General features: G+C 51.1%; 51 protein-coding genes (1 of these 51 running past the window's edge). 10 read left to right on the forward strand and 41 right to left on the reverse strand.

The window, feature by feature from the left end; genetic code table 11:
- Positions 1-159: 159 nt before the first annotated feature.
- Genes LKD71_RS09515 through LKD71_RS09555 form a run of 9 tightly spaced genes read right to left on the reverse strand, consistent with a single transcriptional unit; the run spans position 160 to position 10,345 of the window.
- Positions 160-2,301 (reverse strand): RNA degradosome polyphosphate kinase, encoded by a 2,142-nt coding sequence (locus tag LKD71_RS09515; RefSeq protein ID WP_227615234.1) that lies wholly within the window; start codon positions 2,299-2,301, stop codon positions 160-162.
- A 15-nt stretch (positions 2,302-2,316) separates the two neighbouring features.
- Positions 2,317-3,837 carry a Ppx/GppA phosphatase family protein gene (locus LKD71_RS09520; protein ID WP_178046010.1) on the reverse strand — a complete coding sequence of 507 codons (1,521 nt, stop codon included), beginning with the start codon at positions 3,835-3,837 and terminating at the stop codon, positions 2,317-2,319.
- A gap of 33 nt (positions 3,838-3,870) precedes the next feature.
- Complete coding sequence (locus LKD71_RS09525; RefSeq protein WP_227615235.1) at positions 3,871-5,166, reverse strand: ATP-binding protein; 1,296 nt, start codon at positions 5,164-5,166, stop codon at positions 3,871-3,873.
- A 28-nt stretch (positions 5,167-5,194) separates the two neighbouring features.
- Complete coding sequence (gene pheA, locus LKD71_RS09530; protein ID WP_178046008.1) at positions 5,195-6,325, reverse strand: prephenate dehydratase; 1,131 nt, start codon at positions 6,323-6,325, stop codon at positions 5,195-5,197.
- On the reverse strand, positions 6,297-7,133 hold the full coding sequence (gene folK, locus LKD71_RS09535) for a 2-amino-4-hydroxy-6-hydroxymethyldihydropteridine diphosphokinase (protein WP_178046007.1): 837 nt from the start codon (positions 7,131-7,133) through the stop codon (positions 6,297-6,299). Before folK ends, pheA begins: the two co-directional genes overlap by 29 nt.
- Before the next feature lie 10 nt (positions 7,134-7,143).
- Positions 7,144-7,968: a dihydropteroate synthase gene (folP, locus tag LKD71_RS09540; RefSeq protein ID WP_178046006.1), complete on the reverse strand. Its 825-nt coding sequence runs from the start codon at positions 7,966-7,968 to the stop codon at positions 7,144-7,146.
- Positions 7,969-7,994: 26 nt separating this feature from the next.
- Positions 7,995-8,480: an HD domain-containing protein gene (locus tag LKD71_RS09545; RefSeq protein ID WP_331466433.1), complete on the reverse strand. Its 486-nt coding sequence runs from the start codon at positions 8,478-8,480 to the stop codon at positions 7,995-7,997.
- Positions 8,477-9,031, reverse strand: coding sequence for a GTP cyclohydrolase I FolE (gene folE, locus LKD71_RS09550; RefSeq protein WP_178046981.1), 555 nt, complete (start codon positions 9,029-9,031; stop codon positions 8,477-8,479). The genes LKD71_RS09545 and folE overlap by 4 nt, the downstream gene beginning before the upstream one ends.
- A gap of 27 nt (positions 9,032-9,058) precedes the next feature.
- Positions 9,059-10,345: a bifunctional folylpolyglutamate synthase/dihydrofolate synthase gene (locus LKD71_RS09555; RefSeq protein ID WP_227615236.1), complete on the reverse strand. Its 1,287-nt coding sequence runs from the start codon at positions 10,343-10,345 to the stop codon at positions 9,059-9,061.
- Between the two features lie 420 nt (positions 10,346-10,765).
- Between LKD71_RS09555 and LKD71_RS09560 the strand changes: the two genes are divergently transcribed.
- On the forward strand, positions 10,766-11,188 hold the full coding sequence (locus LKD71_RS09560) for a putative ABC transporter permease (RefSeq protein WP_178046979.1): 423 nt from the start codon (positions 10,766-10,768) through the stop codon (positions 11,186-11,188).
- Positions 11,189-11,276: 88 nt separating this feature from the next.
- Here the strand turns inward: LKD71_RS09560 and LKD71_RS09565 are convergent, their stop codons facing one another.
- On the reverse strand, positions 11,277-11,708 hold the full coding sequence (locus LKD71_RS09565) for a PH domain-containing protein (protein WP_227615237.1): 432 nt from the start codon (positions 11,706-11,708) through the stop codon (positions 11,277-11,279).
- 208 nt (positions 11,709-11,916) lie between these two features.
- On the opposite strand from LKD71_RS09565, the gene pyrB reads away from it, so the two are divergent.
- On the forward strand, positions 11,917-12,837 hold the full coding sequence (pyrB, locus tag LKD71_RS09570; RefSeq protein WP_178046977.1) for an aspartate carbamoyltransferase: 921 nt from the start codon (positions 11,917-11,919) through the stop codon (positions 12,835-12,837).
- On the forward strand, positions 12,831-13,268 hold the full coding sequence (locus LKD71_RS09575) for an aspartate carbamoyltransferase regulatory subunit (RefSeq protein ID WP_178046976.1): 438 nt from the start codon (positions 12,831-12,833) through the stop codon (positions 13,266-13,268). The genes pyrB and LKD71_RS09575 overlap by 7 nt, the downstream gene beginning before the upstream one ends.
- Before the next feature lie 70 nt (positions 13,269-13,338).
- Here the strand turns inward: LKD71_RS09575 and LKD71_RS09580 are convergent, their stop codons facing one another.
- The 14 genes from LKD71_RS09580 to argC all read right to left on the reverse strand — a co-directional run bounded on the left by LKD71_RS09580 (position 13,339) and on the right by argC (position 29,891).
- The gene (locus tag LKD71_RS09580; protein ID WP_227615238.1) at positions 13,339-15,006 is read right to left on the reverse strand and encodes a nucleoside kinase; all 1,668 of its coding nucleotides are present in this window, start codon (positions 15,004-15,006) and stop codon (positions 13,339-13,341) included.
- Positions 15,007-15,009: 3 nt separating this feature from the next.
- Positions 15,010-15,702 (reverse strand): tRNA (adenine(22)-N(1))-methyltransferase, encoded by a 693-nt coding sequence (locus tag LKD71_RS09585; RefSeq protein WP_227615239.1) that lies wholly within the window; start codon positions 15,700-15,702, stop codon positions 15,010-15,012.
- Between the two features lie 85 nt (positions 15,703-15,787).
- Positions 15,788-17,560 carry a DNA primase gene (gene dnaG, locus LKD71_RS09590; RefSeq protein ID WP_227615240.1) on the reverse strand — a complete coding sequence of 591 codons (1,773 nt, stop codon included), beginning with the start codon at positions 17,558-17,560 and terminating at the stop codon, positions 15,788-15,790.
- A gap of 76 nt (positions 17,561-17,636) precedes the next feature.
- Complete coding sequence (locus LKD71_RS09595) at positions 17,637-18,644, reverse strand: deoxyguanosinetriphosphate triphosphohydrolase (protein ID WP_227615241.1); 1,008 nt, start codon at positions 18,642-18,644, stop codon at positions 17,637-17,639.
- Complete coding sequence (locus tag LKD71_RS09600) at positions 18,631-21,075, reverse strand: ComEC/Rec2 family competence protein (protein ID WP_227615242.1); 2,445 nt, start codon at positions 21,073-21,075, stop codon at positions 18,631-18,633. The genes LKD71_RS09595 and LKD71_RS09600 overlap by 14 nt, the downstream gene beginning before the upstream one ends.
- Before the next feature lie 16 nt (positions 21,076-21,091).
- On the reverse strand, positions 21,092-22,084 hold the full coding sequence (locus tag LKD71_RS09605; RefSeq protein WP_227615243.1) for a GerMN domain-containing protein: 993 nt from the start codon (positions 22,082-22,084) through the stop codon (positions 21,092-21,094).
- 11 nt (positions 22,085-22,095) lie between these two features.
- On the reverse strand, positions 22,096-23,565 hold the full coding sequence (locus LKD71_RS09610) for a sensor histidine kinase (RefSeq protein ID WP_408610993.1): 1,470 nt from the start codon (positions 23,563-23,565) through the stop codon (positions 22,096-22,098).
- A gap of 43 nt (positions 23,566-23,608) precedes the next feature.
- Entirely contained in the window at positions 23,609-24,301 is a 693-nt protein-coding gene (locus LKD71_RS09615) for a response regulator transcription factor (protein ID WP_227615244.1), read from the reverse strand.
- A 15-nt stretch (positions 24,302-24,316) separates the two neighbouring features.
- Positions 24,317-24,892 (reverse strand): helix-hairpin-helix domain-containing protein, encoded by a 576-nt coding sequence (locus LKD71_RS09620; protein WP_227615245.1) that lies wholly within the window; start codon positions 24,890-24,892, stop codon positions 24,317-24,319.
- Positions 24,893-24,997: 105 nt separating this feature from the next.
- Positions 24,998-25,426 (reverse strand): DMT family transporter, encoded by a 429-nt coding sequence (locus LKD71_RS09625; RefSeq protein WP_227615246.1) that lies wholly within the window; start codon positions 25,424-25,426, stop codon positions 24,998-25,000.
- 62 nt (positions 25,427-25,488) lie between these two features.
- A complete protein-coding gene (locus tag LKD71_RS09630; RefSeq protein WP_227615247.1) occupies positions 25,489-26,679 on the reverse strand; it encodes an aspartate aminotransferase family protein in 1,191 nt (396 codons plus the stop codon).
- Positions 26,672-27,565 carry an acetylglutamate kinase gene (gene argB, locus LKD71_RS09635; protein WP_227615248.1) on the reverse strand — a complete coding sequence of 298 codons (894 nt, stop codon included), beginning with the start codon at positions 27,563-27,565 and terminating at the stop codon, positions 26,672-26,674. Before argB ends, LKD71_RS09630 begins: the two co-directional genes overlap by 8 nt.
- Before the next feature lie 43 nt (positions 27,566-27,608).
- A complete protein-coding gene (gene argJ, locus LKD71_RS09640; protein ID WP_227615249.1) occupies positions 27,609-28,829 on the reverse strand; it encodes a bifunctional ornithine acetyltransferase/N-acetylglutamate synthase in 1,221 nt (406 codons plus the stop codon).
- 21 nt (positions 28,830-28,850) lie between these two features.
- The gene (gene argC / locus LKD71_RS09645; protein WP_227615250.1) at positions 28,851-29,891 is read right to left on the reverse strand and encodes an N-acetyl-gamma-glutamyl-phosphate reductase; all 1,041 of its coding nucleotides are present in this window, start codon (positions 29,889-29,891) and stop codon (positions 28,851-28,853) included.
- Between the two features lie 269 nt (positions 29,892-30,160).
- On the opposite strand from argC, the gene LKD71_RS09650 reads away from it, so the two are divergent.
- Entirely contained in the window at positions 30,161-31,393 is a 1,233-nt protein-coding gene (locus LKD71_RS09650) for an argininosuccinate synthase (RefSeq protein WP_227615251.1), read from the forward strand.
- 52 nt (positions 31,394-31,445) lie between these two features.
- Here the strand turns inward: LKD71_RS09650 and LKD71_RS09655 are convergent, their stop codons facing one another.
- The 3 genes from LKD71_RS09655 to LKD71_RS09665 all read right to left on the reverse strand — a co-directional run bounded on the left by LKD71_RS09655 (position 31,446) and on the right by LKD71_RS09665 (position 33,593).
- A complete protein-coding gene (locus LKD71_RS09655) occupies positions 31,446-31,940 on the reverse strand; it encodes a QueT transporter family protein (protein ID WP_227615252.1) in 495 nt (164 codons plus the stop codon).
- A 267-nt stretch (positions 31,941-32,207) separates the two neighbouring features.
- On the reverse strand, positions 32,208-32,591 hold the full coding sequence (locus tag LKD71_RS09660) for a hypothetical protein (protein ID WP_178045477.1): 384 nt from the start codon (positions 32,589-32,591) through the stop codon (positions 32,208-32,210).
- A 162-nt stretch (positions 32,592-32,753) separates the two neighbouring features.
- Positions 32,754-33,593, reverse strand: coding sequence for a DegV family protein (locus tag LKD71_RS09665; protein ID WP_227615253.1), 840 nt, complete (start codon positions 33,591-33,593; stop codon positions 32,754-32,756).
- A gap of 284 nt (positions 33,594-33,877) precedes the next feature.
- Here LKD71_RS09665 and LKD71_RS09670 point away from each other — a divergent pair, with 284 nt between their 5' ends.
- From LKD71_RS09670 to LKD71_RS09680, 3 genes are all read left to right on the forward strand, one after another.
- Positions 33,878-34,375: a DUF5721 family protein gene (locus LKD71_RS09670; protein ID WP_227615254.1), complete on the forward strand. Its 498-nt coding sequence runs from the start codon at positions 33,878-33,880 to the stop codon at positions 34,373-34,375.
- A gap of 148 nt (positions 34,376-34,523) precedes the next feature.
- Positions 34,524-36,590, forward strand: coding sequence for a molecular chaperone HtpG (gene htpG, locus LKD71_RS09675; RefSeq protein ID WP_227615255.1), 2,067 nt, complete (start codon positions 34,524-34,526; stop codon positions 36,588-36,590).
- Positions 36,591-36,810: 220 nt separating this feature from the next.
- A complete protein-coding gene (locus tag LKD71_RS09680) occupies positions 36,811-37,539 on the forward strand; it encodes a TraX family protein (protein WP_227615256.1) in 729 nt (242 codons plus the stop codon).
- 99 nt (positions 37,540-37,638) lie between these two features.
- Here LKD71_RS09680 and LKD71_RS09685 read toward each other — a convergent pair whose 3' ends face one another.
- The 7 genes from LKD71_RS09685 to LKD71_RS09715 form a co-directional block, all read right to left on the reverse strand.
- On the reverse strand, positions 37,639-38,436 hold the full coding sequence (locus tag LKD71_RS09685) for an HAD family hydrolase (protein ID WP_227615257.1): 798 nt from the start codon (positions 38,434-38,436) through the stop codon (positions 37,639-37,641).
- A complete protein-coding gene (locus tag LKD71_RS09690; RefSeq protein ID WP_178045471.1) occupies positions 38,429-39,211 on the reverse strand; it encodes an HAD family hydrolase in 783 nt (260 codons plus the stop codon). The genes LKD71_RS09685 and LKD71_RS09690 overlap by 8 nt, the downstream gene beginning before the upstream one ends.
- Positions 39,212-39,214: 3 nt before the next feature.
- Positions 39,215-39,880 carry an HAD family hydrolase gene (locus tag LKD71_RS09695; protein ID WP_178045470.1) on the reverse strand — a complete coding sequence of 222 codons (666 nt, stop codon included), beginning with the start codon at positions 39,878-39,880 and terminating at the stop codon, positions 39,215-39,217.
- Between the two features lie 131 nt (positions 39,881-40,011).
- A complete protein-coding gene (locus tag LKD71_RS09700; RefSeq protein ID WP_178045469.1) occupies positions 40,012-42,321 on the reverse strand; it encodes a glycoside hydrolase family 95 protein in 2,310 nt (769 codons plus the stop codon).
- Positions 42,322-42,987: 666 nt separating this feature from the next.
- Positions 42,988-44,457 (reverse strand): xylulokinase, encoded by a 1,470-nt coding sequence (gene xylB, locus LKD71_RS09705; protein WP_227615258.1) that lies wholly within the window; start codon positions 44,455-44,457, stop codon positions 42,988-42,990.
- 200 nt (positions 44,458-44,657) lie between these two features.
- Positions 44,658-46,142 carry an L-fucose/L-arabinose isomerase family protein gene (locus tag LKD71_RS09710; protein ID WP_178045467.1) on the reverse strand — a complete coding sequence of 495 codons (1,485 nt, stop codon included), beginning with the start codon at positions 46,140-46,142 and terminating at the stop codon, positions 44,658-44,660.
- 27 nt (positions 46,143-46,169) lie between these two features.
- A complete protein-coding gene (locus tag LKD71_RS09715) occupies positions 46,170-46,790 on the reverse strand; it encodes a DUF4867 family protein (protein WP_227615259.1) in 621 nt (206 codons plus the stop codon).
- Between the two features lie 201 nt (positions 46,791-46,991).
- Between LKD71_RS09715 and LKD71_RS09720 the strand changes: the two genes are divergently transcribed.
- Positions 46,992-47,603, forward strand: a complete 612-nt coding sequence (locus tag LKD71_RS09720; RefSeq protein WP_227615260.1) for a YdcF family protein — start codon at positions 46,992-46,994, stop codon at positions 47,601-47,603.
- A gap of 143 nt (positions 47,604-47,746) precedes the next feature.
- Positions 47,747-48,184, forward strand: a complete 438-nt coding sequence (locus LKD71_RS09725) for a hypothetical protein (protein ID WP_227615261.1) — start codon at positions 47,747-47,749, stop codon at positions 48,182-48,184.
- 66 nt (positions 48,185-48,250) lie between these two features.
- Here LKD71_RS09725 and pdxR read toward each other — a convergent pair whose 3' ends face one another.
- Positions 48,251-49,645 carry a MocR-like pyridoxine biosynthesis transcription factor PdxR gene (gene pdxR, locus LKD71_RS09730; protein WP_227615262.1) on the reverse strand — a complete coding sequence of 465 codons (1,395 nt, stop codon included), beginning with the start codon at positions 49,643-49,645 and terminating at the stop codon, positions 48,251-48,253.
- A gap of 3 nt (positions 49,646-49,648) precedes the next feature.
- Positions 49,649-51,316, reverse strand: a complete 1,668-nt coding sequence (locus tag LKD71_RS09735) for a glutamine--tRNA ligase/YqeY domain fusion protein (RefSeq protein WP_178045462.1) — start codon at positions 51,314-51,316, stop codon at positions 49,649-49,651.
- A 155-nt stretch (positions 51,317-51,471) separates the two neighbouring features.
- Here LKD71_RS09735 and LKD71_RS09740 point away from each other — a divergent pair, with 155 nt between their 5' ends.
- Positions 51,472-52,389: a diacylglycerol/lipid kinase family protein gene (locus LKD71_RS09740; RefSeq protein ID WP_227615263.1), complete on the forward strand. Its 918-nt coding sequence runs from the start codon at positions 51,472-51,474 to the stop codon at positions 52,387-52,389.
- A 70-nt stretch (positions 52,390-52,459) separates the two neighbouring features.
- Here the strand turns inward: LKD71_RS09740 and LKD71_RS09745 are convergent, their stop codons facing one another.
- From LKD71_RS09745 to LKD71_RS09765, 5 genes are all read right to left on the reverse strand, one after another.
- On the reverse strand, positions 52,460-53,479 hold the full coding sequence (locus tag LKD71_RS09745) for a glycosyltransferase (RefSeq protein ID WP_227615264.1): 1,020 nt from the start codon (positions 53,477-53,479) through the stop codon (positions 52,460-52,462).
- Positions 53,480-53,491: 12 nt separating this feature from the next.
- A complete protein-coding gene (gene mutY, locus LKD71_RS09750) occupies positions 53,492-54,544 on the reverse strand; it encodes an A/G-specific adenine glycosylase (RefSeq protein ID WP_227615265.1) in 1,053 nt (350 codons plus the stop codon).
- Between the two features lie 236 nt (positions 54,545-54,780).
- Positions 54,781-56,208 carry a L,D-transpeptidase family protein gene (locus LKD71_RS09755; protein WP_227615266.1) on the reverse strand — a complete coding sequence of 476 codons (1,428 nt, stop codon included), beginning with the start codon at positions 56,206-56,208 and terminating at the stop codon, positions 54,781-54,783.
- 95 nt (positions 56,209-56,303) lie between these two features.
- Positions 56,304-57,200: an N-acetylmuramoyl-L-alanine amidase gene (locus tag LKD71_RS09760; protein WP_227615267.1), complete on the reverse strand. Its 897-nt coding sequence runs from the start codon at positions 57,198-57,200 to the stop codon at positions 56,304-56,306.
- 51 nt (positions 57,201-57,251) lie between these two features.
- On the reverse strand, positions 57,252-57,671 hold the 3' portion of the coding sequence (locus LKD71_RS09765) for an HAD-IC family P-type ATPase (RefSeq protein WP_227615268.1). The gene runs 2,568 nt beyond the window's last position; the window shows 420 of its 2,988 coding nt (coding positions 2,569-2,988); its start codon lies off the right edge, out of view; the stop codon is at positions 57,252-57,254.

Here is a 57,671-nt window from a genome sequence, read left to right on the forward strand (position 1 = left end):
GCCTCGTTCAGTCGCCTTGTCGATGAAAAAACATTCTGCGTTATTTAACTGAAAGTCAATGAGACAGCACACTAGGAGCCGTAATTGCAAAAAAATATGCCCCGTATCCGAAAATTCTGATTTTCAGATACGGGGCACCATTATTTATCTTTCTTTCACTCAATCCATCGGTTCTGCCGGCACAAACACTCTCTCGGAGTGCACCTCTGCAGGCATCTGTTCCTTTGCTCTTTCGACCGCCTCTTCACAAAAATATTCCTGCGCGCAGACGAGATTCTTTCCGCGTTTGTCGATCTTCACATACGTTCCATCCGGCTGAAGGATCTGCGCTTTCACATTATCTGCCAGCTGGATATCAAGAATATGGCGGATCTCTTTCATAATGGAAGCGTCTTCTACCGGGAAGAGGATCTCTACCCGTTTATCCAAGTTTCTGGGCATCCAGTCGGCGCTACCCATGTAGATCTCTTCCTGGCCGTTGTTGAGGAAGTAGAAGATCCGGGCGTGCTCCAGGAAATTGCCGACCAGGGAGCGGACGCTGATGTTCTCACTGATCCCCGGAATTCCCACTTTCAGACAGCAGATTCCGCGGATGATCAGCTCCACTTTTACCCCTGCTGCGGAAGCTTCATAAAGAGCTGCGATGACCTCCTTATCGCAGAGGGAGTTCATCTTCGCAATGATATGCGCCGGTTTTCCCTGTCTTGCATTGCTGGTTTCCCTGCGGATCAGGCTGATAAATTTATTCCGTAGCCAGAGGGGGGCCAGGCTCAGCTTGTTCCATTTTCTCGGCTCGGAATAACCAGACAGCATATTGAAGACTGCTGTGGCATCCTCTCCGATCGGCTCTGAGCAGGTCAGAAGACCACAGTCGGTATAAAGTTTCGCCGTGGAATCGTTGTAGTTTCCGGTACCCAGATGCACATAACGGCGGATGCCGTCCTCCTCCCGGCGGACCACCAGCGTGATCTTACTGTGTGTCTTTAAGCCCACCAGGCCATAGATGACATGACAGCCTGCCTTCTCCAGCATCTTCGCCCAGATGATGTTGTTTTCCTCATCGAAGCGGGCCTTCAGCTCTACAAGGACGGAAACCTGCTTGCCGTTCTCTGCTGCCTGAGCCAGAGCTGCGATGATCGGAGAATTGCCGCTGACACGGTAAAGGGTCTGCTTGATGGCCAGAACGTCCGGGTCCTTCGCCGCCTGCTTGACGAAATTCACCACAGGATCGAAAGTCATATACGGATGATGGAGGAAGATATCCCCTCTCCGGATCTGGGTGAAAATATCGTCGTCGTTCATCATCGCAGGTACAGGCTGGGGCTTGTAGGAGGGATGCTTCAGATGGTCGAAGCCCTCCATTCCGTACATTTTCATGAGGAAGGTCAGGTCCAGCGGACCGCCCACAGTGAAGACATCGTCGCCCTGAATATGGAATTCTTTTTTCAGGATCTTTAAGAGACGGGAATCCATGCCGTCCTGAACGCCCAGACGGATAACTTCGCCCCATTTTCTCTTTTTCAGCTGTTTCTGAATCTCATTTAAGAGATCTGCTGCCTCATCCTCGTCGATCGTGAGGTCCGCATTCCGGATGATCCGGTAGGGATCGGCGCAGATCACATCGTAATTGAGGAAAAGCTGGCCGATGTTCCGCTCGATGATCTCCTCCAGAAGGATGACCCGCTTCTCTCCGTCTTTTCCGTCAGGCAGATGCACCAGACGGGGCAGCACAGAGGGAACCTGCACCGTGGCGAAATCCAGTTTTTTCTCGGGGTCGTCTTTTTTCGCAATCAGGGCCCCGATATTCAGAGACTTGTTCCGGATCAGCGGGAACGGGCGGGAAGAATCCACGGCCATCGGTGTCAGCACCGGATAAACGTTCTCCTCAAAATAACGGTCCACAAAGGCGCCCTGCTCTTTCGTCAGATCCTCGTGGCTCACCACAACCTCCAGGCCGTTCTGTTTCAGCGCTGGAAGCAGGGAACGGCTGTAGGTGGAATACTGCTGATTCACCAGCTCATGGGCCTGCTTTAAGATCAGCTCCAGCTGCTCGGAGGCCGTAAGCCCCGCGAGGTCTTTTTTCGTATAGCCCGCATGGACCATATCTTTTAAAGAAGCCACGCGGATCATGAAAAACTCATCCAGGTTGGACTCGGTGATGCTCAAAAATTTCAGCCGCTCAAAAAGGGGCAGATTCTTGTCTCTCGCCTCGCTTAACACTCTCTCGTTAAATTTGATCCAGCTCAGTTCCCGGTTCGTGTAATAGCTCGGATCCATATACATGCTCAGTTCTTTTTCCATTGCTCTTCCCTCCCCTTATATATGTTTCTTCTGATGAATCGAAGTCCGGATGCTGAAAACCTCCTCGAAAAAGGCTGCTTTCTCGGTAAAAAGTCCTCTCTCCAGCGTGATGTCCTCTGGCGTATCCACCTGAATGATCAACTCCTTGTCTTTCAGGCTTACCTTGACATTTTCAAATTTCTGCTTGTGGCTCCGGTCGCAGGCATTGGCCACTCGAAGGATTGCCGCCAGCTTGGCCACCGTAAGATATTCGGAACGGTCGAGATCGGTCTCCCGGCTCAGCTCCTCGTAATACGGAAATTCCGTGGTATTGAATTTGACAATGTAGGCAATGATCTCCCGCTCTTTTCTCGAAAGACCGATGATCTCTGTCGCCATGATGATCTGGTAGGAACAGTCCGCCGGATCGCTGAGGGAAATATACTTGCCACAGCCATGAAGAATCACGGCAATCTGAAGCAGAAGACGCTCCCGGCTTCCGAGACCATGAATCTTTTTCATGCGGTCAAAAATCTGCAGGCCCAGATTTTCCATGATCCGGATATGGCTCTTGCTGCACTGGTAACGCTTGGCGATATTTCTGGCAGAGGCGAGGATATCTTCGTCGAAATTGTGACCAGCCCGGATGATGCGTTTTCTTTGGGCATAATCGTAGGCGTTTCCGTCGTTGAGGTTGAGGCCCGGCATCCAGATGCTCTCAGCTCCCATGGCGGAGATAAACTCGCTGCAGATGATCAGCGTCGGCACAATCAGGGAAATGCTCTCCTCCGGCAGCTCGAAACGTTCTGCTGCCACAGAGGGTTCCACATGAACCACACCGTCATAGATCGTCTGAAATTCCTCCAGAGAAACAGACTGCTTTTTGGAAAGGCCTCCCAGATAATCACCGACCAGAATTACGTTGGAAACCTCTCGGTCCTTCACATACATTTTCTTGAAATTCTGAAGCTCGCTTCTCGTCAGCTCCTGAACCAGCTCCTCGAAATGGCCGTACATATGCTCCATGGCGGCCACCCGCTCGCGGATACGGAGGTTTCCGATGCGGATATTCTGGGTGGAAACCAGGCTGTCCTTGTCAAAAAGGGACACCTGCACGCTGCCGCCTCCCACATCAAGGATGGCGGTGCCTTTTTCGATAATCCGGTTGAACTCGTTGGCCTGAGCTGCGATGGACTTGTAATCCAGGAAACGCTGCTCGGCATTGTCGAGCACCTCGATCTTAAGGCCGGTCTTTTTCTCCAGATAATCCAGAAGGATCACCCGGTTTTTCGCCTCCCGGATCGCACTCGTGGTGTAGGCCCGGTAAGCCTCCACCTTGTAGCTTTTCATGATGGAGATGAAATCGTTCAGCACGAGGCAGAGCTCCTCGAGCTTCTCCGTGCTGATCTTTCCGGTGGCGTAGGTGTCTTTTCCCAGCTCCAGACGGTTCCGGATGCAGTCGATCTCCCGCATGCCTTTTCCCCTGGAAAGCTCAAAAATCTTCAATTCCATCTCGGAGGAGCCGATATCGATGGCTCCAAACAATGTATACTGCATATAAATCCCCCTTTCCCTTTTATGGCAGGTCGCTTAAGCTTTCTGACCGCAGAGGTAATCGATAAACTGCTGTGCCGTCCGTCCGGAGAGGCCGCCGTGGTTCAGCTCCCACTGATTTGCCTTGAGAAGAAGCTCCTCCTCGGGCATATCGATGTGATATTTCTCCGCCAGGGTCCGCACGATGTTCTGGAATGCCTTCTTATCCGGCGCGCCGAAATAGATCGTCACACCGAAACGGTATACCAGGGAAAGCTTCTCCTGAACGGTATCGTTTGTGTGAAGCTCCTCGTCCCGGTCCTCCTTGTCTTTGAAGGTCTCCCGTACCAGATGACGGCGGTTACTGGTGGCGTAGATCAGGATATTGTCCGGCTTCCGTTCCAGACCGCCTTCGATGACTGCCTTCAGATATTTGTATTCGATCTCAAATTCTTCAAAAGAAAGATCGTCCATGTAAATGATGAAGCGGTAGTTCCTGTTTTTGATCTGAGCGATGACCTCGTTCAGATCCTGGAACTGATGCTTGTAAACCTCGATGATTCGTAAACCTCTGTCGTAGTATTCGTTGAGAATACCTTTGATACTCGTGGATTTTCCGGTTCCCGCATCTCCAAAAAGGAGGCAGTTGTTGGCCGGCCGGCCCTCCACGAAGGCCTCTGTATTGTCGATGAGCTTTTTCTTGGCCGCCTCGTAACCCACGAGATCGCTCAAGTGTACATGGGCGATCTTCGTGATGGGCACGATATGAACGCCATCCTCGTCGTGAGCCACGCGAAAAGCCTTGTGAAGGCCCAGCTTGCCCACGCCGAAATCCTTATAAAACTCACTCATATCCTTCTTGAACTCGTCGATAGACTCGGTGCTTCCCAATCGGCGGCTCAGCTCGCAGATCCGGTCGCGGATGCGCTTGTTGAACATTTTTCCCTGGTCGTCGGAGCCTTTGTAATCGGCGATCATGGCGTAGCAGGAAGTCTCGAGAGCTTTTTCCACAGCCCCGAAATCAAAATCATAAAGCTCCTTGAAAATCTCAAAATCATGGTAGGCAAGCTCGTTGATGCTGCCGCTGATCTCTCCCCGGATCTCACTGGCCGTACTGAACGCATTTTCGTTGTTCACCAGAAGGTAGGTCAGATAGGTGTGCCAGAGATTTCCCTCGAAGCCATAGGTGCCTGCCAGATCCACCAGGCCGTGAATGCACTCATAGTAAAGACCGCGAAGATCTTCCTCGTTGTAGTATTCGCTGCCCGCGTGGTCAAAGATCCAGGCCATGTCCTCGAGGATCTGTCCGTTTTCAAAATTACGGTATACGATCAGTTCATGTATCCTTGTCATAGCTTTTTTCAAACTCCTCTTGTTGTCTTTAGTAATTGCCCAGGATCCGCATATTATTTGCTTCCTCGCGGATGCCTCGGAGCGCGTTTTTCACGCCGCCGTCGTTTAAATTTCCCTCAAAATCGATGAAGAACCGGTACTCCCAGTTTCTGCCCGGAATGGGGCGAGACTCGATCTTGGTCATATTCAGATTGTTGTAAATGAAATGAGACAGGATGTTATAAAGGCTTCCGCTCGTATGGGGCACCTCGAAGGAAATGCTGATCTTCTTCGCATCCCAGCGGAAAATCCGCTGATTGGTCACGATGATAAATCTCGTGGAATTGGCCTCGTTGTCGTAGATCTTGTCCGCCAGAACTTTGAGGCCGAACTTCTCTCCTGCATAGGCGCTGGCGATGGCCGCCTGGGTTTTATCCCCGTCCTCTTTCACTTTTTTGGCCGCCATGGCAGTATTTACCATGGGAATCTGTTTCCAGTCCCGGTGCGTGCCCAGATATTCCTTGCACTGGGAAAGCGCCTGGCTGTGGGAATAGACGGTCTTGATATCGGAAAGCTCCGCATCGGGAAGACCCAGAAGGTTGTGCTGGCAGCGGATCACCTGCTCTCCCACGATATAGTTCTCAAACTCCATCAGAAGGTCGTACATATCGCTGACGCTGCCCGCCGTGGAATTTTCGATCGGAAGGACCGCAAAGTCCGCGGAACCCTCGGCGATCGCCTCCATGGCATCCCGCCAGTGCTCCACATGGAAGGAAGTGATGTCATCCTGGAAAAAGGCTTTCATCGCCGCCTCGCTGTAGGCTCCTTCCACGCCCTGGAAGACCACCCGGACCCGGGATTTCTCGATCTCTTCCACAGCGATAAAGGGAAGCCGGCCTACCACGCCGTTCTGGGCGAGAAGCTGGTACTGCAGCTTCCGGCTCATGGACATGATCTGCTGGAAAAGCTCCTCGATGCCGTGGCGGTTGAAATCATTATCCGCCAGCTCTGTCACCGCCCGGATTTTTTCCTCCTCCCGGGCGCGGTCAAACACTTTTTTTCCTGTACTGATTTTATATTCTGCCACCTCGGAGCTGATCTTCATCCGTTTCTGGAAAAGGCCCACGATCTCCTTATCGATGGCGTCAATCTCATTTCGCAGCTCCAATAAGTTCTCCATGTAATTCTCCTTTTAACTCTTTCATCGTTTTTCCATAAATGGGATGGCGCTTGTAGGGTGCAATCTCCGCCATGGGATCCACCACAAAATCACGGTTCTGCATATCGATATGTGGAATCGTGAGCTCGTCGGAATCCATCACCAGATCATCGTAGAAAATGATATCGAGATCCAGCGTTCTCGGCCCCCAGCGAAGCACCCGCTCTCTTCCATGCTCCGCCTCAATGCGGTGAAGCTCCGCAAGAAGCTCCTCCGGTGTGAGAAGGGTCCGCACCTCCATGGCCCCGTTGAGGAAATCATCCTGCTCCACGCCGCCGTAAGGCTTCGTCACAATCAGGGTGGAAACTTTTGTGACCGTGGTGTCTTTGATGGTTCCTACTTCTTTGATCGCTTCCTGAACCGTCTTCTCCGTCTCGCCCATGTTGGCTCCCACAGCGATGTAGGCTGTGTGCCAGCCCCGCTCGATCTCCACGGAAACCGTATCCAGCGGAAGATTGACCGGAGCCCAAGGTTTCTTGATCTCCAGATGGATCTTCTCCAGGCCTTTCGTCGTCAGAAGAAGCTCCCGGCAGAGATTCTCTGCTGCAGCCTCCAGAAGCTTGTAGGTGTTTTTGCTCATGTAATCTTTGATCTGATTGCTGATCTCCCCGTAATTGATGGATTTTTCCAGATCGTCGGTGAGGCCTGCCGGGCGCGTATTCGTATAGAGGGTCACATCAAAGAGAAATTTCTGTCCCAGAAAGGTCTCCTCCGGATAAACGCCATGCTTGCAGTAGAGCTCCAGATCTCTGATATGTATCTTGTCCATAAAGCCCTCCTTACTCCACAGTCCATTTCTTATCATGGAGAATGGCCTCGGTCATCTGAACGGCCCGGAAATTCTCTTTCACGTCGTGAACCCGGACGAAGGAAGCTCCCTCCATCACGCCGAAGACCGTCGTCACCATGGTTCCCTCCACGCGCTCGGAAGCCGGAAGATCCAGGGTCAGGCCAACGACGGATTTTCTGGAAGTTCCCAGAAGAATCGGATAGCCCAGAGCCTTCATATCGTCCATATAGTGAATCGCCATAAGGTTCTGCTCGTAGGTTTTTCCGAAACCGACACCGGGATCCAGAATAATCTTCTCATCTTTGATACCTGCTTTTTTCGCGATGGCGATAGTCTCTCTCAAATCATCCAGAAGCTCTTTGCGGAAATCCTGGTAGTCGGTGTTGTTCCGGTTGTGCATGAGGCAGCAGGGAGCATCGTATTTCGCGATGATGCCGGCCAGCTTATCATCTGCCTTGAGTCCCCAAATATCGTTGACCAGATCGGCTCCTGCTTGAAGGGCCGCCTCCGCCACGCCGCTCTTATAGGTATCGATGGATACGGGAACGTCGAACTCCTTTTTTACCATCTCGATCATGGGAACCACACGGCTGATCTCCTCCTCATCGGAGATTTTCTGATAGCCCGGTCTCGTGGACTCGCCGCCGATATCGATGATGGCAGCGCCGTCCCGGATCATTTCCCCGGTGTGCTTTTTTGCCGCATCAATCCGGTTCCATTTTCCTCCGTCAGAAAAGGAATCCGGGGTCACATTCAGGATTCCCATGACATAGCAGTGATTTTCAAGATCAAACTCTTTCTTTCCGATCTTCATTGATTTGTTTCCTCCATCTATTCTATTCAGTATTCAATCCACAGATTTTTCTTCTCCGGGCTCCAGTCACATTCCTTCTCCGCCTTACAGCCAAAGCAGCTCCGGGACATTTTATCTGCCCGGTAAATGATTCCCGTGAGACTTTTTTCCTCCCGGATCGCTCTGTTCCGGTGATTCTCAATGGCCCGTAAAATGCGCGCTTTCTCTTCTTCTTCGTAGCCGTAACGCTCCATGAGCTCTTTTGCAAAAGGAAGACTTGCCAGCTGATGAGGCGTCCCATCCTCATACTGCACGAAACGGCCCACATCGTGAAGAAGGGCCGCCGTGTAAATCTCTTCTTTTTCAATCCCCAAATTTTCTTCCAGATTAAAAATATAGGCCAGGCGTGCCACATCCAGAAAATGTGCCATGTCATGGCCGCAGAAGATCCTGTCCCTCTCGAAGAGCGCAATCTTCGAGAGGCAGGTACGATATAATGGATCCTTCAGAATCCCATTCACTCGCTCCATCATCTTCCGATCATCCGATAGAAGGTATTCTGAAGCTTCTCATTGTTGTCAAAGACACCGCGGGTGGTCACAGTGACCGTCTGGGCTCCCGGTTTCTTGATGCCGCGCATCGTCATGCAGAGATGCTCCGCCTCGATCATAACCATGACACCCTGGGGAGCCAGATGTTCCATGAAAGCATCCGCGATCTGGGCTGTCAGGCGCTCCTGAAGCTGCAGTCTTCTGGCAAAAACCTCGACGGTTCTTGCAATCTTGCTCAAGCCCACAACGGTTCCGTCGGGAACATAAGCCACATGGACTTTTCCGTAGAACGGAAGCATATGATGCTCGCAGAGGGAGTAGAAGGTGATATCCTTCTCCACTACCATCTCGTTGTTATCTACATGGAAGCGTTTGGAAAGATGTACGCCTGCGTCCTCATACATGCCTCCTGCGATCTCCTCATACATCCGGGCGATCCGGTCCGGAGTCTCCAGAAGTCCTTCTCTTTCAGTATCCTCGCCAATTCCCTCCAGGATTAGTTTAACGCCTTCTCTGATTTTTTCCTGATCCATTTTAAATCTCCTTCTTCCGGCTGCCTTTCAGCCAAGTTCCTTCACTGCTTTTTCCGCTTCTCCCAAAAATGACAGGGAGCCAAAAATGAGGATGACCTCATCTTTTCCCGCAGTTTCTATATTTTCTTTTACCGCCTGCTCAATGGAGTCCGCTGTCATCACAGGAACGTGATGGACCTCCCAGGCTTTTTTAAGTTCTTCTCTCGGAAGCGCCCTTGGGTTTCCAGGCGTCTCCACTGCCGTCACCCGTGCCGCATAGGGCGCGGTGATGAGGATGACCTTCTCGTATTCTTTATCTTTAAACACTCCCATGATGTAGAAAAGCTTCTTTCCCGGGAAGTAGGTTTCTATGGAAGCTGCCAGTTTCTTCGCCGCGTCCTCATTGTGGGCTCCGTCCATAAAAACCAGAGGATTTTTATGAATACAGGTAAAACGGCCTCTCCAGACGGTCTTCTTCATTCCTCTTCGGAAGGCATCGCCGGAAATTGCAAAGCCAAGGCTTCGTAAGCCCTGAACAGCCTCCGTGGCGAGGGCTGCATTTTCAATCTGATAAGCTCCTGCCAGATGGATACGGATATCTTTTTCCTCTCCGTAGGAAAAACTCTGCTCCTCAACGCCGTACCGCACATCGGAAATTTTTCCCGGATCGACCATGATAAGCTTCGCATTCCGCTCTGCCGCCGTGCGTCTCAGCACCTCTGCCGCCTCTTCCTTCTGGAAAGCGGAAACGACCAGCGTGTTTTTCCTGATGATATCCGCCTTGCACTCCGCGATCTCTCTGAGGTTATTTCCCAACACGCCCAGGTGATCCAGACTGATGGAAGCGAAAACCTCCATCAGAACCTCCTCAATGGCGTTGGTGGCATCGTCTCTTCCGCCCATACCTGTCTCGAGAACCACTGCGTCACACTTTTTCTCTGCAAAATACAGAAGACCAAGCGCCGTCTCGATCTCGAAAGCGGTCGGCGTGCGAAGGCCGTCCCGGTCCATGGATTCCGAAGCCTCCCGGATCTTCGTGACCAGCCTTGCCAGCGGCTCTTTCTCTATGTATGCTCCATCCACCTGGATCCGCTCCCGGTAGGAAAACAACGTCGGCGAGATATAGCGTCCCACCCGGTATCCGCTCTCCGTGAGCACCGTGGACAGGAAGGCCAGAACAGAACCTTTTCCGTTGGTCCCCGCGATGTGGATGATCTTCAGTCCCTTTTCTGGATTCCCAAGGCGTTTCAAAAGCTCCCTCATGGCATCCAGGCCAAGTACACTTCCGTATTTAGTCACATTGTCTAAATATACTCTTGCCTCTTCGTAATTCATTTGTCTCCAATCTTCTTTCAGAGGGAATTCTCTTCTTCCCTCGTTAAACATTTATTATAGTATAAACGCCCTGCTTTTTCAAGCTCGGAGTCATTGTATTGAAGAAAGTACATCAACAGTTCAGAGCATTTGCAAAAATGAAAAAACAGGCTATGCAAACTTGTTTGCAATAGACTGGATTTTCATTTTGTAATGGGAGGAACGGCGCTGAGTCCCAGTGGGACTCGTTTAGCGCGGACCGAAATGGAATGTAGACCCATTAACCTCAGGCAGAAGCTGCGAATGCAGCGATAGTGCGAAGCACGGGGTGATGAGTCCCGGTGGGACTCGTTTATCACCGACCGAAGCGGAGCGAAGAACTGTGGCCTACTGTGCTGAACGTCCTGAATAATTTTTCAAAATCCGGGAATCCTTTTTCACATGAGAAAAACATTCATTCAATGCGGCATCCTGGGCTGGGGCATGGAGATTCTGTGGACCGGACTCGACTCCTTCCGGCGCCGGGACTTTAAACTCACCGGTCATTCTTCCCTCTGGATGTTCCCCATCTACGGCTGCGCGGCCTTCATCGGCCCCGTCTCCAGACTCCTCCGGAAGAAAAATCTCCTTTTCCGGGGAAATCTCTATATGCTCGGCATCTTCCTCGTGGAATTTTTCACCGGCTCCCTCTTAAAGAAGAAAAACTGGTGCCCCTGGGATTATGGCGATGCTCCCTTAAACATCCACGGCGTCATCCGACTGGATTATGCGCCTTTATGGCTGCTCGCCGGGCTCTTTTTCGAACATGTACAGAACTCCACGAAAAAAGGGGGCAGTCTCCGTCCTTCCGGATCCGCAACCTGACAGCCAGCCATACGCCCGAACCAGTCATAAAATAGAAAAATCCGCTGCCTGTCTTCTTCAGCAGGAACCAGCGGATTCTTTTGTCTTCTTAATGATCGCAATGATCGCAGTGATGCTCCGGCGGAAGGTCCGGAATCCCGTCTCCATCCACATCCATGGGCGCAAGCCCGCGGCCCCGGTCGCCGATATTCTGGGTCTGGAGCGTCTTTTTCTTCGTGCGCTGTTCCTCAGAAGCCGCAAGAATAAAGTTCTTGATCTCCTTGGAATGGCGGATATGTTTTAAGTGAAGTACCGGATCCGTCGTATCTCCCCCGAAGCACTCCACCGTGCCAAGGCCGAAGAACCGCTCCGGCAGAGACCGGACGAGCCGGGTGTCCACAATCTTATACATGTAGCAGTCATCCTCCTTCTGACGAAGCAGCCCGCTTTTCACTGTGATATATTCTTCTGTCACCCGATAAGTCGTAAAAGTAAAGGGAAGGCCGAAAAACAGCCATCTTTTCCGTTCCTGAAACTGCATAAAATTCCTCCTATCTTCCCACTACACCTGCCTACGAATTGCTCCGCTGCAGTCTGACATTGAATTTAAGCATTACTCTAATCAAAAACCAGTATAGCACATGGTTCGGAAAATTCCAAAACAATTCTTGAAATTCTTTTCTCTTTGGTATATGATAGTAAAAACACTTCCGGGCGTGCCCGGATCCAAAACAGCAAAGGAGATATCTATGAGACATTTAATGAGTCCCCTGGACTTTTCTGTGGAAGAAGTAGAACAAGTCCTCGACCTGGCAAAAGACATTGAAATGAATCCTAAGAAATACGCACATGCCTGTGATGGTAAAAAAATCGCTACTCTTTTCTATGAACCAAGCACACGCACCCGCTTAAGTTTTGAGGCAGCAATGCTCAATCTCGGGGGGTCTGTACTTGGTTTTTCTTCGGCCGATTCCAGCTCTGCTTCTAAAGGTGAGAGCGTTGCCGATACCATCCGCGTCATTTCCTGCTATGCTGATATCGTAGCTATGCGCCATCCCAAAGAGGGTGCTCCTATGGTAGCCGCTTCCAAATCCAGGATTCCCGTCATCAATGCCGGTGACGGAGGCCACCAGCATCCCACCCAGACTCTTGCAGACCTTTTGACGATCCGTTCCTTAAAAGGACGTCTCAACAATCTGACCATCGGTCTCTGTGGCGACCTGAAATTCGGCCGTACCGTTCATTCTCTTATCAATGCCCTGGTTCGTTACACCGGCATCCGTTTCGTTCTCATCTCCCCCGAAGAGCTTCGTCTTCCCAGTTACGTCCGTGAGGATGTCCTGGATAAAAAACATATCGAATACAAAGAAGTGACCCGCCTGGAAGATGCTCTTCCGGAGCTTGACGTTCTCTACATGACCCGTGTACAGAAGGAACGTTTCTTCAATGAAGAGGATTATGTACGGATGAAAGATTTCTACATTCTCGACAAGAAGAAACTGGAACTGGCTCCCTCTGATATGCTGATTCTTCATCCTCTTCCCCGTGTCAACGAGATCGCCGTGGAAGTGGACGACGATCCCAGAGCCGTTTATTTCAAACAGGTACAGTATGCCGTTTATGTTCGTATGGCATTGATTCTGACTCTTCTGGAGGTGAAAGTATGTTAAGTGTAGGACAGTTAAATGAAGGTTTTGTTCTGGACCATATCCAGGCCGGAAAAAGCATGGAAATCTATCGTTATCTGAAGCTGGATGAGCTGGACTGCTGCGTCGCCATAATCAAAAACGCCCGCAGCGACAAGATGGGCAAAAAAGATATCATCAAAGTGGAGTGTTCTCCCGAGATGCTGGATCTGGATGTCTTAGGCTTCATCGACCACAACATCACCGTAAATATCATTCGTGACGGCGAGATCGTAGCCAAGAAACCGCTTACTCTTCCGAAAAAAATCACCAATGTGATCCGCTGCAAGAATCCCCGCTGCATCACATCTATCGAGCAGGGACTGGATCAAGTCTTCTTCCTAGCAGACGAGGAAAAAGAGATCTACCGCTGCCAGTACTGCGAGGAGAAATACCGTCATTCAAGTAAAAAATAAAATCTTACAAAAAAACAGCCGGTTAGGCGGGGTTCCGAAAAACCTCTGCCTGACCGGCATTTTTGTCTTCTTATACGTTGAAACAACCGCCTCCGATGAACTCTCTCAAAAGGGAATTGACCGGCACGCTGTCGTTGGGGATGCCTACAAAGTAATCGAGGAATTTCAGAAGGCGCTTGGCCTCCTGATACTCCGGTTCGTCTTTTCCGATACCGAAAAGCAAGGGCTCCGCGTACATTTTCAGCACGGCCAGCTCATAGATAAGAGCCGAATTGAACATGACGTCCGCATCCTCCTGATAGGGGAAAATATAATTTTCCTCGCCCCGGCGCACGGAAGGCCACATGGCGATGGTCTGTTTGGCTGAGGTGCCTCTCGTTCTGGCATCCCGAACAATCCGGCGGATCAGCCGTCCGTCTGTGGTGGGAATCCGGTTGTGCTCGTCGATATTTAAGGAAGTCAGCGCACTGATGTAGATCTTAAACTTGCTCTCCTTGGGAAGGGAATAGGTCAGGGCCTCGTTGAGGCAATGGATGCCCTCGATGACGAGAATATCGTTTTCGCCCAGCTGACGGAATTTTCCCTTGTACTCCCTTTTTCCGGTGACAAAATTAAAGGTGGGCAGTTCCACCCGCTCACCGCGGATGAGGGCATTCATATCATGGTTGAAAAGCTCCGTATCGATGGCTTCCAGGCACTCAAAGTTATAATTGCCGTCTTCATCCCTCGGAGTATCCTCCCGGTTCTTGAAGTAATCATCCACCGGGATTGGATGGGGCTTCAGGCCGTGAGCCGCCAGCTGGATCGAAAGCCGGTGAGAAAAGGTCGTTTTTCCGGAGGAAGAGGGGCCTGCGATCATGACGATCTTCTTGCCGGGATTTGCTGCGATTCTAGCTGCAATCTCAGCGATCTTTCCTTCCTGATAGGCCTCCTGAATGAGGATCAGCTCTCCGATATCTTTCTTCACAAAGTAATCGTTCATATCTCCAACGGTGGTGATTCCAAGAAGTTTACTCCAGTGAAGCGTCTCCTTCTGCACCTCAAAAAGCTTCTGCTGCGCCTGGAATTCACCGATCTCTTCCGGATGTTTCCGTTCCGGCAGTTCCAGCACGAAGCCCTCGTCAAAAAGACGCAGCTTAAAATAGCGAAGATAACTGGTGTCCGGCACCATGTAGCCATAATAGTAGTCCTCAAAGCCGTCCAGATTGTAAATGTTCACCCGGGAAACTCTCCGGTAATGGAAGAGCTTTTCCTTATCCTTCATGCCGTACTGGCCGAAGAGAGCAATGGCCTCATCGGTCTGGATATTTTTCTTCTCCAGGGGAAGGGCCTGCTTTACCAGAGACTGCATCTCCTTCTCCACCTCTGAGAGGAAAGTCTCGTTTAACTCCACCTTTCCGGCGATGGTACAGTAAAGACCGTTTCCAACGGCAAACTGGACCCGGACATGCTCCACATTCTCATGGCCTGCCGTATGGTAAACGGCTTTCAGCATCATGAGAAGCATACTCCGGCGGTAGGCGTTGTCACCGATCTTATCCGCTGTGGTCACAAAATCGATCACACAGTCTTTTTTCAGGGTGTGATGGAGCTCCCGGAGCCGTCCGTCCACTGTGACCAGAACGATATCGTGGTCTTTTGTCTCCCTGAAATCCTCAGCGATCTTCCGATAAGGGGTTCCTTTTTCATAAGTATATGCGTTTCCGTCTATGGTAACTGTCAGCTTTGTCTCATTCATTTTTCAGTCCAACCTTTCTTTTGCTGCACGAATGTCTTCCAGTTCTTTCTCCACTTCTTTTTTCCGAAAAGCGGCTTTCTCTCCTTCCATCTGAGCCAGATGCTCCCGGATCTCCGTAAATTTTCGTTCTTCTCTTTCCAGAAATTCCTTCAAAACCGGATCCTTTTTCGCCAGGAGCACGGGGCCGTATTTCTGCTCGATTTCCGTAAGCGGCGTCATTTTGCCGTGTTTCACCCGCATCATGGCATAATATTTGCCATCCTCACAAAGCATATGCTCCTCTTCGATCCGGTATTCGTTTTTCTCCAGGTAATCCCGGACTCTGGCAAACTCCGACTGGGGCTGGAGCACCAGCGTCTCCACGCTCTTCAGTACCTTCGCTCCCTCCGTCAGGATATGGATCACGAGGCCGCCGCCCATACCGGCGATGACCACGGTGTCGGCTTCTCCTTCCCGCAGGGCTGCGACGCCGTCGCTCAAACGAAGATCCATCCGGTCCTCAAAGCCGTGGCTTTTCCTGTTTTCCTCCGCCCGGAGAAGGGGCCCTTTTCTCACATCCATGGCGATGGCCCGCTCATAGTTTCCTTTTTCCATCAGATAAATGGGTATGTATCCATGGTCTGTACCCACATCTGCCAGACAATGGCCGGCAGAAGCCAGATCGGCCACTGCCAGTAAACGCTGTGATAACTGCACGAATCGTATTCTCCTTTATTCTAAAACTCTTTTACTTCCGGCTCCATCCGGTCTTCCCTGCCATATCTCTCTGATAAGTCTTCCCTCAGTCAAGAGAAATATGCAACTTTCCGATGGCCTCCACACGCCGCTTGTCCGCCACGATCTTCTGAAGTCCGGCCATATCTGCCGGATCCAGATGAGCAGTCCGGTACTCAATGCTTCCCCGGAGCACTCGAAGAATCGTCTCGTTCAGGGCCTTTTCAAGCTCTGCCTTCGTCTCCACGCGAACCGTGGCGTTAAAAAGAGCCGCCACCTCCCGCTGCTGCTCCGCATCCTCGTAGGCACTCAGGATTCGCGCTGGATTCACTTCCCCGGTTTTCAGCTGCTCAAAGAGCTTCTCCGCCACCTCACGGTAAAGGGGATCGGTGAAATCCTCCGGTGTAATGTAGGCGCTGATCTTTTCATACAGCCCCTTCTGCTCAATAAGCCAGGTCAGAAGAAGGCGCTGGGAAGTCTTCTTTCCGTCTTCTTTTTCCCGCTTTTTCTGGGGACGGACAACCTCCTCCCGCTCTCTTCTGGGGACTGCTCCCCGCATGGCCTCCCGGTTTACCATTTTCCGCAGGGAATCAAAACTGATCTGGTAGCGCTCCGCCACAGCCTGGATATAATTTTCCCGCTCCAGCTCCTGGTCAAACTCCATGAGTTTCCGGGCTACCGCCTGGTAAAAACCGGTCTTCCCCTCGGGATCGTGCATATCAAAATCCCGCTCCAGGATGGAAATCTCAAAGAGAAAGCTGTTTTCCGCCTGGTCCATCCGCTCCTGGAAGGCCTCGGGACCCAGCGTCTTGATAAATTCGTCCGGGTCCTTATAAGGGTTCATATGAAGAACCCTCGTGGATATCCCCGCCGCTTTCAGCATGGGAATCGCCCGAAGCGCCGCCTTGATGCCGGCTCCGTCGCTGTCGTAGGTCAGGATAACCTCATCGGTATAGCGCTTCAGAAGACTGGCATGCTGGGTGGTAAGAGCCGTTCCCAGGGAAGCCACAGAATTCTTAAAGCCTGCCTGGTGCATGGAAATCACATCCATGTAGCCCTCGCAGACCAGCATGCTCTTTTTCCTGGCCGTCCGGGCCACGTTCAGGCCATAGAGATTCCGGCTCTTATCAAAGACCGCCGTCTCCGGAGAGTTCAGATATTTCGGCTTTCCGTCTCCCATGACACGGCCGCCGAAGCCGATGACACGGTTGTTTACGTCCATAATGGGAAAAATGACACGATTCCAGAATTTATCGTACATACCGTTTCTCTCATCCACATTCATAAGCCCGGATTCCCGCAGAAGCTCGTCGGAGACGCCCTGCTTTTTCAGATAAAGATACAGGTCGTTGCTGTATTTGTTGGAATAGCCAAGGCCAAAGCTCCGGATTGTCTCGTCGGAGAGACATCTGTTTTTCAGGTATTCCATGGCCTGGCGGCCGTTCTCCGTCCGAAGCTGGTAATAATAGTATTTTGCTGTCATCTTGTTCACATTCAGGATGCGAGTCCGAAGATCCTGTGCCCGTCGTTCCTCCTGGGAGTATTCTTTCTCCGGAAGTGTGATGCCAGCCCGCTCTGCCAGAAATTTCATAGCTTCCGGGAAAGAATAATTCTCGTACTCCTGAATAAACGTAAATACGTTTCCACCCGCCCCGCAGCCGAAACAGTAATACATCTGCTTATCCGGACTTACGGAAAAGGAGGGAGATTTCTCGTTGTGGAAGGGGCAGAGCCCGAAGTAGGAACTTCCTTTCCGCTGGAGTTTTACATATTCGGAAATGACGCTGACGATGTCATTCCGTGACCGCACCTCCTCGATCACATCTTCTGCATAATACATATCTGTCTTTACACTCCTTCCGTTGTATCCGTATCTTTCTGATTCTATGCTGCCAGTTTTTTCACCCGGGAACCGACTAGCCTCTCCAGGCCTTCGGAATAAAGATCTCCGCAAACCGGTCGATGGCGTACTGATCGGTCATTCCCGCGATATAGTCGCAGACCACTCGCTCCTGTGGCTGATTCTTCTGATGAATCAGCTCCAGATATTCCTTCGGCATCCGATCCGCATGGCGGTTATAATAGCGGTAAAGTTCCTGGATCATCTCCCGGGCCTTCCGCTCTTCCTGTTTGGCCTCGGGATTATAGTACACATGGTCAAAAAGGAAACTTCGAAGCCCCTGCATGGCTCCTGCAATCTCAGGTGACATGAGGATATCCGGCTTGTCGTAACTGTTTTTTACAATGTCATGGATCAGCGTGTTGAGCCTCTCCCGGGTGCTGTGGCCCAAAAGCAAACAGAACTCTTCCGGAAGCTCCTCCTCGGAAAGAATGCCTGCCCGCTCCGCATCGTCGATATCATGGTTGATATAGGCGATCTTATCGGAAAGGCGGACGATTTTTCCTTCCATCGTGGAAGGATGGCCCGACGTCCGGTGGTTCCGGATGCCGTCCCTCACCTCCCAGGTCAGGTTCAGGCCCTCGCCTTTCTTCTCCAGAAGTTCCACCACGCGGACGCTCTGCTCATAATGGGCAAAACCCAAGGGGCAGATCTCATTTAAGGCCCCTTCCCCGGCGTGGCCGAAGGGCGTATGACCAAGATCGTGGCCGAGAGCAATGGCCTCCGCCAGATCCTCGTTGAGCCTTAAAGCCCTCGTGATGGTCCGGGCCGTCTGGGCCACCTCCAGAGTGTGGGTCAGCCTCGTCCGGTAATGGTCTCCCTGGGGAAGAAGGAAGACCTGGGTCTTGTGCTTGAGCCGCCGGAAGGCCTTTGAATGAAGAATCCGGTCCCGATCTCTCTGATAAACCGGGCGGATATCGCAGGGCGGTTCCTCCCGCTCCCTTCCTCTGGAATTTCTGCTCAAGGAAGCGTAGGGACTTAAATAGTCGGCTTCCCTCTGTTCTGCCATCTCACGAATGTTCATGTGAATCACCTCTCTCTATTTTATCGAATTTCTGTTCCAATTTCCAGCCCTTTTTTCCGTCGGCCGGATAAAGGGTGATGGCCCCGCTCTTCATCGTGTAAAAAATGCGGCAGCCTGCCCTCTCAAGGCGCTGAACCGTTTCCGGGGCGGGGTGGCCGTAGCGGTTTTCCTTCGCACAGGAGATCACGGCAAGCTTCGGGCGGACCGCCTGCAAAAAAGCTTCGCTCGTCGAATACCGGGAGCCATGATGACCGACTTTCAGGATATCGGCCTCCAGATCCAGCCCGGAAGCCAGAAGTTCCTGCTCTCCTTCCTCGCCAAGATCTCCGGTGAAGAGAAAGCGAAGGCCATTTAGGTCCACCAGAAGGACCTGGGAGTTTTCGTTTTCGTCCTCTTTTTTCTGATTTTTTGCAGGAGAAAGGCAGCGGATCTTTGCATTTTCTTCCTGAAAAACCGTGCCCCGACTGATGTAGAGGAGGTTTGTTCCGAAACGCCTGGCCTCCTTTTCCAGGCGGAGTCTGGTCTCATCCTCGGGAAGGGCGGAAAGGCAGAGATTATGGATCGGGATGCCGTGAAACTGATCCTTCAGAAGCTCCTCTGCCCCGCTGATATGGTCCGCATCCATATGGGAGAGGAAAAGATAGTCCAGGGCTGAAACGTCCCTGGCTTTCAGAAAGGGCAGAATGCGATAAGTTCCCACGTCGGAAACGGTCGTGCTGCCGCCGTCGATGAGGCAGGTTATCCCCTGTTCTGTGCGAAGAAAAATCGCGTCTCCCTGGCCGACATCAAGGAAAGTGACTTCGGAGGGGCGATTGATTGGGAAGCAAAGGATGCAAAGAGACAGAATTATAAGAAATATTCTGAGCCAGATATGGTGGCATTTTTGAGGTGAATCGATTGACGCAGATTGATCTGATTTTTCAAATCTGCTTTGGTCTGACTGACCTCCAAACTCTCTTGTTTCACTATACAGTCTCTGATTACCTGTGTTTTCTTTCCATTTCTGTATAGTTTCGCTTTGCATGTTTAATGATTTCATTCTATTGTATTGCTTCTGGTTTCTAATTTTTTCTGATTCTATCTGACTTTTTGTTATATTTCCATAATTTCTACATTTTTCTAAGCTCACGGCTTTCCTGCGTCTTCCTCCCCACACCGCTATCCCCACCAGCACATAATACACCCCAATTCTCCACAATTCCGGCTGCCCGATGATCGCCCGGCTCCCGGGCAGCACCTCTGTTCTTTCCAATAGGGTCTGGAAAAACCTTAACACTCCCGCCGAAGCCCCGGCGAGGAACATTCCCACCATCACGGAAACTCCTCCCGTCAGCATCCCCGCGGCCCCGGACAGAAACACCACCGGCACCAGCGGAATCACGATCAGGTTCAAAAATAATGCATAGGGCATCCATTCATAAAACCAGTAGAGCGTACAGGGCAGCGTAACCAGCGTCACCGAAACTCCGGACAACAGGCTCAAAGCCATCTTGTTTTTCCATCCCAGCCTTTTCTGGATGGCCGGATAGACCAGAGCCATCGCCCCCACCGAGAGGAACGAGAGCTGAAATCCACACTGAAAGAGCTGTAGCGGCTGCTCCGCCAGAATCAGAATACCGGCAAGCGCCAGCGCCGACACCACATCGTAGGTCTCCCCCAAAACTTCCGCCCCCAGATACACCAGAAACATAAACACTGCCCGCTTCGCCGACACGCCAAAGCCCGTGAGGAAGCCATACACCACCATAAAACTTCCGCTCACCGCCGCCGAAAAAGGATAACTTCTCTTTTTCTTCCGCAGAAACTGATAGAGCAGCATGCCGACCAGCGAGATATGTAAACCCGAGATCGCCAGAATATGGGAGATTCCGCCGGACTGATAGAGCTCCTTCTGCTCTTTTTTTAAACCACTTTTTTCACCTAAAAGCATAGCCTGAAGAAGCCCGGCTTCCTCTTTTCCTGTGATCGTTTCCAACGTACGAGCCCAAAAAGAGCGCAGTTCATAAAGCTTCTGAAAAAAGAAATTTTCTTTTGCCTCAATTATCATAAGCTTTGCTTTTTTCAGAACCATGCCGATTCCACGGGCTTCATAATAGGCCTTCTGGTCAAACTGTCCCGGATTGGCCGCTTCCTCCAACGGTGCGTAGGTTCCCGTAACCTTTACCCAATATCCAATTTTTAATTCTGTTTGCTGATTTTCATAGACAAGAACCTGTCTTTGATAAGATAGATCTGATGATAGATAAATATGAGACAGACGAAGCTGCCGGCTGTTTTCCTTTTCTGTAATCTCCTCCACGGTTCCGGTCAGAGTGACCGTCTCCCCTGCGGAGAGAGCCGGCGGCGGTGGGGCAAGAATTCCCCGCGCCCCCGCCGCTCCAATCAGAAAAGCCACCAGCAAAAACGCCCAGAGAAGCGGTCGTTTTGTCATATAAGCGCCTTTCTTATTAAAAGAAACTCTTCCACAGCGAATCCACACCCACCGAGGGCTCCAGCACATCGCTCTCACTGGAGACAACCTGGTGAATGAGGTCTTCGCGTTTGGTAAAAGGTTGCGTGAGATCGATTTCATCCCGGTAAAGTGTTTCCTGTGAACCCTCGATCTGGATGATAACTTCCCTGACACCTGCCGTATCTATGAGGGCATCCACCGCAGCATAGAGGCTGGTCTCCGCCGTCACATTGGACTCTGAAGAGGGAGCCGCATTGAAAGCAGAATCAAAGTTTACCGTACAGGTGCCCCCCTCCGTCTGGACCGAGAGGACCTTAGTTTCCGCCGGAAGAACTGCCTGAAGCTTCGCATTCACCGGTCCTTTGATGAGCTCTTCCAGGATCACCTTTTCCAGCGTGGAATTGGAAGAATAGTGGACGTTTCGCATCTCCCGCTCGATGAGGCTGCCGTCGCTGTCCGCGAAATAGAGGGACAGGGTGGCATTCTGGTAGGAATTGATGCCGTCGCCCTTCGTATCGATGAAAGATTCCGCCGTCATGCCTCCCACCACGTCTCCTGCCTCATCCACAAGGTCTTCGCCATTCACCGTGATAACCACCTGTTCCACATTGGAGACCTGAATCAGCGTGTTGACAAAGGCCGCCCGGACCAGAATCTCCCGAACCGGGTCCATATCGTTGTAGGCCTCGTTGAAGTCCACATCCACCTCCCGGGCTTTCAGGACACAGTGCTCTACCTTCACCTCATCCGGCAGGGCTTTCACATGGTCGCTTCCCACCTGGGGACGGCCCATTTTTTCCAGAAGCTCCTCCGTCACCTCTCTCGGTGAGGTGGAACTCTCCGGCGTGTAGCTCTCTTCCACCAGCTTCGTGCCGGAGGTGCTGATATAATACACCTGATACTGGGTGGAACCGCCGCTTTTCTCCGAACAGCCGGTCAGAAGAAGGGCCAGTAGAAAAATCATCAGAAAAGATACTCTTTTTTTCATATCAGGCCTCCTCACTCTGCATGGATCAGAGGAATGCGGACCGTAAAGGTCGTACCCTCTCCCAGTTTGCTGTATACTTTGATAGCTCCCCGGTGCATCAGAACGGCGCTTCTCGTGATGGCAAGACCAAGACCCGTACCTCCGATCTCTCTCGAATGGGATTTGTCTACCCGGTAAAAGCGTTCAAAAATATGTTCCTGGGATTCCTCGGGAATACCGATGCCGGAATCCTCCACTTTGACATAGAAATACTTGTGATCCACATTTAAGGAAACATGAACCCAGCCCTCGTCCTTGTTGTACTTGATCGCATTTTCCACAAGGTTGGAAAGGGCCAGACTCAGCTTTGTCTCGTCCACCTGCGCCACCACTGGCTTGAAGTTTTCCATGACAAGCTCCACCTTTTTCTTGTCAGCGATGGGTTTTAAGCGCTTGATGATCTGATCCAGAAGCTCGTTGATATTTTTATCTTCAATGTGAAGATCCGCCGCCTTTTTATCCAGCTTGACAAGGGATAAGAGGTCGTTGATGATCTTGTTTTCCCGGTCGATCTCCTCGCCGATATCCGTCATGAACTCCTTATAGAGCTCCACCGGCACATCGTCCTGGGAAATCAAGGAGTCCGCCAGCACCTTCATGGAAGTGATGGGCGTTTTCAGCTCGTGGGACACGTTGGAGACAAACTCCTGTCGCGAATCCTCCAGCACCCGGAGCCGTTTCAGCATCCGGTTGTAGGCCTCGGAGAGCAGCTGGGTCTCAGTATAATCCGGAATCGAAATATCCTCCTCCAGGAAACCGCCGGTCATCTCGTCGAGGGACTGGGTGACTTTTCCGAAGGGACGGATCAGAAGCTTGGAGGTATAAAGGGCCGCCAGAAAAACAAGCGCTGCCATACCGATCTGTAAAAGGAGTACCTTATGGCTCAGGGCCGACCGGCTCTCCTGAATATCGTTGGTGGGAGTGCTGATGACCAGCACGCCTTCCACCTGATCCTCGTCATTTTCCAAGGGGATCGTCATCTCGATAAACTCGCTGGCCTCGTCGTAACGCATGGTCCGCGAGCCCTGAAAACACTTCAAAAGCTCCTCGGAGATGATCAGCTTGTTCTCATCCAGGCCATAGGTATCCTTGATGATCCGGAAACCGCTGTTCACAATGACGATGCGGCCGTTATAGAGCCCCGCCAGCTGCGAGAGCTCCATCTCCGCCACCTCCGATGTATTTCCCTGAAGATAGCCTGAGCGGACCAGCTCCTCTGCCAGGCTGATACACTGATTCTGCACCAGCGACCCTCTCTGGGTAATGCTCTGCTCCTCAAAACTTCTCAGAATTCCCTGCTTGATCAGCATGATGGGTATGATGCCCACCAGCATAAAAATGACAAAGATGCGGAACTGCAGGCTCTTTCCGTACTGCCGAATCCATTTTCCCTTAAAAAACTTTTTCACTGTCGTTCCCCTGTCAAGAAAAGGCCGGCGCATAGAAAAACGCCGACCTTTTTATTCTACTTCTTTCGTCTATTTATCAGGTCTGCTGGAAATAGTAGCCCACACCCCATTTGGTGTGAACGTATCTCGGCTCGCTGGGATTGGCCTCGATCTTCTCTCTCAGACGGCGGATATGTACATCCACGGTACGGACATCGCCGGGATACTCATAACCCCAGACGATGTTCAGAAGATTTTCCCGGCTGTAAACCTTGTTCGGATTGAAAACAAGGAGTTCCAGCACATCAAACTCCTTCGCCGTCAGGTTGACCTCTTTTCCGGCGATGCTCACCCGGCGTCCCTCACAGTCCAGCCGGAGATCTCCGGCCTCCACGACCTTGCTTCTGGTCTCCTCTGGCGTTTTTCTCGCCGTGCGGCGCATGATGGCTTTCAGCCGCGCCTTAACCTCCAGGATGTTGAAGGGCTTCGTGATATAATCGTCCGCGCCGTACTCCAGTCCCAGAATTTTATCCATATCATCTCCCTTGGCAGTCAGCATCACAACCGGCACCGATGAAAATTCCCGGATGGACTGGCACACTTCAAAGCCGCTGAGCTTGGGCAGCATCACATCCAGAAGAACGATATCGTACTCCTTCTCTTTGACCATGTTCAGCGCTTCCTCGCCGTCGTAGGCGCAGTCTACTTCCATTCCATCCTGCTCCAGGCTGAAACGGATTCCTTTCACGATCAGTTTTTCATCATCCACTACCAGTACTTTCTTTGCCATGGGCTATTCTCCTTACTAAACCTTAATCTTATCCCTGATCTTCTGAAACATGGCATCTTTGATCCCGCTGACCTGCATGATCTCCTCGATGGAAGAAAAGCCGCCCTTCGCCTCGCGATAGGCAATGATATCCGCCGCCCTCGCTTCGCCGATCCCAGGAAGAGTCTTCAGTTCTTCAGGCCCCGCCGTATTGATGTTGACCCTGTCATCGGTTTCCTGTAAAGGCGCCTGGCCTCCTTCTGTCTCCTCCCCTTCAAAGGGAATGTAGACCTGCTGCCCGTCCGTCAGCTCTGCCGCCTGGTTTACCAGCCGTTCCAGGGCTTCGGGAAGAAGGCCGCCGGCCGCTTCCACCGCCTGAAAAACCCGACTTTTTTCCGGAAGTTCGTAAACGCCGGGCTTTGCCACGGCTCCTCTCACATCCACAAACAGGGTACCGCGGGAAACTTCTGTTTCTTCCTGGCTCTCCTCCTCAAAGGAAGAGACCGCAGGAAACGTTTCCTCTTCTATTTCCATAGCCTGCCTTCTCCCGCAGCCGGTAAGACAGCTTACCAGAACCGTCAGAAAAAGAAAAATCTGCCAGACATGTTTCATATTTTCTGTATCTCCCTTCATCCCCATAGATGAAAGGCCCCTTACACAGACAATATTATTGTAGCGGAAAATTCACATTTTTACAACACATTTTTAAAAAGTTTTTCACCATTTGAAAACAATCACCCCGATAATGGCGATGCCCATTCCCATGAGTTTTCTCCACTCAAAGGCAGTGCGCTCCACGCCAAACCAGCCGAAAAGTTCGATGACCCAGGCCACGATGAGCTGGGAAATCACGATGAGCATCGCCGCCCGGGCAGGCCCCAGGTCCGCCATGCTCCGCACCACGGTGACGGTGATAAAAGCGCCGATGACACCGCCGAGAAGCGTCCACTTATTCGGGACTTCCATCAGAGTGAGAAAACTCTGCCGGTCCGTGAAGGCCCAGGCAAGGAGACAGACGATGAGGGCTGTCAGCTGAACAAACGAGGTCGAGACCCAGAGGCTCGTGGCTTTGGTGACTTCCGTGTTAAATACGCCCTGAATGCTCATCAGGGCTCCTGAGATCAGTGCGATCATGACTCCAGACATAGAAAAAACTCCCTTTGCTTTTTCCATATTATGTGCAAAGGGAGTCCTCTTTATACCTTTTTTCAGAAGCTCTTTTCCAGCTTTTCGATCATCTCGTCGATATGCTCTTTCTCAATGACAAGGGGCGGTACCAGACGGATCACATCGCTGCCCGCGGAGAGAACGATGAGGCCGTTTTCCAGCGCTTTCTTCAAGATCTCGCCAACGGGACGTCCCGTCACTACCAGACCCTGCATGAAGCCTTTGCCCCGGCGGGCGCTTAAGAAATCGTATTTCTCCACCAGCTTATCCAGACGTTTCTCCAGATAGGGAGTCAGCTCGTTCACATGATCCACGATATGGTTCTTCTCAAAAAGTTCAAACACCTTCGTCACAGCCGCGCAGGCAAAAGGGTTGCCGCCGTAGGTGGTTCCGTGATCTCCCGGTACCAGAGTGGCGTTGGCAGTCTTCTCATTGAGGACGAAAGCGCCCACGGGAACGCCACAGCCCAGAGCTTTCGCCGTGGTCATGATATCCGGCTCCACGCCGTACTCCTGCCAGGCATACATGGAACCCGTACGGCCCATACCGCACTGAATCTCATCGAGAATCAGAAGGATGTCATTTTCTTCACAGATCTTCTTCACGCCCTGGAGAAACTCCTTCGTCGCAGGATAAATACCGCCCTCGCCCTGAACGGTCTCCAGAATGATCGCGCAGGTCTTCTTCGTCACCTGGGCTTTGACGCTCTCAAGATCGTTGAAATCTGCGAAGCGGATGCCGCCGATCAGGGGTTTGAAGGGCTCCTGATAATGGCTGTTTCCGGTGACGGACAGAGCGCCCATGCTTCTTCCATGGAAGGAATGTTTCATCGCGATGATCTCATGATCGGTGCAGCCGTCCTTGTTCCAGGCGTATTTTCTTGCTGCTTTGATGGCTCCTTCGATGGCCTCGGTTCCGCTGTTGGTGAAAAATACCTTGGAAAGACCGCTGGCCTTGGTGACTGCCTCCCCGGCCGTCATCAGGGGCACATTATAATAGAGGTTTGAGGTGTGGATCAGCTGGTCGATCTGATTTTTCAGGGCCTCGTCATAGTCCTGATAATGATAGCCCAGAGCAAAAACAGCGATACCGGCGCCGAAATCCAAATATTTCTTTCCTTCTACGTCAGTCAGATAAACGCCCTCGCCTTTTTCCAGAACCACCGGGAAACGGTTGTAGGTGTGAAGGATCACATTCTCTGACCGGCTGATATATTCTTCTGTCTTACTCATGAGCTTCCTCCTTCTCTCCAGTGATCACAGTACCGATACCGGTCTTGGTAAAGAACTCGAGAAGCAGGCTGTGCTCCATTCTTCCATCCAGAATATGTACTTTTCCAACGCCCGCTTTCACAGCGTCCACGCAGTTCTGGATTTTCGGGAGCATGCCGCCGCCCACATTTCCGCTCTCCAGAAGGGCTTCTGCCTCGGAGATTGTCAGGGAGGAAATAAGGCTTGTGCGGTCCAGCGGATTGCGGTAAACGCCCTCGATATCCGTCAGGAAGGCCAGTTTGCTTGCTTTCATGGCGGTAGCGATGGCGCAGGCCGCGTCGTCGGCGTTGACGTTATAGGAATGGTAATCGCTGCCGGAACCGATGGGGCAGACAACCGGAACGAAATCGTTGGCAATCAAGGTATCCAGAATTTCAGTGTTGACCTCTGCCACCTCTCCTACATAGCCAATATCCTGACCTTTGGAGAGCTTCTTGCTCACCCGGAGCAGGCTTCCATCTTTTCCGCTGATGCCAACAGCCTTGACACCGACTTTTTCCATCATGGAAACGAGACCTTTGTTGATCTTATTTAAAACCATCTCGGCAATCTCCATCGTGTCTTTGTCTGTCACACGAAGACCATTCACAAAGTTGGTCTCAAGGCCGGCTTTGTTCACCCATTTGGTGATCTCTTTTCCGCCGCCGTGGACGATGATCGGATGGAAACCGACCAGCTTTAAGAGAGCTACGTCACGAATCACATTCTTTTTCAGCTCATGATCCACCATGGCGCTTCCGCCGTATTTGACGACGATGGTCTTTCCGTGAAATTCCCGGATATAGGGCAGAGCCTCGATGAGGACGCCCGCCTTTTCAAACCAGTTTGTCATATTGTTTTCTTCCATTTTCTTTCTCCATTCTGCCGCCGGAAAGCGGCGTTCTTATTACTTAAGAGCGGTAATCCGCGTTGATCTTCACATAATCATAGGTGAGATCGCAGCCCCAGGCCGTCGCGGAGGCCTCTCCCATCTTCATATCCGCAATGGCGGTTACTGCTTTCTCAGAAAGAATCTTTGTAGCTTCTTCCTCGCTGTAGCCGGTGTCCACGCCGTTCTCGATGATCTTCAGCTTTCCGGCAGCGCTCTCAAAGTAGAGATCCACTTTTTCCGGATCAAACTGTACGCCGGAATAGCCCAGAGCGCAGAGAATCCGGCCCCAGTTGGCGTCATGGCCAAAGATGGCTGCCTTGGTAAGATTGGAGGTGATGACGGATTTGCTTAAAATCACAGCCTCCTCTTTGGATTTCGCATGGATGACCTTACACTCGAAAAGAGCGGTCGCGCCCTCTCCGTCCCCGGCCATGGTCTTTGCCAGGGTCTCGTTTACCTGATAAAGGGCCTTCACAAAAGTCTCATAATCTTCGTTTTCCTCAGTGATCTCCGGGTTGCCTGCCAGACCGTTGGCCAGCAGAAGAGCCGTGTCGTTGGTGGAGGTATCGCCATCCACAGAGATCATATTATAGGTATCTTTTACCACAGAGCTTAAAGCCTTCTGGAGAAGCTCTCTGGAAATCGCCACGTCCGTCATGATAAAGGCCAGCATCGTACACATGTTGGGATGGATCATGCCGGAGCCCTTGCTCATAGCGCCAATGGTCACAGTCTTTCCGCCGAGCGTAAACTCGATGGCAGTCTCTTTCTTGATCGTGTCGGTGGTCATGATGGACTCAGCCGCCAGGGTGCCTGCCGCTTTTGCGTCAGAGAGCAGAGGGATCATTTTTTCCACGCCGCCCTTGATCTTGTCCATCGGAAGCTGGCGTCCGATGACGCCGGTGGAAGCCACGAGAATCTGATCCTCTGATACATGCAGAAGCTCTGCTGTCTTCGCTGCGGTCTCCCGGCAGTAGCCGTAGCCTTCCTCGCCGGTGCAGGCATTGGCGATACCGCTGTTTGCCACGATGGCGCTGGCCTTTCCTACCTCATAGACCACATGCTGGTCCCATTTGACAGGAGCCGCCTTTACCACATTCGTGGTAAAAGTTCCGGCCACCACACAGGGAACCTCGCTGTATACCATAGCCATATCTTTTTTATCTTTTTTGATGCCGGCAAAAATCCCTGCCGCCTGAAATCCTTTGGGAGCGGTTACGCCGCCTTCGATCACTTTCATCTTTCTACTCCTTTCACCCGATCAGGGGAACATCGGAACGAGATTCAGTCCCTCGTTCTCCGGAAGCCCAAAGAGCAGGTTCATGTTCTGCACGGCCTGTCCTGCGGCTCCTTTTACCAGGTTGTCCATAGCGCCCATCATGATGATACGGTGGGTTCTGGGATCGATCTTGAAATTTACGTCCACATAGTTGCTGCCTTCCACCCATTTGGTCTGGGGGCAGACATCCTTATCCAGCACGCGGACGAACTGTTCCTTCTCATAATATTTATCGTATGCAGCCTTCACTTCCTCATAGGAAACGTCTTTTTTGAGGGAAGCGTAAGCGGTGATGAGGATGCCTCTGTTCATAGGAACCAGATGCGGGGTGAAGTTTAAAAGGATCTCTTTTCCTGCCGCATAGCCCAGCTGTTCCTCAATCTCCGGCGTGTGACGGTGGCCGGCCACGCCGTAGGCCTTGATGTTCTCATTGACTTCACAGTAGAGGTTGTCCACCTTGGCTCCCCTTCCGGCTCCGGAGGTACCGGATTTTGCGTCGATGATGATGGTATCCGGATCGATGAGTCCCTCTTTTAACAGGGGATAAATGGACAGGGTGCTGCAGGTGGGATAGCAGCCCGGGTTCGCGATCAGGCGCGCCCCTTTGATCTTCTCACGGTTGATTTCCGGCAGTCCGTAAACGGCTTCCTCGATAAACTGGGGAGCCTTGTGCTCGATCTTGTACCACTCTTCGTATATTTTTACATTTTTAATACGGAAATCCGCGCTCAGGTCGATGACCTTTGCTTTGGAAAGAATTTTCTCATTGATTAAGGAAGCACAGAAGCCCTGGGGGGTGGCGGTAAAAATCACATCCACCTGGTCGGCCAGCGCCTCCAGATTGTCATCCCGGCAGACATCCTCCACCAGCTGGAACATATTCTGATAAACACTGCTGTATTTCTTATCAATATAGCTTCTTGAGCCATACCATTTAATTTCCACATCTTTGTGTGCCAGTAAAATCCGTACCAGCTCGCCCCCGGCATAACCGGTGGCCCCGATAATTCCTGCCTTGATCATGTTCTTTTCTCCTCTTTATCTCTTTTTGTCAGCCCGGCTGACACCTTCTTTTGAAGATAGCACTTCTTACTTTTATCGTCAAGTGTCCGGTTTCTTTTTTTGTCTCCGGAATGTCGATGATTAATTATACATTATCGCTGTATAATATGCAAGTAGTTTTTGAAGTATTCAGAACCGGATAATTTTTTCTCAATTTCCTGTTGCATAATTATAATTTTTGTTGTATAGTAAGGCATATTGAGTGAAAAATGATCAGGAGGTCTTTTATAATGAAAGAAAAAGTTGTATTAGCTTATTCCGGCGGTCTGGACACCACAACCCTGATTCCCTGGCTGAAGGAAAATTTCAATTATGACGTTATCTGCTGCTGTGTAAACTGTGGACAGGGAAACGAGCTGGATGGCCTGGATGAGAGAGCAAAACTTTCCGGCGCTTCCAAATTATATATCGAGGACATCATCGACGACTTCTGCGATAACTACATCATGCCCTGCGTGGAGGCCGGCGCTGTATACGAGCACAAATATCTCCTCGGTACTTCCATGGCCCGCCCGGCTATCGCAAAGAAACTGGTAGAGATTGCCCGCAAAGAGGGCGCTACCGCTGTCTGCCACGGCGCTACCGGTAAAGGAAACGACCAGATCCGTTTTGAGCTGGGTATCAAAGCTCTGGCTCCGGATCTGAAGATCATCGCTCCCTGGCGTATGACCGATATCTGGAAAATGGAATCCCGTGACGACGAGATCGCATACTGCAAGGCTCACGGCATCCATCTTCCCTTCGATGACAGCCACAGCTACAGCCGTGACCGTAACCTCTGGCACATCAGCCACGAGGGACTGGAGCTCGAGAATCCGTCCCAGGCTCCGAACTATGACGACATGCTCGTTTTGAGCGTTACCCCGGAAAAAGCTCCGGATAAAGAGACCGAGATCACGATGACCTTCGAGCACGGCATTCCGAAGACACTGAATGGCAAAGCCATGAAGGTTTCCGAGATCATCACCGAGCTGAACCGCATCGGCGGCGAAAACGGCATCGGTATCGTTGATATCGTTGAGAACCGTGTCGTTGGTATGAAATCCCGCGGCGTTTACGAGACACCGGGCGGAACTATCCTGATGGCAGCTCACGAGCAGCTGGAGGAGCTGACCCTCGACCGTGACACGATGGAGACCAAGAAGAAACTTGGCAGCCAGTTTGCCCAGGTTGTATACGAAGGAAAATGGTTCACTCCCTTAAGAGAAGCTCTTCAGGCATTCGTAGAGTCCACCCAGAACTATGTGACCGGCGAAGTAAAGATGAAGCTTTACAAAGGCAACATCATCAAAGCCGGAACCACTTCTCCCTACAGCCTCTACAACGAGTCCCTGGCTTCCTTCACCACCGGTGATCTTTACGACCACCACGATGCTGACGGCTTCATCACCCTGTTCGGCCTGCCCTTAAAGGTTCGCGCAATGATGCTCCAGGAAGTTGAGAAGAATCAGAAAAATTCATAAGCCATAAAAGAAAACCCCATCGGCTGTTGCGGACCGATGGGGTTCTTCTCTTTTATGCAGCGTGTCTTTTAAAGATCACACCGCGATATTTTTCCAGAGCAAAAAGCAGGATCATGCCGAGCACGCCGCAGGATAACACTTCTCCCAGGCCTACCGTGAGCATCTGAAGCGGAATGGGAATATTCACTCCATAGCCATAGAACAGTACCAGGGGCACAACAATGGTGTTTGCCACAATGGGGGATACCGGCGCAAGGAATTTATTCTGTTTCCGAAGCGCATAGGTTCCGCAGGCTCCGATCAGGGTAGCCAGGCTTCCGAAGATGATATCCAGAGGAATCGCTCCTCCGAAAAGGTTTCCGATCAGGCATCCCACGAAAAGTCCTGGAATCGCTGCCGGTGTAAAATAGGGAAGGATCGTCAGTGCCTCGGAAAACCGCAACTGTACCTCGCCAAAAGAAATGGCGGAAAATACCACGGTCAGCACCACATAGATCGCCGCAATGGCAGCGGCCTCAACAATAAACTGCACTTTCTTGTCTCTCATATTCTGTTTTCTCCTTTAGTTTTGTTTTACATGTGGAAGGTCACGAACACATGATTCATTTTCACGCAACAGAAAATCAGTTGCGTGAGACATATGCCTTCGGTATATGTCTACGCCGGGAATCGGCGGTCAGCCCAATCAGACCTTGTTTTTGCGGGCTATGCAACGGGTGTGAGTATAGCACAGGAATTGAAAAATTGCAAGAAAAATGTTCACATAAAAAGACCTTCCTCTGAATTTCTCTCCATTGGAAGGTCTTTCTCTTTCTTATTCAGATACGGTCTCTGTCTCTGCTGCGCTTTCTGTTTCTGCGACAGTCTCAGATGCAGTTTCTGTCGTCTCTTCGGAAGCAGTCTCGCTCTCGGACTCTGCTGCGTCGGTGCTCTCCTCTGTCTCAGCAGTGGTTTCCGTCTCTGTCTCCGCATTCAGTTCTGACATGTAATCGGTCAGAGCAGTGCCATCTACCGTGTAGGTATTCACTACCGTAGGCTTGTGGTTCTGGTAGAAAGAATATCCTGCCCATCCGATCAGAGCAACCACAACCACGCAGACAATGACTTCCGCAAGAATACGCTCCCTCTTCTCGCGCTTCATGATCTTGTCGCGGTTCTTTTTCTGCTCCTTATACTTGTCTACTTTTGCCTGGCTCATTTTTTCCACTCCTTGTAAAGTCTTTCCTGGCCATGTCGTCTCCCTTCACAGCCATTTTCCTTATTATACAATAGATTTGTGAAAAATGCATGTACTTTTTAACAAAAATACAAACTATTCAGCGAAACAAACCTGGAATATGCCTCTAATCTGTTTCAAAAGTCAGGCAACAACGATAATTCCGCCGTCGTTGGCATACATGCTGCTGATTCCGGCTGTATCTACAACGAAAATTCCCTTGGGATGAATCCGGTTGATCAGGGTCTCTTTTACCATCTGGGCACGCTCCGGGCAGTTGCAGTGGGAAATGGCGATCACAGTCTCATCCGGGTTTACCACTTTCTCCACAATGCTGTCCACCATACGAACCAGGGCTTTGTTCATGCCTCTGGCCTGATCCAGCTGGGTGATCTCGCCCTCCGGCGTGGATACCATCACCGGTTTGATCCGAAGAGCCGTTGCCACAAAGGCTTTCACTTTGCTTAAGCGACCGTTTTTCCGTAAGGTCTCCAGATTTTCGAGAACAAACCAGGTCATCTGGCTGTCGATATAGGCTTCTACCTTGTCGATGATCTCCTCAAAGGGAAGTCCCTGCTCCTCGCACTCCTGGATTTTCAGACCGATGAGGGTCTCGCCGATGGAAGCGGAACGGGAATCGAAGATATAAACTTTTGCGTCCGGCTTCTCCTCTTTCAGAAGGTTCATTCCCAGAACGGCGCTGTTGTAGGAACCGCTGAGTTTTGAGGATAAGGTGACTGCAAACACATGGTCCGCGTCACAGTCAAAAGCAGCCCGATAGGCCTCCGGGGAAGGGCAAGAGGATTTCGGACAGTTGGGGCTGGCCGCCACCCGTCTCAGGAAATCTGCCTGGTCAAAAGTTGCATCATCTACAATATTGTGATCGTCTACCTGTATCATAAGAGACGCCGTCTCAAAACAGCCGCTGGCTTTCATCTCGTCGGTCAGTTCGCCGCAGCTGTCAATTACTACCTTGAAGCTCATATATCATTCCTCCAAATATGGATTTCTATCGTTCAGTACAAAGCCACAGTTCTTCGCTCCGCTTCGGTCGGTGATAAACGAGTCCCACCGGGACTCATCACCCCGTGCTTCGCACTATCGCTGCTATCGCTAGCTTCTGTTCTGAACTGTTACGAAACGTAGTTTTAAATACTACCTCATCATAGCATATCCCCAGAGGTTTGAAAAGAGTTTTTTTTAAAAACTTGTCAAATCCCGGAATTCGGGCTATGATATAGGAAATGATTTTTCCGGAGGTTTTATCCATGCGCGCATTTCAGATCCAGGACGTGAAGAGCTTCATGTCCCATCTTCTCTTATCTAACACCTTCGACCGCTTTCTTCTGACGGAGGCTTCTATCACGACCTTTAACACCTTTTTCATCGACGGTCATCTGCATAAAGACTATTTTTCTTCCGATGAGGCGGAAATGGCTGAACTTACCACCTACTCCTACTGGGAACAGCTGCGGCCTTTTGCCCTCTCCCTTATTAAAGGAAAGAAGACGCCCCTCGCCATGAAAATCGTCTTCTCTCTCGCTCCGAAAAATGTGGAAAAACTCATCCTTCAGAACCACCTTTCTATCCGGCCCGAGGAGATCGGCGGCCTTTTCCTGAACGTCCTCTATGACGGACAGAAGCTCACCGTTACCACCGGCACCTCCCTGAAAACCTTCTCCCTCGATAAGACCCTCTCCCAGCTCTGGGACGAACTGGCGGCGGCTTTTTTCCGGAAACACGGGATTCCCTTCACGACTTTATAAAAACTTTATATTTTTTAGAGATTTTTGTTAGCACTCACCTTGTTTGAGTGCTGATTTTCTCTTGACTTTTCACTGGAAAGGTATTACACTGAGAAACAGCAGGGGCCAGAGAGCCCGTCGATCTATAGAAAAAAAGGAGTGTTTCAATATGAGTAAAACCGGTAATTTATCCATTAACAGTGAAAATATTTTCCCGATCATAAAAAAATGGCTCTATTCCGACCATGATATCTTTGTCCGTGAGCTGATTTCCAACGGCTGCGACGCCATCACCAAACTGAAAAAGCTGGAAGCCATGGGCCAGTACACCTTCCCGGACAATTACAAGGCAAAAATCGAAGTCATCTGCGATCCGGATGCCAAGACCCTGAAATTCATTGACAACGGTCTCGGCATGGACGAGGATGAGGTAGAAAAATACATCACCCAGATCGCTTTCTCCGGCGCTACCGACTTTCTGGAGAAATACAAAGACAAAGCAAACAACGATGAGATCATCGGCCATTTCGGACTGGGCTTCTATTCTGCATTTATGGTAGCCGACGACGTTCACATCGATACCCTTTCCTATAAAGAAGGAGCAAAACCCGTTCACTGGGAGTGCGACGGCGGTTCCGAGTATTCCATCGGCGACGGTGAGAAGGTAACCGTTGGAACAGAGATCACCCTTTTTCTGAATGAGGAGAGCGTGGAGTTCGCCAATGAGTACCGCGTCCGCGAGGTACTGGAGAAATACTGTTCCTTCATGCCGACCGAGATTTTCCTGAGCAAGGCCAACGCTCCCCAGGAGTACGAAACCATCGACGAGAGCGAGCTTCGCGACGACGATGTGGTAGTTGAGCACATCCACGAGGATGCAAAGACCGAAGAGAAAGAAAATGACAAGGGTGAGAAAGAGACCGTTGTTGTTTCCCCGGCCAAAGATCAGGTAAAGATCAACAAACGTCCGGTTTCCATCAGCGATACCCATCCGCTGTGGACCAAGCATCCCAACGAGTGTACCGAGGAAGAGTACAAAGAATTTTACCGCAAAGTCTTCATGGATTACAAGGAGCCCCTGTTCTGGATCCATCTGAACATGGATTACCCCTTCAACCTGAAAGGTATCCTCTACTTCCCGAAGATCAACACCGAGTATGATTCCATCGAGGGAACCATCAAACTCTACAACAACCAGGTCTTCATCGCCGACAACATCAAAGAGGTAATTCCGGAATTTCTGATGCTCTTAAAGGGTGTCATCGACTGCCCGGATCTGCCGCTGAACGTTTCCAGAAGCGCTCTGCAGAACGACGGTTTCGTGAAGAAGATTTCCGATTATATCACCAAGAAAGTGGCAGACAAGCTCACCGGTATGTGCAAGACCGACCGTGAGAACTACGAGAAATACTGGGACGATATCAGCCCCTTCATCAAATACGGCTGCATCAAAGAGCCGAAATTCAGCGAAAAAGTCCTGGATTACACCCTGCTGAAAGATCTGAACGGCAAATACTTCACTTTCCCGGATTACATCACATCCGTAAAACCGGCTGAGGAAGAAAAAACCGAGGAAAAGGCCGAGGAGACAACCGATTCCGCTGAGAAGAAAGAGGACGAGAAGAAACCGCAGACCACGATCTACTATGTGACCGATGAGATCCAGCAGAGCCAGTACATCAACATGTTCCGGGAGCAGGGTATGAACGCCGTTATCCTGAAACACAACATTGATTCCGCTTTTATCACCCATATCGAGCGTGAGAAAGAGAAGGAAAATATCCATTTCCAGCGTATCGATGCAGATGTGACCAATGACTTCAAGGAAGAAGTTTCCGCCGACGAGCTGAAGGATGAGACCGATGCTCTGACTGAGCTCTTCCGCAAGGCTCTGGGCAAAGATAAGCTGGAAGTCAAGGTAGAGAAGCTGAAAAATGAGAATATCTCCTCCATGGTAACTCTGTCCGAGGAGAGCCGCAGAATGCAGGATATGATGAAGATGTACGGCATGGCAGGTATGGATCCCTCCATGTTCGGCACCACCGAGACCCTGGTTCTGAATGCCAACAACAAGCTGGTTCAGTACATCTTTGAGCACAAAGATTCTGAGAATGTTCCGATGTTCTGTGAACAGCTCTACGATCTGGCTCTCTTAAGCCACAAACCGCTGAATCCGGATGAGATGACCAAGTTTATCACCAGAAGCAACGAGATCCTGATGCTTCTTGCCAAATAAGCGTTAAGAAAAATAAGACCGGGATTCCCCCAAAAAGGAGTCCCGGATTTTTTTGTCTCCGCTCTTTTCTTTTAAAGATTTGTCTGCTATACTGATAAAATCAGGGTCAGAATGCACTGCTTTTCCGGCAAATATGTATGCGCTTGTTCCGGTAGCGATCTGTTCTTCAAAAATATTGCTCTGACCCGCCAAACACAATTTCTCCAGGAGGATCTTACCCATGATGGAAAAACTTGCCCCTTATCGGGTATTCACTTCCAGTTCCCTGAAGCTCATCGCCGTCATCACCATGCTGATCGACCATTTCGGGGCCACGGTCATGAGCCAGGCGATCTTAAAACTCCCCGCTGTCAAAGCGGATGCGGACCTTTACCATAACATGCTCATACTCTACCGGCTGATCCGCTACATCGGCCGCGTTGCCTTTCCCATCTACTGTTTTCTTCTGGTGGAAGGCTTTATCCATACCCACAGCAAGATGAAATATCTGCTGCGGCTCGGAATCTTCGTGCTGATCTCCGAGATTCCCTTCGACTATGCGATTTACAATCACTGGTTTTACCCGGACAAACAGAACGTGTTCTTTACCCTGTTTTTTGGCATGCTGGTGATGGTACTGGTGGATCGTTTCCGAAACGACTGGCTGCAGTTTCTCATTATGGCCGTCGGCGTTTATCTCGGCTGGCTCTTTAAGACCGACTACGGTGCAAGAGGCGTTTTTCTCATCTGTACTCTGTTTCTTGTCCGCTATGCCCGTCCGATCCAGTGTCTGGCCGGAGCCCTCATCATGCAGTATGAGCTCACAGCTCCCCTGGCCTTCGTGCCCATCCTTCTCTACAACGGAGAAAAAGGCAATCTGAAAATGAAATACTTCTTCTACTGGTTCTACCCGGTTCATCTTCTGCTGCTGGGTCTTGCCAGAGATATCGTCCTTTTCTATTTCGGATGAATAACCAATTACAGCCCGCAGCATCATTCCTGACCATCTGAATGAATACTGCGGGCTGTCTGTTTACTTAACGTCAAAACATTTTTATGAATTTCTGAATCATTCCTGCTCTTCTGCAAGTTTTCTCAAAATTCCAAGAACACCATTTTCCTCATAGGAAGGAGCCACATGCTTCGCGGCCTTTTTGACGCCATCGGCGGCGTTGGCTACGGCGTAGCTCTCCCCGGCCTGTTGAAACATGCCGATATCGTTGAAGTTATCGCCGAAAGCCATGGTTTCTTCCGGGCGGATTCCCAGGATTTTCTGGAGCTCCTTCAGAGCGTTTCCTTTATCTGCCGCCGGGTCCACGAAATCGATCCAACACTCTCCCGCCTGGAACACCCGGAACGTATCCTTCCAGCGCTCCTCTATCGCAGCCCCGATCCCGGCGATACCGGCCCTCCGGTAAATGGCCAGCTTCTGGATCTCCACAGGCTCTTTCGTCACATCTTTTACCAGATGAATCTGATTGTGATAGCCCTCCACCTGGAGCCGCTCGAAATCCTCGTCGTGCTGCTCGTAGTAGATGCCATCCAGCGTGGAGGCCGTGAAAATGCAGTCCGGAAGGGTTCGCATGTAGGCGATCAGCCTCGCCACATCCGTCTGGTTCATTCCCATGGAATAGAGTTTTTCACCCTTTCGCATAATGTTCGTTCCATTTCCGGAGATAAAAACAATGTCATCAAAAACCGGATCCAAAAGGGCCCGCATGCTGCTGTACTGACGGCCGCTGGCTCCCACAAAAAGTATTCCTTTTTCCTTCAATTTCCGAATGATCTCATAAAATTCCGGATTGATGCTGGTAGTTCCTTCCGGCACCAGGGTTCCGTCAATATCCGATGCAACCAGTTTAATCATATTTTCCCTCCAGAATTTCCCGTAGAGTGTCCTCCACCAGGGCTGTGCGGTAAGGGCAGAGCTTCTTCACTGCCTCAGGAGAATTTTCCATGGCCACGCCGTTTTTCACCGCGGCCAGCATCTCCAGATCGTTGTAATTGTCACCGAAGGCCATGATCTCCTCCGGTTTGACGTTGAAACGCTTTTCCAGAGCCCGCATCGCAGAGCCTTTGTCCACGCCCTCCTGGATCGTATCCAGCCACTCCATGCCGGAAGTCACAACCCGCATCAGCCCTTTGAAGCGTTCCGCCCACTCTTCGTAATGCTGGGAACCGTTCTTTTCATAAAGCGAAATTTTAATATACGGCTCTTCCACTTTGAAAATGTCATCCACCACAGTGACGTTATTTTTTACCACATGGATCAGATGCTCCGCATAGGCCGGGTCTTTTGGCTGCACATAACAGGTGTTCATGCCGGAAAGAAGAACCTCCGTGTCCCCGTGATCCAGAATGATCTTCATGATCTTCTGACCGAGCTCCCGGTCAATGATATGTTTATCGACAACCTCACCCTGATACATAACCAGAGCACCGTTCTCGCAGATATAGGCAATCTCATCCTCCACACCGTGGAACAACCGGTAAAGATTCGGATACTGGCGGCCGCTGGCTGCGGCAAAAATCCTGCCCTGCTTCGTCAGCTCATGAATGAGCTTTGCGGTGCCGGGATTTAAGGACTGGGCATGGTTTAAAAGAAGGGTTCCGTCCAGATCGCTGGCAATGAGTTTTATCATCGGTCAATCCTCCTTTTCCATCGCAAACAAAAAGATCTCCTCCGGCTTCTCTGCGATGTGACAGGCCTTGCTCTCCTCCAGCTCCTTCCGGTCACGGAAGCCCCAGAGAACGCCCACGGTTTCCATTTCCGCTGCTTTTCCAGTTTCCATATCAGTGGCAGTATCGCCGATGTAGAGGCAGTCCTTTTTCTCCGCCCGGAAATGCTCCGCGAGACGGTTGGCCCCGATGGGGGACGGCTTTCTCGGAACGCTGTCGGTCTGCCCCTGAATCGCGTCAAAATAGCCTTTTCCAAACAGGGTCTCCACCACGTCCACCGCCTGGGCATGGGGCTTGTTGGAAAGGACGGAAATTTTGATGCCTGCTGCTTTGAGCTTTTCCAGAAGCTCCGGAATCCCCTCGTAGGGAACGACTTTGTACATACAGGTCTCGCTGAAATATTCCCGGTATTTCCGGTACATCTCCTCATACTGGCTGCACTCCGCGTCCCCGGCCGCCCGAAGGCAACGGCGGCAAAGCTCCTTCGCCCCGTCTCCTGCAAAATATTTAAAACTTTCTGTGGGCTGTTCCGGAAGGTTCATCTCTCTTAATACCCGGTTGGCTGCTACAGCCATAGACTCCAACGTGCTGGCAAGCGTGCCATCCAGATCAAATATACATAATTTCTTCATGAAAAATCACTCTTTCTTTTGTTCTCAAACATGCTTAGGATACCATGTTTTTCCGGGGTTTACAATGGAACAAAGGTACAAAAAAACCGCCTTACCAGCGCAAAACGGAGGTAAGGCGTACAAAATATTTTTTAGTTCAGTTCCCCATCCAGGATGTAAAGCATGCCGGCTTTGAGCTCGATCTCAGCCTGCTCTTCTTTTCCGATGCGGACAGAAACGGTCTTGTCTGTGTCGGAGTAGAGCTGTGCTTCCACTTTGCTATTTTCCCAGGTAATGTCCACGGTGATATTTCCTCTGGCTTTGAGACCAGTCACCTCACCCTTGGTCCATCTCGTGGGCAGTGCCGGGAGAATATCAATCACTCCGGCATGGCTCTGAAGCAGGGACTCTGCCACTCCGGCCGTATAACCGAAGTTTCCGTCGATCTGATAGGGCGGATGGGCGCAGAGCATGTTGGCATAAACGCCGCCTCCAGTCATATGTGTGGATCCATCGGGCTCCACCAGACGGAGGATATGGTTCAGGAGCTCTCCCACATGAGCGCCATCTTTCATTCTCGCCCACATCAGGATCTTCCAGGCCAGGCTCCAGCCGGTACCCTCGTCGCCTCTTCTCAACAGGCTGTTTCTTGCAGCCTCGTAAAGAGCCGGTGTATCTTCTGTGATTCCGCGGCCCGGATGCAGCTCGTAGAGATGGGAAAGGTGGCGGTGATGCTGATCCACTTCTCCAAACTCTTCGTTCCACTCCAGAATCTGACCCTCGCTTCCGATGGCGGTCGGTACCATCTGACTTCTCACCAGTTCCGCTTTTTCTGTCAGCTCATCTTTGATTCCAAGAATCGCGCTGGCTTCCAGGTAATCTCTCAGAAGGTTTCTCACGATGGCGTTCTCGTTTTCTGTATACTGAGCCACGGTGAGCTTTGCATTTTCAAAGAAAAATTCGTTTTCCGGGGAAGTGGCAGGAGAAGCCGCATAGCCTTTTCCCGTATGAACAGCGGACTCCACACAGAAGCGCACATTTTCTTTCAGCACCGGATAGATCCGCTCCAGATACTCTCTGTCCTCGGTAAAGAGATACTGGTCGAAAAGGTTCCGGCAGAGCCACGCATAACCCATGGGCCAGAAGTTCCACTGAGCGAGACCGTCTGCTGGAGTCGTTTTTCTCCAGATATCCGCATTGTGGAAGCTGCAGGCTCCGTTCACTCCAAAGTAATTTTTCGCCGTCTCTTTTCCGTCGGCTGCCAGCTCCTCACAGAGCTTCACCAGAGGCTCGCCCATCTCCGCCAGGTTGCAGAGGCCGGCGGGCCAGTAGTTCATCTCTGTGTTGATATTGATCGTGTAATCGGAGAACCAGGGCGGAACCAGCTCCGCATTCCAGATTCCCTGGAGGTTTGCCGCCTGGGTACCCGGTCTTGAGGACGCGATCAGAAGATATCTTCCGTACTGGAAAAGAAGAGCGCTAAGTCCGATATCCTCGGGATGATCTTTGAAATCGATCAGGCGCTGGCGAAGATCCCGGTCCTCCTCTTCCTCGCCGAGAGAAAGGCGGACGCGGTCATAATAGGTCTCATACTCCACCAGATGCTCGGTCCGAAGAGACGCATAGGATTTCTCCGCACAGGTAAGATCTTTTTCCAGAAGCGGCACCGGTGAAATGCCTTCCAGCACCGGATGTTTGTCATAGCCGTTAAAGCTGGTGCGGATGTCATAATAGAGGGTCAGCTCCTTCGCATTTTTCACGATGAGAGCGTCTCCTGCCTCTTCCACCTCGCCGTCAGTCACAACTTTTGCCCAGCCTTCGTACCACATACCCTGTTTCTCCGGCTCCTCCGGGAAAACGGGAACGGCTTTCTCGGAGCCTCCCTCTCCTACGGTAAAGGGCACTCTTCCGGGGCAATGGCCTTTGGTCTTTAAAATGCCCGCCTCACAGCTGGTCTCCTTGGGATAACCGCCCTCCACATAGATCTTCAGAGAAAAAGCTTCCTCTGAGAGAATGTGGTAAACCAGCGCCTGAGCCGGCCGGCTGATCAGGCAGCGTTTCTCCACCTGTGCACCATGGTTCTTATAAGCGACAATCACCTCCGCCGTATCCAGGCAGAGTTCTCTGTGGTAATCGGAAATCTCCTCCTCACCCAGCATTTCCATGCAGAGATTTCCAAAAGGTATATACATCTGCACATCTTCAGAAGTCTTGAAGCAGTCCTGCAGATAATCCAGCGCTTTCTGATACTCCCGTTTCTCTGTCAGCTCCCGGACCTTGGTCAGGTATCCTTCCGGAAGTTCCTTCTGCGTTTTCTCCGGATAACCTGACCAGAGTGTGTCCTCGTTCAGCGCCAGTGTCTCTTTTTTCGTTCCCCCATACACCGTTGCGCCCAGTCTTCCGTTTCCCATCGGAAGGCTCTCATGCCAGTTTCTGGCAGGCTGATCATAATACAGCTTCATCTTTTGCCTCCTCCATTTCAGTCAGCTCTTTCTGTCGTTTAACGCACCTTCATCATATAATAAAAAACTGCTTTCGGCAACCTGTTTTTTTATCAATTTTCAACAAAAGATGCCAGGATTCTTGGCATTTTAAAAGAGGGACTGTGTTTCTGGAAAAAAGATTTATTCGAAGGGACAGGCTGACCGCCTTTCCCTTCGAGCATCCTTTTCTGCTTAAGGTCAAAAAATATGGGGCTTACGTCAGACTGGCAGGGTATGACTATATGGTGGGTGGAGATAAGTGATTATGGGGGCGTTTGACTTGTTTTGGAATTTTGAGAGTTGCAGTCATGTGTTTTTTGGGTGGCCATTAACTGCATTTGGAGTTTTGGAAGTTGCAGTCATGCATTTTGAGTAGTTTCGTTGACTGCATTTGGCATTTTGGGGAATTGCAGTCAAATATTTTCGGTATTTTATTGACTGCATTTGGAGTTTTTAGGAATTGCAGTCAAACATTTTCTAATTTTGCATGACTGCAATTGAAGTTTTTTAGATTTGCGGTCAACTGGGGGCCTTATTTTTGATGACTCATTTTGAGATTTTGCAATATGCAGTCAATCGAAGCTCCAATACTAAAACAGACCAGCCGCCGTGTCTCCGCTATAGCTGGTCTGTCACTCTTTAATTTCAGATGATCTCTGAATAGATATCTTTCAGTGCCGGGTAAATTTTTGCGAATTTCCGGTATTTTTCATCGTATTTCTTTACAAGGTCGGGATCGGGTTCTACGGTGTCCACAATTTTGACGATGTGGGAAGCGGCATCCTCAACGGAGGTGTACTCACCGCAGGCCACGGCTGCCAGCATGGCTCCGCCAAGGCCGGGACCTTCCTCGCTCTTCATGATGTCCACGGGAATGCCAAGCACGTTGGCCACGATCTTTCTCCAGAGAGGGCTCTTGGCTCCGCCGCCGCAGATCTTGGTCCGGGTGATGGGGATACCGAGGGATCTGGCGATCTCGAAGGAATCACGGATGGCGAAAGCCACACCTTCCAGGACAGCCTGGGTCATGTCGGCTCTCGTGGTGTCCATGCTCATGCCAATGAAGGTTCCGCGGGCATCCGGATTGTTGTGGGGAGAACGCTCGCCCATCAGATAAGGAAGGAAAAATACATGATTTTCTCCAAGTTTCGTGATCTTCTCCTGCTCGCCTGCATAATCCTTCGTGCCGATGATCTCGTCCATCCACCATTTGTTACAGGAAGCTGCGCTGAGCATGCAGCCCATAAGATGATATTTGCCGTCTGCATGGGCAAAAGCGTGAAGCGCATTGTTGCTGTCTACGCAGAACTCTTCACTGGAAACGAAAATGGTTCCGGAGGTTCCGAGGGAAATGTTGCACTGGCCGTCGCCGACGGTTCCGGTTCCCACGGCTGCCGCTGCGTTGTCTCCAGCTCCCGCTGCCACCCTGACGCTTTCCGGCAGTTTTAAGAGAGCTGCTACTTCCGGCTTCAGCGTGCCGACGCACTCATAGCTTTCGTAAATCTTTGCCACCTGATCTTTGCGGATGCCGCAGATCTTCAGCATCTCTTCAGACCAGCATTTGTTTTTCACATCGAAAATCAGCATACCGGAGGCATCGGACACGTCCGTGCAGAAGGTTCCGGTCAGACGGTAAGCCAGGTAATCCTTCGGCAGCATGATCTTGCTGATCCGGGCAAAATTTTCCGGCTCGTTCTCTTTTACCCAGAGAATCTTCGGGGCAGTAAAGCCTGCGAAAGCGATGTTGGCGGTGTACTCGGAAAGCTTGCCTTTTCCGATCACTTCATTTAAGTAGTTTGTCTCTTTTCCGGTTCTTCCGTCATTCCAGAGGATCGCAGGACGGATCACCTCGTCATTTTCATCCAGCATAACAAGACCGTGCATCTGACCGCCGAAGCTCAGGCCGGCAACTTTTTCTCTGTCCGTTTCCGGCACCAGCTCCCGGATGCCTTCCACCACAGCGTTCCACCAGTCCTCCGGTTTTTGTTCCGACCAGCCCGGATGGGGGAAGTATAAGGGATATTCCTTTGAAACCACATTTCTGATGCTACCGTCCGCCTCCATGAGAAGCAGTTTGACAGCGGAAGTACCAAGGTCTACTCCAATATAATACATAATCATTCTCCTCTTGTAATGATTCAAAAAACAGCCATTGGGAAGCCTTCTGAATCGCCACTTCTTTTTGATATAAGAAAGCCGGACTGCCTGTGACAAATCTTAAGCAGTCCGGCCTTTTCTTTTGTCAGATGGATTGCTGCAATCCACTGTTTACTTCATAGTCGATAAGTCCGGCAGGCAAAGTGTAAACCGGATACTCAGGCGAAGGGATTCTCTGTCTTGTAGAGCATGCCCTTCGGCTGATTGAAACCGATCTCCTCTACATCCACCCCGATGTATTTGAATACTTCATAGAGTGCTTTTCCATAATGGCCGAATGCAACAGCTCCATGATGCGGATAGTTCTTCTCGATCAGAACATGACGATAGAATCTTCCCATCTCCGGAATTGCGAAGATACCGATGGAACCGAAGGATTTGGTTGCTACCGGAAGAACCTCGCCCTGTGCCACATAAGCGCGGAGCTTGCAGTCTGCGGTACTCTGCAGACGATAGAAAGTGATGTCGCCCGGTGCGATATCTCCCTCGAGGGTTCCCTGAGTTACCTCTTCCGGAAGGGATCTTGCCATAATGAACTGGTATTTCATAGAGCAGAAAGCCAGTTTTCTGGAGCAGGTATTTCCGCAGTGGAAGCCCATGAAGGTATCTTTCAGGGTGTACGGGAATTTGCCCTCGATGCTCTCTTTGTACATATCCTTCGGAACGCTGTTGTTGATATCCAGCAGGGTAACGGCATCCTCGCTGATGCAGGTTCCGATGAACTCGCTGAGTGCTCCGTAGATATCTACCTCACAGGATACGGGGATTCCTCTTCCGGTGAGACGGCTGTTTACATAGCAGGGAACAAAGCCGAACTGAGTCTGAAATGCAGGCCAGCATTTTCCGGCGATGGTCACATACTCGCGATAGCCCTTGTGAGCCTCTACCCAGTCAAGCAGGGTGATCTCGTACTGAGCCAGTTTCGGCAGGATCTCGGGTTTCATATTGCCCTCGCCCAGCTCTGCCTCCATATCTTTTACTACCTCCGGGATTCTCGGATCGCCGGCATGTTTGTTGTAAGCCTCGAAAAGGTCCAGCTCGGAGTTCTCCTCGATCTCAACGCCCAGATTGTAAAGCTGCTGAATCGGTGCGTTGCAGGCCAGGAAGTTTAACGGACGGGGACCAAAGCTGATGATTTTCAGTTTGGAAAGACCGATGACAGCTCTTGCGATCGGCAGGAACTCGTGGATCATATCGGCGCAGTCCTCAGCGTCTCCCACCGGATACTCGGGGATGTATGCTTTGGTGTTTCTCAGTTTCAGGTTGTAGCTGGCGTTGAGCATTCCGCAGTATGCGTCTCCTCTTCCGCCTACCAGGCTGTCGCCGCTCTCCTCGGCTGCTGCAACGAACATTTTCGGTCCGTCAAAATGTTTTGCCAGCAGAGTCTCGGCGATCTCCGGTCCGAAGTTTCCAAGATATACGCAGAGGGCATTACAACCAGCTTTTTTGATATCCTCGAGAGCCTGAACCATATGAATCTCGCTCTCGACGATACAGACGGGACATTCGTAGATGTCTGCTGCATCATATTTCTTTGCATAAGCGTCCACAAGAGCTTTTCTTCTGTTTACAGACAGGGGCTCAGGGAAACAGTCACGGCTCACTGCCACGATACCAACTTTTACTTTGGGAATGTTGTTCATTGTTAAAATCCTCCTTGTGTATGTAAATCAATCGAGTTTCAGATTTTCTCCGATGATGCCATTGAAAGCGCCTTCAATCTTTGCATCCGGATGGGCAATCACCCATTTGTTTGTACCGAAAAGCAGCTTCTCCTCGTCAATTGCGTTCTCGTGCTTCTTCGCGAGATCCAGATTGGTTCCCTTCGGAAGAACAACGACCATGCGGAAACCGCTCTCCACGGTGTTGCAGGGCGCATAATGCAGGGTGTCGGCAAAAACCTCCACAGCCGTTCCGGCGGGAACCAGGAAAGCCTCCACATTTGCAGAATCATACTGGAAATCCTCGGTGATGTCTGCGCGTTTTCCAAGCATCAGCACCAGATCGCTGACTGCCACGTCGATCTCAGAAGAACGATGGTATTCCAGCGCGTTCAAAAGCTTGTTTTTTCCGTTGCAGTAACCGATCTGTACCGGCATCTCGCCGTAAGTGCGCTCCACCAGTTCATCAAAAACAGGAAGCGCCTCCAGCTCCGGGACAGAAGCCACATAGATCACGTCCTCGGGACAGGGAGTCTTCTTCATCTCCTTGATTAGTTCTTTGAAATCAACATCCTTTACGATACGGCCGTATTTTTTGAATTTTGCGTCCGTAACCGGAATCAGGTTCATGAGAAAAATCCTCCTTTACACTTAGTTTAATGACTGAACTTTTAATTTCAGTATAGAAGGAAGGGGGGTGTTTGTCAACTGTTTTTTGTGCTCCTCTCTATGGAATCGGCCCGGATTTTATGATAAAATGTAACTGTTCAGAGCGCAGCGAAATCGAGGTCTGGCTCTGAATGCTTACAATAGCTAACAGGAGTTTTTCTTATGCATTTTTTTGATCCCATTACAGATTTTATCTTTATAGAAAATGAACCGGAACCGGCAGACGTGATCTTCATTCCCGGCGGCCCCTGCGGAGAGATCGCCCTGCACGCTGCAGAGCTTTTCCATCAGGGTTACGCCCCTCTTCTGATCCCTTCGGGCTGCCACAGCATTCTCGATCCTGTCTATCGCGGAGCCCGGTCGCCGGAAAAATACCGCGGCAGGGAATTTCCCACCGAGGCTGATTTTTTCTCCGCCATTCTTATGGAAAAGGGCGTCCCGGCCGAAAACATCCTGCCGGAGCGTCAGGCCACCTTCACCTACGAAAACGCTATCTATACAAGGAATCTCACCGACGCCCTCGGTCTCACGGTTCGGACCGCCCTTCTCTCCTGCCAGGCCTATCACGCCCGCCGTGCCCTCCTCTATTACCAGGCCCTTTTTCCGGAGACCCGGATCCTGGTTACACCCACCGTCACCCAGGGAATCCGGCGTGAGGACTGGTTTGAACGGTCGAAAACCATCGATCTGGTCCTTCAGGAGGTGGAGCACTGCGGCAGCCAGTTCCACGAAATCCTGAAAAAATATCCCGAACCGGCCATTCCGGTCCGCTGAAAACCTGTTTTTTCGAGGAATATCCGTGAGCGGGAAGGAAATTTATGGCAAAAAGCACACAAATTTGAATTCCCCCCTTCCTTTTTCAGCAAAAAAGTATTAAAATAAAAGCAATTATTTCGAAACAAGAAAGGAGATCCCTTATGGCTAAAAACGATAAACTTGGCAAGCTTCTGTTAGGAAGTGCTCTGGCAGGCGCTGCTATCGGTACCCTTACTTATTTTCTTAAGAAAAAAGGGCAGGACAGCTCCTGGGATGACGAAGATCTGGAAGATTTCGATGACAATCTGACCGATCATAAAACAGAGGATGACGAGGACGACGACGATACTCCCGTTTCCAGAGAATATGTGACCATTCACACCGATCACAGCCACGCCGAGGAAGCCGGCGAAGGCAGCGAGGCTTTCGAGGACGAGACCGAAGAAGCACCCGAAACTGAGGAAAAAGCTGAGGCTCCGGCTGAAGAAGAGGCTGAAACTCCTGAAGAGGCTGTTCCCACTGAGGAAGCCCCCGAAGCTCCTGCTGAAGAGACAGCGGCTCCCACATCCGACGAAACCGATGCTCCCGAAGCTGAATAAAACAAATCTATGACGACAAAATCCCGGTCCGCTGACTATTTAAAAATCAGCTGACCGGGACTTTTTTTATTCTCTCCACACATCTTTCAAAAGCCCCACGGCCTCCCGTATGGCTTCCTCTTTGAGATTCGCATAGCCTAAGATCACCGTATGGGTCTCTTCTTTTTCTCTGACGTAATAACCGGACAGGCCATAGACCTGGATCCCCGCCTTTTTTGCCAGGGCGCAGGCCTCGTCTTCCGTTCTTCCGTTCTGGAAACGGACCAGAAGGTGGACTCCTGCATTTTCTCCTGAAATTTCAATTCCGGGGATCTCTTTTAACCCTTCCAGAAGCACGTCATGACGGTTTTTGTAAACCGCGCGCATCTTATTCAGATGCCGCTCATAGTAGCCTTCCTTCAGGAAACCGGCCACGATCCGCTGATCCACCCTCGATACCGTGGAGGAAAAAGCCGTGCCCCGCTCTTTGTAGCACCTGAGAAGCTTTTCCGGCAATACCAGGTAGCTCACACGGATCGCAGGAGCGATGGATTTGGAAAAGGTTCCGATATAAATGACCTTTCCGTGGCTGTCGTAGCCCTGGAGCGCCGGAATCGGTTTTCCCTTATAGCGAAATTCACTGTCATAATCGTCCTCGATGATGTAGCGCTCCTTGGAGCCGTTCGCCCATTTCAGGAGCTCCAGCCGCCGCTTGATCGGCATTACGGTTCCCAAGGGATATTGATGGGAGGGCATCACATAGGCGATCTCCGCCCCGGAGGCCTCGAGCTTTTTCACATTCATGCCGGAGCGGTCCATATCGATGACCTGCATGGAATTTCCCAGATTTTCAAGAACCTGATAGGCCTTTTTATAGGTAGGGTTCTCCATGGCGATGGAACGCTTCCCCCCGAAAACTGCCTGCAAAAGCATGAGAAGATAGTCGGTTCCGGCCCCCACCACCACCTGTTCCGGCAGGCAGTTGACGCCCCGGGACTGGTGAAGATGAGCTGCAATCGTGCTTCGAAGCTCCAGCTCCCCGGCGGGTTCTCCCAGCATGAAAAGCTCCTTCTCGTCGTCCTGCAGAACCACCCGGGACAATTTTCTCCAGGCATTATGCGGAAAACTGTCGAGATCCACGCCATTAGGCGAAAAATCAAAGCGGTAGTGCTCCCTTTTCACCTCAGCGGGTCTGGCCTCTTCTCTCTCCTTCGCCACGCCTTTATAGATCCCGTCCAGCTCGCTGACAAAATATCCCCGGCAGGGAGCCGATTCGATATAGCCCTCGGATAAAAGCTGCTCGTAAGCCATATCCACGGTGCTCCGGCTCACCTGGAGGTACTGGGCCAATTTACGGGTAGAGGGCAGCCTTTCCTGAAAAGGCAGCCCTCCATCTAAAATTTCAGTCTTTATGTGGTTGTAGATCTGTTCGTAAAGAGGCCGGTCAGAGCCGGTCTCCAGACTGATGGTAAGCTCCGTCATGCCTTAGGCCTTGGGAAGCTTAAAGGAACTCTTCAGGGAAACGATCCGGTTGAACACCAGATTTTTATCCGTGGAATCCTTGGAATCCACGCAGAAGAAACCGTTTCTCACGAACTGGAAGCTGTCGTAAGCCTTCGCACCCTTGAAGTTCGGCTCCAGATAGCAGTCTTTTACGATGGTCAGAGAATTGGGATTCAGGTTCAGGGAACCGTCCTCATTGTAAACACCCTTGCTCTCATCGATGATGTTCTCATAGAGACGGCACTCAGCCTTGATGGCGGTGGAAGCATTTACCCAATGAATGGTACCTTTTACTTTTCTGCCGTCCGGTGCGTTTCCGCCCTTGGTCTCGGGATCGTAAGTGGCATGGATCACAGTGATGTTGCCATTCTCGTCCTTCTCGCAGCCGGTGCAGGTCACAAAGTAAGCGTTCATAAGACGTACCTCATTGCCCGGGAAGAGACGGAAATATTTCTTCGGCGGCTCCTCCATGAAGTCCTCAGCCTCGATGTAAAGCTCTTTGCCGAAGGGAACCTCACGGCTTCCAAGCGCCTCGTTCTCCAGATTGTTCGGAGCGGTCAGGTACTCAACCTGTCCTTCCGGATAGTTGTCGATGACCAGCTTTACCGGATGAAGGATTGCCATCATACGCGGAGCCTTGGTCTTTAAGTCCTCACGGATGCAGTACTCCAGCATTGCGTAGTCTGCGGAAGACTGAGCTTTGCTGACGCCGCAGAGGTCTACGAACATCTTGATGGATTCCGGTGTGAAGCCTCTTCTTCTGAGGGCTGCGATAGAAACCAGTCTCGGATCGTCCCAGCCGTCTACGATGCCTTCCTCAACCAGACGTTTGATGTAACGTTTACCGGTAACGACGTTGGTCAGGTAGAGCTTTGCGAACTCGATCTGCTTCGGCGGGAACTCAAACTCACACTCTTTTACGACCCAGTCATACAGCGGACGGTGATCCTCAAACTCCAGCGTACAGATGGAATGGGTTACGCCCTCGATGGCATCCTCAATCGGATGAGCGAAATCATACATCGGATAAATGCACCAGGTATCGCCGGTACGGTGATGGGTCATATGAGCCACACGGTAGATGATCGGGTCACGCATGTTGATGTTGGGGGATGCCATATCGATCTTGGCACGGAGCACTTTCTCTCCGTCCTGGTATTTACCGTTTTTCATGTTCTCGAAAAGCTCCAGGTTTTCTTCCACGGAACGATCACGGTAGGGGCTGTTTTTGCCCGGCTCAGTCAGGGTTCCTCTGTACTCGCGGATCTCCTCCGGAGAGAGGTCGCAGACGTAGGCTTTGCCTTTTTTGATAAGCTTGATGGCATACTCGTACATTTTTCCAAAGTAATCGGAAGCGAAGTAGAGTCTGTCCTCCCAGTCGGCGCCCAGCCATTTGATGTCGGCCTTGATGGACTCCACGAACTCCACTTTCTCTTTCGTGGGGTTGGTGTCGTCGAAACGCATGTTGAATTTGCCGTGATATTTCTGTGCAAGTCCATAATTTAAAAGGATGGATTTCGCATGTCCGATATGAAGGTATCCGTTGGGCTCTGGCGGGAACCGGGTACAGATCTCTTTATATTTTCCTTCTGCCAAATCCTTCTCTATAATCTGTTCAATAAAATTTTTGGAAACTGTTTCGTTCTCCATTCTTTCTCCTCCAGTCATTGCCCAGGGGTAGCCCTGGAAAGTTCATGATAGTTCAGTGTACCATAAAGTCTGAAAAAAAACAACGCATGAATTGTATTCCCCGGCAAAAAATGCTATGATACCCCTGTAACGATCTGACACAAAAGGAGTTTCCCATGTATTATTTTATTATAAACCCCAATTCCAGTTCCGGAAAAGGACTTCTGATCTGGAAATCCATCGAGCCTGTCTTAAAGGAGCGAAACGTTGACTATCATCCTTTTTTCACGAAGGACAGAGAGAGCACGGCCCATCTGGTCAAAAGGCTCTGCACGGAAAAAGCTCCGGCAACCATCGTGGCTGTGGGCGGAGACGGCACGGTGAACGATGTGCTGAACGGCCTTGCCAATTTTGAAAATATCACCTTCGGCTACATTCCTTCCGGCTCCGGAAACGACCTGGCCCGGGGCCTTCATCTGGAAACGGATCCCGAAAAAGCGCTGGAGCGCATCCTCTCCCCCACCCGGACAGAATCGCTTCGGATCGCTTCTGTCTCCACCCCGGCTTTTTCCCGGCGTTTTCTCGTGAGCAGCGGTCTGGGCTTTGACGCCGCAGTCTGCGAGGGCGCTCTCCATTCCAGATTTAAGAAATTTCTGAATCAGCTTCATCTCGGAAAGCTCACCTACACAGGCATCGCTTTAAAGGAACTCTTCCTCTCCCACTGTCCGAAGGCAAAGCTCATTCTGGACGAGGCGACCGTCGTCGAAGTTCCGGCCATGTTTTTCACCGCTGCCATGAACCTCCCCTACGAGGGTGGCGGCTTTCAGTTCTGCCCGAAAGCGGATCCCAAAGACGACCGGCTGGATCTGATCCTCGTGGAAAAAATGCCAAAACTCAAAATCCTGTGCCTCCTTCCCACAGCCTTCTTCGGAAAGCACACCCGTTTCCACGGCGTCCACATCTATACCTTCAAAGAGGCAACACTTATCACAGAACGGCCTCTTTTCCTGCATACGGACGGCGAAATCCCCGGGAAAACCATGGAAGCGACCTGGCGGCTGCTGTCGGAAAAGCTTTCCATGATTTTAGAATAGTCATATTTCCCCAACAAAAAATCAGACTATGCAAATTGGACTGCACAGTCTGATTTTTTGTTATACTTTTTTAGTTGAAACCGAAGAATTTCTGAGTCAGCTGGTAAGCGGCAACGGAAACTTTTCTTCCTCCCTTGCCCGGCAGGTTCATGGCCCGGCCCAGGAGGCTGTGGCGCAGTTTATAATAGAGACGAAGATCCGCTCTCTTTAAGTACTGCCAGAGCTCCTGCTTTTTCTCAAAGTTTTCATCCGTGCCGGAACGAAGCAGCAGCACAGAGGAAATGGTTGTGATGATATCCAGATAACTCATCATATAGTTTCTCAGGCGTTTGTCCTTGATATTCCGCCCGGCCATAAAGTCAATCATGATCTTGTTCACGCGGATCTGCTGGTCGATACGGCCGATCATGATGGTCTCGTTGACGGACTGATCCTCTCTTCCGATAAAGTAGTGGTAGAACTCCGCATCGAGGTAGTAGAGCTTCTTCACGAAGGGAAGGGGCTGGAACACGAAAATGTTGTCCACATAGAAGGTGTGTTTCGGCAGTTTCAGACCGCACTCTCTCAGAAGGCCTGTCCGGTAGATCACGGAATGCATAAGGATATAGTGGCCCAGACGCATGTTTCCCATCTCTTCCCAGGTGAATACCCGTTCTGTGGGCATGGCGGAGTGGTACTGCATGATCCGTTTTCTCTTCTGGCCAACTTTGTCGTAAATATAGTTGCTGATGAACATATCGACTGTGTCAGGTCCGGCGATGAGTTCTTTTAAGAGGCCGATGATCTTTAAGAGGACATCGGAATCCACCCAGTCATCGCTGTCCACCACCTTGAAGTAGACGCCGCTGGCATTGGCGATACCGGTATTTACAGCCTCGCCATGACCGCCATTCTCCTGATGGATAGCTTTCACAATCGTGGGATATTTTTCCTGGTAGGAATCCGCGATGGCTGCGGTATTATCCTTCTTGGAACCGTCGTCCACAATGAGGATTTCGATATCCTCACCGCCCGGAAGCAGGGATTCTATACATTTTCTCATGTAAGCTTCAGAATTGTAGCAGGGAATTGCCACAGATAAAATTTTCATATCGTTCTCCAATCATTTCTTTTTTCTTAAGAAGTCCACATAGGCCGCAAAGGCGGAGGGAATGGGATATTCCTGCTCCAGCCGGTCCGGTTCCACAAAAAGGAAGGGCTCCTTTTTTCCGGTTTCTTTGTCTTCCAGACGGACCTGATAGCCCGTCATCTGCCATTCCACATGGCTGAAAATATGTTTTGCCCCGGGAAGTTCCCGGATGTGCAGCGGAGAAAAACCTTCTTCTTTCAGATATTCCAGCACCTCTTCCCGGCTAAGATTCCCGGAGAGATTCGGAAGCTCATAAAGTCCCGACAGAAGGCCTTTGGTCGGCCGTTTCCGGATGGCCCGGTCGTCCCCTCTTAAAAGGACCAGCACGGTCCGTTCTTCCACTCTTCTCGGCTTTTTCGCCGCTTTCTTCGGAAACTCCAGCTCGATGCCGTCCCGGTGGCCCCGGCAGAGATTTTTCAGCGGGCACTCCTCGCATCTGGCCTGTCCGTTTGGCACGCACACCGTCGCCCCGAGCTCCATCAGAGCCTGATTAAAGGCACCGGGTCTGTCCTGCGGCATCACGGCCTGAAGCGCCGTCTCCACGGATTTTTTTACAGACTGCTTTAGGATATCCCGGTCATCCTCCGTCACCCGGGAGAGGACTCTCAAAACATTTCCATCCACCGCCGGATAGCATTTTCCATAGGCGATGGAGAGGACCGCTCCCGCCGTGTAGGAACCGATACCCGGAAGAGCCAGAACCGCCTCGTAATCCTTCGGCATGACTCCTTCGTACTCTTCCACAAGAATCTCCGCCGCCTTTTTAAGATTTCGCGCCCGGTTGTAATAGCCTAAGCCCTCCCAGAGCTTTAAAAGGCGCTCCTCCGGACAGGCTGCAAGCTCCCGGATCCCCGGCAGCGCTTCCATAAAACGTTCATAGTAAGGCTTCACCGCCTCCACCCTGGTCTGCTGTAGCATGATCTCCGAGACCCAGACCCGGTAGGCCGTAGGCTTTTCCCGCCAGGGCAGGATCCTCGCATGCTCGTCATACCAGGAAAGCAGCGGCTCCGCCAATTGTTCCAACATATCATTTTCTCCTAGTTTTTTCATGAGGTATTATAGTGAAATTTTCCCGCGTTTGTCAAGGAAAATAGGCTTAGTGTACTGTATCATTCACTTTCAGTATAATGACGCCGAATGAATTTTTATTCTGCAAGACGGAGGAATGAGGCGATGCGGTGGCATCGTCGATTGACGACAACGCAGCAGATGAAAATTCAGGCAAGTCATTATGCGAAATGTGAGTGAGACAGTACACTACATCACCGATAATAACAGATAATGGGGTAGCCCGCGCTGATGTTTTCATACATCTGGGCAGCCGCCCAGGTGGGCATGTTCACACAGCCGTGTGAACCGCTGTAGGTGTAAATGTTTCCCCCGAAAGACCCTCTCCAGCTGGCGTCATGGAAACCGATACCTCCGTTAAAGGGCATCCAGTAAGTCACCGGTGTCTCGTAGGAATCCCCCGGCGTGTCGCTCTTTAAGACGAAAGGCGAGGTCTTATAATAGAGGGAATAGACTCCAGGAGGGGTCGTATTTCCCTTGGATGTGTCCCCGGAAACGAAATCACACTCCAGAATCACCACGCCGTCCCGGTACATCCAGAGATGCTGGCGGCTCAAATCCACTTCCACATAGGAATTTCCCAGGTCACAGTTCCTTCTGGTGGAGGCGGTCTGAGCGTAAACTGGCTCCCGCTCCACCTGAAGGCCGTCCTTTAGAATAGAAAGAAGCTGTTCATTTTCCGCATTCTGGTCGATGAGCCAGCCGTAAGCTCCGCCGCTGACTTCCACAGTACTGCCGTCATGAGTCTTAAAGCTTCTCGTTTTTCCATAAGTATCATATTTCTGCGCCAGACCGTAGACATACTCGGCCACCGCATCGGAATCCAGCGTGACCGTGCCGTCCTCATCCACCTTCAGCCAGTTGTTGATTGCGCTTCCGTCGAGCGTCTCCTTCTGATCTCCGAAATCATAGGTCACACGGACGCTGGTGTAATGATAGAGACGCTCATATTTTTTCCGGAGAACCGGATCCCCGGAGGTGAGCGACGGCTTCTCATAGCAGTCCTCCGCATCCAGATCTACCGTGGTCTTCCCGGTCTCGATGGCTTTTCTGATGACGGCCTCCGCCTTTTCCCGGATGACCTTCTGGCCCTGCTGCTCTTTTTTCAGCTCATAGGTAGTGCCGTTGAAGGTGAGCTTCGCATCCTCCGGTGCCTTCTCCACCTGGGGTTTGAAGCAGGTCAGGCCGTCTATGGCTGTCTTCAGCGCGGAGACATTGTAGGTCGCGGCCGACGCAAACTCATAGGAAAAGCTCTTGACGAGCATCAGCGGCCATTTATATGCCTTCTGATCCTCCTTAAAACCCTTGATCTCCCCCGCGGACGCATACTCATAACCGATGTCCGCCGCCTGGATCGTATCCTCGCTGCCGCCCCGCTCCTTGACCAGCAGCCTGTACTTCGCCACCTGTGAGGCCACGATCGCTTCCACCTCCTCCACGGTGTCATAGGAGGCCTCGATGGAATTGATCGTGGTGCCTGTGAAAAATTTATCCTTAAAATAAAAGATCCCACAGGCGTAGATCACCCCCGCGACCAGACAGACCAGAACCAAGGTGATTCCCGTGGCCGTCTTCCACCGGCTTTTTTTCTTTTTTGGCGCTTCTGCAAATACTTCTCTCATGTCTTCTTCCCTTTTATCCCTTTTTATTATCATGTCTTCTATCATACCATTTTCCGGGTATCAGAAAAAGCTCTTTCCCTCATATTCAGATAAAATTAAGATTCATCGGTTCTGCTGATATAAGTGGCGTAGCCCAGGCTTTTTAAGACCTGTTCCATCTTCACCGCATTGTCCAGTCTCTCATAGTTTCCCACCCATACCAGGAAGAGATCCTCGCTCTTTCCGATCTCTGCCGGAAAACGCTGTCTTAAGAGCTTCTGATAAAGGCTCCAGGCGTTCTCTTCCCGCCGGAAAGCCCCTGTCTGGACGCGGTAACGGGTGCTTGCGGGGCGGTTCCAGGCCATATTTTCTGTCTGGCTCTTCCAGGCGGTATTCTCAGAAGGAGCTTCTGCCTGACGGTTCCAGGCGGTGTCCTCGGAGTAGACTCTCTCCGCGCTCTCGGTTCCGCCCGAGAGGTAGCCGTTTTCCCGGAGCGTTTTCAGGATGCCGTCGGCAATGGCCCGGGCCACCCCGTCAAAATTCTGATCCAGAAGCTCGTTGTCCGCCCGGGTGTTGATAAAGCCCACTTCGATGAGGGCTGCAGGCATTTTTGTCCGTCTTAAGACTACAAGGCCCGGCCGCTCCCGAATGCCGAGATTCTGAAAGCCCGCCTGGGCGAGCTCTCTGTTAATATTCTCCGCCAGCGCTTTTTTTATCCCCGACTCATCGTAGACCAGGGTCTCCACACCGGAGTACTGGTCATTTTCCGGGCTGGAATTTCTATGAATAGAGATAAAAAGATCCGCCCCGGCCTGATTGCCCTTCTGGGCCTTCTGAAAAGGCGTCTCATAACTGTCGTCGGTCCTGGTGTAGACCACGTCCACGCCGTTTTCCGCCAGGATACTTCCCACTGCCAGGGCAAGAGCAAGATTGTCATCTTTTTCCTGTCTTCCCTCATACACCGCTCCCGGATCGCTGCCTCCGTGACCGGCGTCCACCACCACTTTTGCCATAAAAAAACTCCTGCATATCCTTTCTTTTCAGCATATGCAGGAGCAATCGATTTATACCTTCTCTCTGTCGATCAGGGCCCGGATCTTCATGGCAGCCCAGTCTTTCAGCCGATAGCCCAGAAGCACCAGCTGCGTGAAAGCTTTGGAAATCACCAGAACCATGCAGATCATGGGAACGGTGAAGATGCATTCCCAGCGGAAAATTGAATAAATTCCGAGAAGTCCCGGAAAGAGCATGATTCCAAGGGCAAACAGACAGATAAGAATCACAGTCATTGTCCGTCTGATCCAGTTCATCGGCCTGCAGACCTCAATTACCACCATAAAGCTTACGGTGCCGCCCACCAGAAGATTAAACATATAGGTCATGGTCGGATCGTTATTCCAGAAGGGTGTCAGCACCTGAATCGTCAGAAGACACACCACCATGGACAAAGCCTGTGGTAAGGCAATCCTCAAAACATGCCTCAG

It is taken from the genome of Fusicatenibacter faecihominis (genome assembly GCF_020686945.1).
In the GTDB taxonomy this organism is placed as follows: domain Bacteria; phylum Bacillota; class Clostridia; order Lachnospirales; family Lachnospiraceae; genus Limivivens; species Limivivens faecihominis.

Coding starts and splice junctions, on each gene's coding strand:
- LKD71_RS09680 (WP_227615256.1), top strand. CDS start 36,811: ATGATGGAAAAACTTGCCCCTTATCGGGTATTCACTTCCAGTTCCCTG.
- LKD71_RS09660 (WP_178045477.1), bottom strand. CDS start 32,591: ATGAGCCAGGCAAAAGTAGACAAGTATAAGGAGCAGAAAAAGAACCGC.
- pdxR (WP_227615262.1), bottom strand. CDS start 49,645: ATGACGGAGCTTACCATCAGTCTGGAGACCGGCTCTGACCGGCCTCTT.
- LKD71_RS09650 (WP_227615251.1), top strand. CDS start 30,161: ATGAAAGAAAAAGTTGTATTAGCTTATTCCGGCGGTCTGGACACCACA.
- folE (WP_178046981.1), bottom strand. CDS start 9,031: ATGGATCAGGAAAAAATCAGAGAAGGCGTTAAACTAATCCTGGAGGGA.
- LKD71_RS09725 (WP_227615261.1), top strand. CDS start 47,747: ATGGCTAAAAACGATAAACTTGGCAAGCTTCTGTTAGGAAGTGCTCTG.
- LKD71_RS09695 (WP_178045470.1), bottom strand. CDS start 39,880: ATGAAGAAATTATGTATATTTGATCTGGATGGCACGCTTGCCAGCACG.
- LKD71_RS09665 (WP_227615253.1), bottom strand. CDS start 33,593: ATGAGCTTCAAGGTAGTAATTGACAGCTGCGGCGAACTGACCGACGAG.
- xylB (WP_227615258.1), bottom strand. CDS start 44,457: ATGTATTATATTGGAGTAGACCTTGGTACTTCCGCTGTCAAACTGCTT.
- LKD71_RS09595 (WP_227615241.1), bottom strand. CDS start 18,644: ATGAACATTCGTGAGATGGCAGAACAGAGGGAAGCCGACTATTTAAGT.
- LKD71_RS09685 (WP_227615257.1), bottom strand. CDS start 38,436: ATGATTAAACTGGTTGCATCGGATATTGACGGAACCCTGGTGCCGGAA.
- dnaG (WP_227615240.1), bottom strand. CDS start 17,560: ATGTATTATGCAGAAGATGTGATCGAGGAGGTGCGGTCACGGAATGAC.
- LKD71_RS09525 (WP_227615235.1), bottom strand. CDS start 5,166: ATGACAAGGATACATGAACTGATCGTATACCGTAATTTTGAAAACGGA.
- argB (WP_227615248.1), bottom strand. CDS start 27,565: ATGGAAGAAAACAATATGACAAACTGGTTTGAAAAGGCGGGCGTCCTC.
- pyrB (WP_178046977.1), top strand. CDS start 11,917: ATGAGACATTTAATGAGTCCCCTGGACTTTTCTGTGGAAGAAGTAGAA.
- argC (WP_227615250.1), bottom strand. CDS start 29,891: ATGATCAAGGCAGGAATTATCGGGGCCACCGGTTATGCCGGGGGCGAG.
- LKD71_RS09625 (WP_227615246.1), bottom strand. CDS start 25,426: ATGTCTGGAGTCATGATCGCACTGATCTCAGGAGCCCTGATGAGCATT.
- LKD71_RS09555 (WP_227615236.1), bottom strand. CDS start 10,345: ATGAATTACGAAGAGGCAAGAGTATATTTAGACAATGTGACTAAATAC.
- LKD71_RS09615 (WP_227615244.1), bottom strand. CDS start 24,301: ATGGCAAAGAAAGTACTGGTAGTGGATGATGAAAAACTGATCGTGAAA.
- LKD71_RS09700 (WP_178045469.1), bottom strand. CDS start 42,321: ATGAAGCTGTATTATGATCAGCCTGCCAGAAACTGGCATGAGAGCCTT.
- LKD71_RS09620 (WP_227615245.1), bottom strand. CDS start 24,892: ATGAAACATGTCTGGCAGATTTTTCTTTTTCTGACGGTTCTGGTAAGC.
- pheA (WP_178046008.1), bottom strand. CDS start 6,325: ATGGAGAACTTATTGGAGCTGCGAAATGAGATTGACGCCATCGATAAG.
- LKD71_RS09520 (WP_178046010.1), bottom strand. CDS start 3,837: ATGCAGTATACATTGTTTGGAGCCATCGATATCGGCTCCTCCGAGATG.
- LKD71_RS09565 (WP_227615237.1), bottom strand. CDS start 11,708: ATGCAGTTTCAGGAACGGAAAAGATGGCTGTTTTTCGGCCTTCCCTTT.
- LKD71_RS09755 (WP_227615266.1), bottom strand. CDS start 56,208: ATGAGAGAAGTATTTGCAGAAGCGCCAAAAAAGAAAAAAAGCCGGTGG.
- LKD71_RS09545 (WP_331466433.1), bottom strand. CDS start 8,480: ATGATGGAGCGAGTGAATGGGATTCTGAAGGATCCATTATATCGTACC.
- LKD71_RS09715 (WP_227615259.1), bottom strand. CDS start 46,790: ATGAACCTGATTCCGGTTACGGACGCAAAATTCAAAAAATACGGCCGT.
- LKD71_RS09580 (WP_227615238.1), bottom strand. CDS start 15,006: ATGAATGAGACAAAGCTGACAGTTACCATAGACGGAAACGCATATACT.
- LKD71_RS09690 (WP_178045471.1), bottom strand. CDS start 39,211: ATGATAAAACTCATTGCCAGCGATCTGGACGGAACCCTTCTTTTAAAC.
- LKD71_RS09720 (WP_227615260.1), top strand. CDS start 46,992: ATGCATTTTTTTGATCCCATTACAGATTTTATCTTTATAGAAAATGAA.
- folK (WP_178046007.1), bottom strand. CDS start 7,133: ATGGACAAGATACATATCAGAGATCTGGAGCTCTACTGCAAGCATGGC.
- LKD71_RS09515 (WP_227615234.1), bottom strand. CDS start 2,301: ATGGAAAAAGAACTGAGCATGTATATGGATCCGAGCTATTACACGAAC.
- LKD71_RS09600 (WP_227615242.1), bottom strand. CDS start 21,075: ATGACAAAACGACCGCTTCTCTGGGCGTTTTTGCTGGTGGCTTTTCTG.
- LKD71_RS09735 (WP_178045462.1), bottom strand. CDS start 51,316: ATGGAGAACGAAACAGTTTCCAAAAATTTTATTGAACAGATTATAGAG.
- LKD71_RS09575 (WP_178046976.1), top strand. CDS start 12,831: ATGTTAAGTGTAGGACAGTTAAATGAAGGTTTTGTTCTGGACCATATC.
- LKD71_RS09740 (WP_227615263.1), top strand. CDS start 51,472: ATGTATTATTTTATTATAAACCCCAATTCCAGTTCCGGAAAAGGACTT.
- LKD71_RS09605 (WP_227615243.1), bottom strand. CDS start 22,084: ATGAAAAAAAGAGTATCTTTTCTGATGATTTTTCTACTGGCCCTTCTT.
- htpG (WP_227615255.1), top strand. CDS start 34,524: ATGAGTAAAACCGGTAATTTATCCATTAACAGTGAAAATATTTTCCCG.
- LKD71_RS09710 (WP_178045467.1), bottom strand. CDS start 46,142: ATGAACAACATTCCCAAAGTAAAAGTTGGTATCGTGGCAGTGAGCCGT.
- LKD71_RS09610 (WP_408610993.1), bottom strand. CDS start 23,565: ATGCGCCGGCCTTTTCTTGACAGGGGAACGACAGTGAAAAAGTTTTTT.
- LKD71_RS09760 (WP_227615267.1), bottom strand. CDS start 57,200: ATGGCAAAAGTGGTGGTGGACGCCGGTCACGGAGGCAGCGATCCGGGA.
- mutY (WP_227615265.1), bottom strand. CDS start 54,544: ATGTTGGAACAATTGGCGGAGCCGCTGCTTTCCTGGTATGACGAGCAT.
- argJ (WP_227615249.1), bottom strand. CDS start 28,829: ATGAAAGTGATCGAAGGCGGCGTAACCGCTCCCAAAGGATTTCAGGCG.
- folP (WP_178046006.1), bottom strand. CDS start 7,968: ATGAAGATCGGAAAGAAAGAGTTTGATCTTGAAAATCACTGCTATGTC.
- LKD71_RS09670 (WP_227615254.1), top strand. CDS start 33,878: ATGCGCGCATTTCAGATCCAGGACGTGAAGAGCTTCATGTCCCATCTT.
- LKD71_RS09560 (WP_178046979.1), top strand. CDS start 10,766: ATGAGAAAAACATTCATTCAATGCGGCATCCTGGGCTGGGGCATGGAG.
- LKD71_RS09630 (WP_227615247.1), bottom strand. CDS start 26,679: ATGAGTAAGACAGAAGAATATATCAGCCGGTCAGAGAATGTGATCCTT.
- LKD71_RS09655 (WP_227615252.1), bottom strand. CDS start 31,940: ATGAGAGACAAGAAAGTGCAGTTTATTGTTGAGGCCGCTGCCATTGCG.
- LKD71_RS09745 (WP_227615264.1), bottom strand. CDS start 53,479: ATGAAAATTTTATCTGTGGCAATTCCCTGCTACAATTCTGAAGCTTAC.